This is a genomic window from Allobosea sp. GW821-FHT12C12 (assembly GCF_058807355.1).
Genome location: NZ_JBXAQP010000003.1, coordinates 112,646 through 169,336, shown reverse-complemented (window position 1 = coordinate 169,336; position 56,691 = coordinate 112,646). Strand labels below are relative to the sequence as shown.

At 68.2% G+C, this 56,691-nt stretch carries 46 protein-coding genes, 1 tRNA gene and 1 pseudogene (2 of these 48 only partly in view); 23 read left to right on the top strand and 25 right to left on the bottom strand.

What is annotated here, in order from left to right; translation table 11 throughout:
• The 6 genes from AC1RRW_RS05575 to amaB form a co-directional block, all read right to left on the bottom strand.
• Nucleotides 1-380, bottom strand: the 5' portion of a protein-coding gene (locus AC1RRW_RS05575) for a hypothetical protein (RefSeq protein WP_492899555.1). Its footprint begins 118 nt before the window's first position; 380 of the gene's 498 nt are visible here — the first part of the coding sequence; it begins with the start codon at nt 378-380; the stop codon falls past the left edge of the window.
• Nucleotides 381-549: 169 nt separating this feature from the next.
• Entirely contained in the window at nt 550-2,220 is a 1,671-nt protein-coding gene (locus AC1RRW_RS05570; RefSeq protein ID WP_492899554.1) for a thiamine pyrophosphate-binding protein, read from the bottom strand.
• Nucleotides 2,213-3,406 carry a CaiB/BaiF CoA transferase family protein gene (locus AC1RRW_RS05565; RefSeq protein WP_492899552.1) on the bottom strand — a complete coding sequence of 398 codons (1,194 nt, stop codon included), beginning with the start codon at nt 3,404-3,406 and terminating at the stop codon, nt 2,213-2,215. The genes AC1RRW_RS05570 and AC1RRW_RS05565 overlap by 8 nt, the downstream gene beginning before the upstream one ends.
• Nucleotides 3,403-4,215, bottom strand: coding sequence for a TraX family protein (locus tag AC1RRW_RS05560; RefSeq protein WP_492899551.1), 813 nt, complete (start codon nt 4,213-4,215; stop codon nt 3,403-3,405). Before AC1RRW_RS05560 ends, AC1RRW_RS05565 begins: the two co-directional genes overlap by 4 nt.
• Nucleotides 4,216-4,240: 25 nt before the next feature.
• Nucleotides 4,241-5,458, bottom strand: a complete 1,218-nt coding sequence (locus tag AC1RRW_RS05555) for an acyl-CoA dehydrogenase (protein WP_492899550.1) — start codon at nt 5,456-5,458, stop codon at nt 4,241-4,243.
• Between the two features lie 159 nt (nt 5,459-5,617).
• A complete protein-coding gene (gene amaB / locus AC1RRW_RS05550) occupies nt 5,618-7,138 on the bottom strand; it encodes an L-piperidine-6-carboxylate dehydrogenase (protein WP_492899549.1) in 1,521 nt (506 codons plus the stop codon).
• 254 nt (nt 7,139-7,392) lie between these two features.
• Between amaB and AC1RRW_RS05545 the strand changes: the two genes are divergently transcribed.
• The 3 genes from AC1RRW_RS05545 (at nt 7,393) to AC1RRW_RS05535 (ending at nt 10,146) form a co-directional block, all read left to right on the top strand.
• Nucleotides 7,393-8,301: a LysR family transcriptional regulator gene (locus AC1RRW_RS05545; protein WP_492899548.1), complete on the top strand. Its 909-nt coding sequence runs from the start codon at nt 7,393-7,395 to the stop codon at nt 8,299-8,301.
• Nucleotides 8,302-8,396: 95 nt separating this feature from the next.
• Nucleotides 8,397-9,617 carry an NAD(P)/FAD-dependent oxidoreductase gene (locus AC1RRW_RS05540; RefSeq protein WP_492899547.1) on the top strand — a complete coding sequence of 407 codons (1,221 nt, stop codon included), beginning with the start codon at nt 8,397-8,399 and terminating at the stop codon, nt 9,615-9,617.
• Between the two features lie 13 nt (nt 9,618-9,630).
• A complete protein-coding gene (locus AC1RRW_RS05535) occupies nt 9,631-10,146 on the top strand; it encodes a DinB family protein (protein ID WP_492899546.1) in 516 nt (171 codons plus the stop codon).
• A 6-nt stretch (nt 10,147-10,152) separates the two neighbouring features.
• Here the strand turns inward: AC1RRW_RS05535 and AC1RRW_RS05530 are convergent, their stop codons facing one another.
• On the bottom strand, nt 10,153-10,668 hold the full coding sequence (locus tag AC1RRW_RS05530) for a GNAT family acetyltransferase (RefSeq protein WP_492899545.1): 516 nt from the start codon (nt 10,666-10,668) through the stop codon (nt 10,153-10,155).
• A gap of 206 nt (nt 10,669-10,874) precedes the next feature.
• On the opposite strand from AC1RRW_RS05530, the gene AC1RRW_RS05525 reads away from it, so the two are divergent.
• Nucleotides 10,875-11,351, top strand: a complete 477-nt coding sequence (locus AC1RRW_RS05525; RefSeq protein WP_492899544.1) for a YHS domain-containing (seleno)protein — start codon at nt 10,875-10,877, stop codon at nt 11,349-11,351.
• Between the two features lie 101 nt (nt 11,352-11,452).
• A pseudogene (locus AC1RRW_RS05520) lies at nt 11,453-11,602 on the top strand (LysE family translocator); the annotation flags it as partial.
• A gap of 30 nt (nt 11,603-11,632) precedes the next feature.
• Here AC1RRW_RS05520 and AC1RRW_RS05515 read toward each other — a convergent pair.
• Complete coding sequence (locus AC1RRW_RS05515; RefSeq protein ID WP_492899543.1) at nt 11,633-12,580, bottom strand: hydrogen peroxide-inducible genes activator; 948 nt, start codon at nt 12,578-12,580, stop codon at nt 11,633-11,635.
• A 134-nt stretch (nt 12,581-12,714) separates the two neighbouring features.
• Between AC1RRW_RS05515 and katA the strand changes: the two genes are divergently transcribed.
• A complete protein-coding gene (katA, locus tag AC1RRW_RS05510; protein WP_492899542.1) occupies nt 12,715-14,214 on the top strand; it encodes a catalase KatA in 1,500 nt (499 codons plus the stop codon).
• Between the two features lie 95 nt (nt 14,215-14,309).
• Here the strand turns inward: katA and AC1RRW_RS05505 are convergent, their stop codons facing one another.
• Complete coding sequence (locus AC1RRW_RS05505; RefSeq protein WP_492899541.1) at nt 14,310-15,317, bottom strand: glycosyltransferase family 2 protein; 1,008 nt, start codon at nt 15,315-15,317, stop codon at nt 14,310-14,312.
• Nucleotides 15,318-15,588: 271 nt separating this feature from the next.
• Nucleotides 15,589-16,926 carry an aminotransferase class I/II-fold pyridoxal phosphate-dependent enzyme gene (locus AC1RRW_RS05500; protein WP_492899540.1) on the bottom strand — a complete coding sequence of 446 codons (1,338 nt, stop codon included), beginning with the start codon at nt 16,924-16,926 and terminating at the stop codon, nt 15,589-15,591.
• Between the two features lie 425 nt (nt 16,927-17,351).
• On the opposite strand from AC1RRW_RS05500, the gene AC1RRW_RS05495 reads away from it, so the two are divergent.
• Nucleotides 17,352-18,086 (top strand): haloacid dehalogenase type II, encoded by a 735-nt coding sequence (locus AC1RRW_RS05495; RefSeq protein WP_492899539.1) that lies wholly within the window; start codon nt 17,352-17,354, stop codon nt 18,084-18,086.
• Between the two features lie 43 nt (nt 18,087-18,129).
• On the opposite strand, the gene AC1RRW_RS05490 is transcribed toward AC1RRW_RS05495, so the two are convergent.
• The 4 genes from AC1RRW_RS05490 to AC1RRW_RS05475 all read right to left on the bottom strand — a co-directional run bounded on the left by AC1RRW_RS05490 (nt 18,130) and on the right by AC1RRW_RS05475 (nt 21,207).
• A tRNA-Thr gene (locus AC1RRW_RS05490) sits at nt 18,130-18,205 on the bottom strand.
• A gap of 80 nt (nt 18,206-18,285) precedes the next feature.
• Nucleotides 18,286-19,245 (bottom strand): prephenate/arogenate dehydrogenase family protein, encoded by a 960-nt coding sequence (locus AC1RRW_RS05485; RefSeq protein WP_492899538.1) that lies wholly within the window; start codon nt 19,243-19,245, stop codon nt 18,286-18,288.
• Nucleotides 19,242-20,345 (bottom strand): histidinol-phosphate transaminase, encoded by a 1,104-nt coding sequence (gene hisC, locus AC1RRW_RS05480; protein WP_492899537.1) that lies wholly within the window; start codon nt 20,343-20,345, stop codon nt 19,242-19,244. Before hisC ends, AC1RRW_RS05485 begins: the two co-directional genes overlap by 4 nt.
• Nucleotides 20,346-20,373: 28 nt before the next feature.
• Nucleotides 20,374-21,207 carry a chorismate mutase gene (locus AC1RRW_RS05475; protein WP_492899536.1) on the bottom strand — a complete coding sequence of 278 codons (834 nt, stop codon included), beginning with the start codon at nt 21,205-21,207 and terminating at the stop codon, nt 20,374-20,376.
• Between the two features lie 168 nt (nt 21,208-21,375).
• Here AC1RRW_RS05475 and metX point away from each other — a divergent pair, with 168 nt between their 5' ends.
• Both metX and metW read left to right on the top strand, forming a co-directional pair.
• Entirely contained in the window at nt 21,376-22,545 is a 1,170-nt protein-coding gene (gene metX, locus AC1RRW_RS05470; protein WP_492899535.1) for a homoserine O-acetyltransferase MetX, read from the top strand.
• A gap of 130 nt (nt 22,546-22,675) precedes the next feature.
• Nucleotides 22,676-23,302 carry a methionine biosynthesis protein MetW gene (metW, locus tag AC1RRW_RS05465; protein ID WP_492899534.1) on the top strand — a complete coding sequence of 209 codons (627 nt, stop codon included), beginning with the start codon at nt 22,676-22,678 and terminating at the stop codon, nt 23,300-23,302.
• On the opposite strand, the gene AC1RRW_RS05460 is transcribed toward metW, so the two are convergent.
• Together AC1RRW_RS05460 and clpB are read right to left on the bottom strand one after the other, a co-directional pair.
• Nucleotides 23,299-24,420 (bottom strand): mechanosensitive ion channel family protein, encoded by a 1,122-nt coding sequence (locus tag AC1RRW_RS05460; RefSeq protein ID WP_492899533.1) that lies wholly within the window; start codon nt 24,418-24,420, stop codon nt 23,299-23,301. The two genes, metW and AC1RRW_RS05460, sit on opposite strands and share 4 nt — an antisense overlap.
• A 95-nt stretch (nt 24,421-24,515) precedes the next feature.
• Nucleotides 24,516-27,137 carry an ATP-dependent chaperone ClpB gene (gene clpB, locus AC1RRW_RS05455; protein WP_492899532.1) on the bottom strand — a complete coding sequence of 874 codons (2,622 nt, stop codon included), beginning with the start codon at nt 27,135-27,137 and terminating at the stop codon, nt 24,516-24,518.
• A gap of 178 nt (nt 27,138-27,315) precedes the next feature.
• Between clpB and AC1RRW_RS05450 the strand changes: the two genes are divergently transcribed.
• Together AC1RRW_RS05450 and AC1RRW_RS05445 are read left to right on the top strand one after the other, a co-directional pair.
• Nucleotides 27,316-27,663: a DUF2293 domain-containing protein gene (locus AC1RRW_RS05450; protein ID WP_492899531.1), complete on the top strand. Its 348-nt coding sequence runs from the start codon at nt 27,316-27,318 to the stop codon at nt 27,661-27,663.
• A gap of 235 nt (nt 27,664-27,898) precedes the next feature.
• Nucleotides 27,899-28,690, top strand: a complete 792-nt coding sequence (locus tag AC1RRW_RS05445; protein WP_492899529.1) for an MOSC domain-containing protein — start codon at nt 27,899-27,901, stop codon at nt 28,688-28,690.
• 73 nt (nt 28,691-28,763) lie between these two features.
• Here AC1RRW_RS05445 and AC1RRW_RS05440 read toward each other — a convergent pair whose 3' ends face one another.
• The 5 genes from AC1RRW_RS05440 to otsA all read right to left on the bottom strand — a co-directional run bounded on the left by AC1RRW_RS05440 (nt 28,764) and on the right by otsA (nt 36,692).
• Nucleotides 28,764-29,831, bottom strand: coding sequence for a DUF4167 domain-containing protein (locus AC1RRW_RS05440; RefSeq protein ID WP_492899528.1), 1,068 nt, complete (start codon nt 29,829-29,831; stop codon nt 28,764-28,766).
• A 510-nt stretch (nt 29,832-30,341) separates the two neighbouring features.
• The gene (gene prmC / locus AC1RRW_RS05435; protein WP_492899527.1) at nt 30,342-31,511 is read right to left on the bottom strand and encodes a peptide chain release factor N(5)-glutamine methyltransferase; all 1,170 of its coding nucleotides are present in this window, start codon (nt 31,509-31,511) and stop codon (nt 30,342-30,344) included.
• Between the two features lie 4 nt (nt 31,512-31,515).
• Entirely contained in the window at nt 31,516-32,607 is a 1,092-nt protein-coding gene (prfA, locus tag AC1RRW_RS05430) for a peptide chain release factor 1 (protein WP_492899841.1), read from the bottom strand.
• Between the two features lie 61 nt (nt 32,608-32,668).
• The gene (ptsP, locus tag AC1RRW_RS05425; protein ID WP_492899526.1) at nt 32,669-34,936 is read right to left on the bottom strand and encodes a phosphoenolpyruvate--protein phosphotransferase; all 2,268 of its coding nucleotides are present in this window, start codon (nt 34,934-34,936) and stop codon (nt 32,669-32,671) included.
• Between the two features lie 235 nt (nt 34,937-35,171).
• Entirely contained in the window at nt 35,172-36,692 is a 1,521-nt protein-coding gene (gene otsA / locus AC1RRW_RS05420; RefSeq protein WP_492899840.1) for an alpha,alpha-trehalose-phosphate synthase (UDP-forming), read from the bottom strand.
• Between the two features lie 279 nt (nt 36,693-36,971).
• Between otsA and otsB the strand changes: the two genes are divergently transcribed.
• Both otsB and AC1RRW_RS05410 read left to right on the top strand, forming a co-directional pair.
• Nucleotides 36,972-37,784: a trehalose-phosphatase gene (gene otsB / locus AC1RRW_RS05415; protein ID WP_492899525.1), complete on the top strand. Its 813-nt coding sequence runs from the start codon at nt 36,972-36,974 to the stop codon at nt 37,782-37,784.
• A gap of 2 nt (nt 37,785-37,786) precedes the next feature.
• A complete protein-coding gene (locus tag AC1RRW_RS05410; RefSeq protein ID WP_492899523.1) occupies nt 37,787-39,646 on the top strand; it encodes a glycoside hydrolase family 15 protein in 1,860 nt (619 codons plus the stop codon).
• Here AC1RRW_RS05410 and AC1RRW_RS05405 read toward each other — a convergent pair.
• The 3 genes from AC1RRW_RS05405 to AC1RRW_RS05395 form a co-directional block, all read right to left on the bottom strand.
• Complete coding sequence (locus AC1RRW_RS05405) at nt 39,600-40,718, bottom strand: acyltransferase family protein (protein ID WP_492899521.1); 1,119 nt, start codon at nt 40,716-40,718, stop codon at nt 39,600-39,602. The genes AC1RRW_RS05410 and AC1RRW_RS05405 overlap by 47 nt on opposite strands.
• Nucleotides 40,719-40,817: 99 nt before the next feature.
• Entirely contained in the window at nt 40,818-42,818 is a 2,001-nt protein-coding gene (locus tag AC1RRW_RS05400) for an acetyl/propionyl/methylcrotonyl-CoA carboxylase subunit alpha (RefSeq protein WP_492899520.1), read from the bottom strand.
• A gap of 165 nt (nt 42,819-42,983) precedes the next feature.
• The gene (locus AC1RRW_RS05395; RefSeq protein ID WP_492899519.1) at nt 42,984-44,558 is read right to left on the bottom strand and encodes an acyl-CoA carboxylase subunit beta; all 1,575 of its coding nucleotides are present in this window, start codon (nt 44,556-44,558) and stop codon (nt 42,984-42,986) included.
• Nucleotides 44,559-44,759: 201 nt separating this feature from the next.
• Here AC1RRW_RS05395 and AC1RRW_RS05390 point away from each other — a divergent pair, with 201 nt between their 5' ends.
• The 9 genes from AC1RRW_RS05390 (at nt 44,760) to AC1RRW_RS05350 (ending at nt 53,926) form a co-directional block, all read left to right on the top strand.
• Nucleotides 44,760-45,938, top strand: coding sequence for an acyl-CoA dehydrogenase family protein (locus AC1RRW_RS05390; protein WP_492899518.1), 1,179 nt, complete (start codon nt 44,760-44,762; stop codon nt 45,936-45,938).
• Nucleotides 45,939-46,107: 169 nt separating this feature from the next.
• Entirely contained in the window at nt 46,108-46,725 is a 618-nt protein-coding gene (locus AC1RRW_RS05385; RefSeq protein ID WP_492899516.1) for a TetR/AcrR family transcriptional regulator, read from the top strand.
• A gap of 55 nt (nt 46,726-46,780) precedes the next feature.
• Nucleotides 46,781-47,848: a radical SAM/SPASM domain-containing protein gene (locus AC1RRW_RS05380; RefSeq protein ID WP_492899515.1), complete on the top strand. Its 1,068-nt coding sequence runs from the start codon at nt 46,781-46,783 to the stop codon at nt 47,846-47,848.
• Nucleotides 47,849-47,894: 46 nt separating this feature from the next.
• The gene (locus AC1RRW_RS05375; RefSeq protein ID WP_492899514.1) at nt 47,895-49,127 is read left to right on the top strand and encodes an ABC transporter substrate-binding protein; all 1,233 of its coding nucleotides are present in this window, start codon (nt 47,895-47,897) and stop codon (nt 49,125-49,127) included.
• Between the two features lie 33 nt (nt 49,128-49,160).
• Nucleotides 49,161-49,856: a TIGR04283 family arsenosugar biosynthesis glycosyltransferase gene (locus AC1RRW_RS05370; RefSeq protein WP_492899513.1), complete on the top strand. Its 696-nt coding sequence runs from the start codon at nt 49,161-49,163 to the stop codon at nt 49,854-49,856.
• 3 nt (nt 49,857-49,859) lie between these two features.
• Nucleotides 49,860-50,465 (top strand): TIGR04282 family arsenosugar biosynthesis glycosyltransferase, encoded by a 606-nt coding sequence (locus tag AC1RRW_RS05365; protein WP_492899512.1) that lies wholly within the window; start codon nt 49,860-49,862, stop codon nt 50,463-50,465.
• The gene (locus AC1RRW_RS05360; protein WP_492899852.1) at nt 50,465-52,141 is read left to right on the top strand and encodes an ABC transporter permease; all 1,677 of its coding nucleotides are present in this window, start codon (nt 50,465-50,467) and stop codon (nt 52,139-52,141) included. Before AC1RRW_RS05365 ends, AC1RRW_RS05360 begins: the two co-directional genes overlap by 1 nt.
• Nucleotides 52,138-52,794 carry an ATP-binding cassette domain-containing protein gene (locus AC1RRW_RS05355; RefSeq protein WP_492899511.1) on the top strand — a complete coding sequence of 219 codons (657 nt, stop codon included), beginning with the start codon at nt 52,138-52,140 and terminating at the stop codon, nt 52,792-52,794. The genes AC1RRW_RS05360 and AC1RRW_RS05355 overlap by 4 nt, the downstream gene beginning before the upstream one ends.
• Nucleotides 52,795-52,885: 91 nt before the next feature.
• Nucleotides 52,886-53,926, top strand: a complete 1,041-nt coding sequence (locus AC1RRW_RS05350) for a histone deacetylase family protein (protein WP_492899509.1) — start codon at nt 52,886-52,888, stop codon at nt 53,924-53,926.
• A 37-nt stretch (nt 53,927-53,963) separates the two neighbouring features.
• Here the strand turns inward: AC1RRW_RS05350 and AC1RRW_RS05345 are convergent, their stop codons facing one another.
• Nucleotides 53,964-55,520 carry an acetolactate synthase large subunit gene (locus AC1RRW_RS05345; RefSeq protein ID WP_492899508.1) on the bottom strand — a complete coding sequence of 519 codons (1,557 nt, stop codon included), beginning with the start codon at nt 55,518-55,520 and terminating at the stop codon, nt 53,964-53,966.
• Nucleotides 55,521-55,766: 246 nt separating this feature from the next.
• Here AC1RRW_RS05345 and AC1RRW_RS05340 point away from each other — a divergent pair, with 246 nt between their 5' ends.
• Nucleotides 55,767-56,691: the 5' portion of an ABC transporter substrate-binding protein gene (locus AC1RRW_RS05340; protein ID WP_492899507.1), read on the top strand. 41 nt of this gene lie beyond the right edge of the window; the window shows 925 of its 966 coding nt (coding positions 1-925); its start codon is at nt 55,767-55,769; its stop codon lies off the right edge, out of view.

Here is a 56,691-nt window from a genome sequence, read left to right as displayed (position 1 = left end):
GACCCAGTCTTTCTGGCGGAACCCTTGACACTGCCCAGCGCCACGAAATCGCTCCGGCGCAGGGAGTCGCTGTCGCGGCCCTGATAGACCAGCACGCCGCCATCGGTGACGACGATGTCGCCGCGCCGCAGCGTCGGGTCGCCGAGATACCAGTGCGGGTCGGTCGCGGGGTCGAGCTTCACCACCGGCGGAGCGGGCTTCGACGACACCTCCTGTCGCGGAGCCTTGCGACGGGGCTGCACCGTCATCTCGAGCGGATCGCTGTAGACCTGCCGCGGCGCGGAGGGACCGCCGAAGAATGCACTGGCGAAATCGTCGAAGAAGCCGGCGGCCTCGGCCCGAGGCGCGAGCGCCAGCATGGCGGCTCCCGCGACACCCATCGCAAACAATCCGACCCGCATCATCGCCGTCGCTCTCCCTGATCGCCTTTTCAAACGATCGAGCGGGGCGAAGGTTCAATCGAAATCCGGCATCGTCGTTAAACGGAAGCGAGCGGCCGGCCGGGCAGTCGAAGGGTTCACGCAACCGTCCGCAAAGGCTGCGATCAAATCACCCCTTCGCCGCCAGCGCCTCGGCCCGGATCGTCGAGAGCGTCTTTGCCGGGGTGATGACCTCGGGATCGAGCAGGCAGTGGATGATCGCGGGCTTGCCCGACGCGACGGCGCGCTCGAAGGCCGGGCCGAACTCGGCCGTCGTCTCGACGCGCTCGCCATGGCCGCCGAAAGCGCGCGCATAGGCGGCGAAATCGGGGTTCTTCAACTCCGTCGCCGAGACGCGGCCGGGATAATGCTTCTCCTGATGCATCCGGATGGTGCCGTACATGCCGTTGTCGACGACCACGACGACGACGCCGAGATCGTATTGCACGGCGGTGGCGAAATCCTGCCCGTTCATCAGGAAGCAGCCATCGCCGGCGAAGGCGACGACGGTGCGCTCCGGATAGAGCCGTTTCGCGCCGATCGCGGCCGGCACGCCATAGCCCATCGAGCCGGAGGTCGGCGCGAGCTGGGTCGCGAATCTGGTGAAGCGGTGGAAGCGATGCACCCAGGTGGCGTAGTTGCCGGCGCCGTTGCACAGGATCGCGTCGGCGGGCAGATGCCGCCTCAGCCAGGTCACGGCCTCGCCGGGATGAAACGAGCCCTGCACCGGCGCCGGCTGCTCGCTCCAGCCGAGATAGGCCTCATGCGCCTCGGCCGACGCGCCCGCCCAGGCAATCGTTTGTGGCGGATGCACGGTCTCCAGCGCGGCGCAGAACGCCGTCGGCGATGCGTTGATCGCCAGCGCCGGCCGGTAGACGCGGCCGAGTTCCTCGGCATCGGGATGGACATGGACCAGCGGTCGGCCGGGCTCCGGGATGCCGAACAGCGTGTAGGACTGGCTCGGCATCTCCGACAGCCGCCCGCCGACCAGCAGGACGAGGTCGCTGTCCTGGACGCGCTTCAGCAGCTTCGGGTTCGGCCCGATGCCGAGATCGCCGGCGAAGTTCGGATGATCGGCCTGAAACAGCATCTGTCGCCGGAACGAGACCGCCACGGGCAGGTCGAAACGCTCGGCGAAGCGCTGGAAGCGGCCGATCGCCTGAGGATCCCAGCGCGAGCCGCCGAGGATCGCGACCGGGGACTTCGCGGCCCACAGCCGCTTCTGCAGGTCGATGGTCTGGAGCAGGGACGGATGCGTCTCGGTGACCTGATAGGGTTGCGCGTCGGCGACGTCCGCGAGGTCGGTCAGCACGTCCTCGGGCAGCGCGATCACCACCGGGCCGGGCCGTCCGGCGGTCGCGACATGAAAGGCGCGGCTGACGATCTCGGGGATGCGCGCGGCGTCGTCGATCTCGGTCGTCCATTTCGTCATCGTGCCGAAGACGGCGCGGTAGTCGAGCTCCTGAAACGCCTCGCGCTCGCGCATGCCGCGCTCGATCTGGCCGACGAACAGGATCAGCGGCGTCGAATCCTGATCGGCGACATGGATGCCGGGCGAGGCGTTGGTCGCGCCCGGCCCGCGTGTCACGAAGCAGATGCCGGGCTTGCCGGTGAGCTTGCCGGCGGCCTCGGCCATCATGCAGGCGCCGCCCTCGGCCCGGCAGATCGTGACCTTGAGCGAGGCGTCGTGCAGCGCGTCGAGCACGGCGAGATAGCTTTCGCCCGGCACGCAAAAGGCGTCCGTGGCGCCGTGGATCAGGAGCTGGTCGACGAGGATCTGCCCGCCGGTGCGATTAGCCATGCTGCGGCCCTCCCCAGGCCGGGTCGTTCAGGATCTCGTCGGCATGCTCGCCCAGCCCTGGACCCGGCCGCTGCGAGACCTGCCTGACGCCGTCGATCACGATCGGCGAGGCGACGGTCGGGATCGTCCCGCCCTTCGCGGCTTCGCTCGGCAGATCGAGCCTGACGCCGCGCGCCAGAACCTGCGGATCGGCGAAGACCTCGTCCACGCCATTGATCGGCCCGGCCGGCACGCCGACCTTTTCGAGCGCGGCGAGCAGATCGGCCTTGAGATGGCGCTGGCAGAGTTCGTGCAGACGCTGGGTCAGGGCGACGCGGTTCTTCACCCGCGAGCGGTTGTCGATAAAGCCCGGCTCCTCGGCGAGCGCCGCTTCGCCCAGCACTTCGCAGAGCTTCTTCCACTGCCCGTCATTCCCGGTCGCGATGATGATATGGCCGTCGGCGACCGGGAACACGTCGTAGGGCACGATATTGGGATGGGCGTTGCCGAGCCGTGCCGGCGCTTGGCCTGAGACGAGGTAGTTCATCGCCTGGTTGCCGAGCACGGCGACCTGCGCGTCGAGCAGCGCCATGTCAAGCGTCGCGCCTTCCCCGGTCGCGTCGCGCCGGCGCAAAGCCGAGAGGATGCCGACCGAGGCGTAGAGCCCGGTATAGATGTCGGCGACGGCATAGCCCGCCTTCATCGGCGCGCCCGCCGGCTCGCCGGTGACCGACATCGACCCGCCCATGCCCTGGACGAGAAAGTCGTAGCCGGCCCGCGGAGCATAAGGGCCGGTCTGTCCGAAGCCGGTGACCGAGCAGTGGATCAGGCGGGGAAAGGCCGCGCGCAGCGAGGCGGCGTCGAGCCCGTATTTCTGTAAGCCCCCGACCTTGAAATTCTCGACCACGACATCGGCATGGCCGGCGAGCCGGCGCACCAGCGCCTGCCCGTCCGGGGTGCGGAAATCGGCCGTGATCGAGCGCTTGCCGCGATTGGCCGAGTGGAAATAGGCCGCCGACAGATGCTCGCCAGCGGATCCCTCGACGAAGGGCGGCCCCCATTTTCGGGTATCGTCGCCCTCCGGCGCCTCGACCTTGACGACATCGGCGCCGAGATCGGCGAGCAACTGGCCGATCCAGGGGCCGGCGAGGATGCGCGCGAGTTCCAGCACGCGCAGGCCGGTCAGCGGCTTGATCGGCGCGGTCACTCTTCGCTCTCTTCGCTTTCGTCTCCGGGTTCGATTCCGAGCGCGGCGGCGATAGCCGTCAGCAGCACGATCTGGCCGGCATAGAGCCAGAGCGAATGCCGGCCGCAGAAGCGGAGCATCGCGGCGAACGGGGCCGGAAAGGGCCACGCCAGCGCGGCGCGGCGGAAGCCGAAGAGAGCCGCCGATACGCCGGCGATCAGCACCGCGAGCACGGCGGTCTGCGTTGCGTCGAAGTCGTAATCGATGCTTTCGACCACGACGAACAGGACTCCGGCGACGGCCGCGAGGCCGATCCGCAGCGCGAATGCGGCAGGCTCGGGTCGCGCCAGCCAGAGGCGGTGCGCGACGCCGACAAGCGCCAGCAATGCGCCTTCCGTTCCGTACTCGACGATCTGGCCGGCGAACGGGGCCAGCGCGACCAGGGCGGCGACGAGCAGGGCGAGCCGCAAACGGTGCGGCCAGATGTGCGCCTCGACAACGGGCAGCGCCAGCCTGATCGCCGCGAAGGCGAACAGGATGTTGAGCTGCGCCTCCGCGAGCGAGCCGACCCACCACAGATCGAGCAGGGTCAGCCCGGCGCCCAGCGCGAACCAGACCCAGGTCACGCCGCGTCCGGCGGAAAAGCCGATCAGAAAGAACCAGATCGGCAGCGAAGAACGGCCGAACACCCGCAGCCAGTCGTTGTCGGGCAGCAGGAAATGGCCGACATGATCGACGAGGATGAGCGCGAGCGCGAGCGTCTTCCACAGGTCGATGGTCGTGACGCGCCCGCCGGCCGATCCTTCGTCGCGCGCCGCTACTGCCGTCATCGCCGCGAACTCCTTCGCCATCGTTTCAGAAAAACGCCTGCAGCCCGGTCACGGCCCGCCCGAGGATCAGCGCATGCACGTCATGCGTGCCCTCATAGGTGTTGACCGTCTCGAGGTTCGCCGCATGACGCATCACATGGTACTCGATCGAGATGCCGTTGCCGCCGTGCATGTCGCGGGCCATGCGGGCGATGTCGAGCGCCTTGCCGCAATTGTTGCGCTTGACCAGAGAGATCATCTCGGGGGCCATCTTGCCCTCGTCCATCAGCCGGCCGACCCGAAGCGAGCCCTGCAGGCCGAGCGAAATCTCGGTCAGCATGTCGGCGTATTTCTTCTGGAAAAACTGGGTCTGGGCCAGCGGCTTGTTGAACTGCCTGCGGTCGAGCCCGTATTGGCGGGCGCGGTGGAAGCAGTCCTCGGCCGCGCCCATCACGCCCCAGGAGATGCCGTAGCGCGCCCGGTTGAGGCAGCCGAACGGACCCTTCAGCCCCGAGACGTTGGGCAGCAGGTTCTCTTCCGGCACGATCACGCCGTCCATGACGATCTCGCCGGTGATCGAGGCGCGCAAGCTGAGCTTGCCGCCGATCTTCGGGGCGGAGAGCCCCTTCATGCCCTTCTCCAGGATGAAGCCGCGAATGGCGTCGTCATGCGCCGTCGACTTCGCCCAGACGACGAAGACGTCGGCGATCGGCGAGTTCGAGATCCACATCTTCGAGCCGGTCAGCTTGTAGCCGTCCGACACCTTCTCGGCGCGGGTCTTCATGCCGGCGGGGTCGGAGCCGGCGTCGGGCTCGGTCAGGCCGAAGCAGCCGACCCATTCGCCGGAGCCGAGCTTTGGCAGGTATGTCTTGCGCTGGGTCTCGTCGCCATAGGCGTAGATAGGATACATCACCAGCGAGGACTGCACGCTCATCATCGAGCGGTAGCCGGAATCGACCCGTTCGACCTCGCGCGCCACCAGCCCGTAGGAGACGTAGTTCGCGCCGGCGCAGCCGTAGTCTTCCGGCACGGTGACGCCGAGCAGGCCGAGCGCGCCCATCTCGTTGAAGATCGAACGGTCGGTCTTCTCCTCGAGATAGGCCTCCGCGACGCGCGGCTGCAGCTTTTCCTGCGCATAGTCGCGCGCCGTGTCACGGATCAGGCGCTCGTCCTCGCTGAGCTGCTCGTCGAGCAAAAATGCGTCGTCCCAGGCGAACTCGGCCAGCTTGTGGCCATGGGCGGTCTTGCGGGCGGCCTCGGACATGGCTTGTCTCCTGACATCCTATTCCATCGTCATCCCGGCGACCGCGGGCAGACCCGGGACCCATTCCGGAACGGTTCAGGCATGGATCCCGGCTCTCCGCTTCGCTTCGGCCGGGATGACACGGCCAAATGTCGCGGCGAGAAATTCTACGACAGCGGTCTACGCGTCGACATCGAAGCTGACGCCCTGCGCGAGCGGCAATGTCGCGCCGTAATTGAGCGTATTCGTGGCCCGGCGCATATAGGCCTTCCAGGCGTCGGAGCCGGCCTCGCGGCCGCCGCCGGTCTCCTTCTCGCCGCCGAACGCCCCGCCGATCTCGGCTCCCGAGGGGCCGATATTGACGTTGGCGATGCCGCAATCGGAGCCCTCGGCCGAAATGAAGGCCTCGGCCTCGCGCATGTCGAGCGTGAAGATCGAGGAGGACAGGCCGGCCCCGACCGCGTTCTGGATCGCGATCGCCTCGGCCAGCATCTTGTATTTCATCACATAGAGGATCGGCGCGAAGGTCTCGCGCTCGACCGGGCCGGTCTGCGCCGGCATCTCGACCAGCGCCGGGCGGACATAGAAGCCGCCCGCGCCGACATCGACGCGCTCGCCGCCATGGACCGTGCCGCCAGCCGCCTTCGCCTCGGACAGCGCCTTCTGCATGCCCTGATAGGCAGCCTCGTCGACCAGCGGGCCGACCAGCACGCCCGCCTCGCGCGGATCGCCGATCGTCACCGAGCCATAGACCTTGATCAGCTTCGGAATCAGCGCGTCGTAGACGCTCTCGTGCACGATCAGGCGGCGCAAGGTGGTGCAGCGCTGGCCGGCCGTGCCCATCGCCGCAAAGGCGATGCCACGCAAGGCGAGGTCGAGATCGGCCGAAGGGGCCACGATCGCGGCGTTGTTGCCGCCGAGCTCGAGGATGGCGCGGGCGAAGCGGCTGGCGAGCTTCTGGCCGACCTCCTTGCCCATCCGCGTCGAGCCTGTGGCCGAGACGACCGGGACACGAGGGTCGGAGACCAGGATGTCGCCGATCTCCCGGCCGCCGATCAGGATTTCCGAAAGGCCGGCAGGGGCTTCGGGGCCGAAGCGCTTCATCGTCTTCTCGACGATGGCCTGCACGGCGAGCGCTGTCAGCGGCGTCTTCTCGGAGGGCTTCCAGACGACGCTGTCGCCGCAGACGAAGGCGAGGGCCGCGTTCCAGGACCAGACCGCGACCGGAAAGTTGAAGGCCGAGATCACGCCGCAGACGCCGAGCGGGTGCCAGGTCTCCATCATGCGATGGTTGGGTCGCTCGGTCGCGATCGTCAGCCCGTAGAGCTGGCGCGACAGGCCGACGGCGAAATCGCAGATGTCGATCATCTCCTGGACCTCGCCGAGGCCCTCGGAGGCGATCTTGCCGGCCTCCAGCGTGACCAGCAGGCCGAGATCGTTCTTCGCGGCGCGCAACTCCTCGCCGAGCAGGCGCACGAACTCGCCGCGACGCGGGGCGGGCGCCCGGCGCCATGCAAGGAACGCCGACTGCGCGCGGCCGATCGCGGCGGTCGCCTCGGCCGGACTGGTCTCGCGCAAGGTCGCGACGGCCTCGGCCGTGATCGGAGAGCTGGCGACGAGGCCGGTCGCCGCGAACGCCGCGTCGGTGACGCCGAGGCGCTTCAGCAGCGCGAGCGCGTCCTTGGGGAGAGGGGAGGTCATGCGATCAGGCCTTCGTCAGTCGTTTGCCGCGGGCTCGCCACCTCGGCGCCGTCATCCCGGACAAGCTGCGAAGCAGCGCCGATCCGGGATCCATCATATGGCAGGAGGGTGCTCCAGGATGGATCCCGAGCCTGCGCTTCGCTTGCCCGGGATGACATGGCGGCGAACGAGCCGGTCGTATTCAGTCCGCACAATGCCCTCTTCCACGCCTCCGCGGCAACCGATATGTTCTCATCGCTTGATGAGAATTGATCATGATCGGTGAATGGGCTCCGGGCCGTCTCAGCGTGCCCTCGCTGTCGGCGCTCGCCGCCTTCGAGGCCGCGGCGCGTCATGGCAGCTTCACCCGCGCCGCCGAGGAGCTCAACCTGACGCAAGGCGCGGTCAGCCGGCAGGTCGCCCATCTCGAACAGGTGCTCGGCGTCGCTTTGTTCGAGCGGGTGCGCCAGCGCGTCAGCCTGACGCCGGCCGGCGGCGCCTATGCCGCCGATATCCGCGACGGCCTCTCGCGCATCGCGGCTGCGACGGTCTCGACCATGGCGTTTCGCGGCGCGGCCGGCGTGCTGCATCTCGCCATCCTGCCGACCTTCGGCACCCGCTGGCTGATCCCGCGCCTGCCGCGCTTCACCGAGGCGCATCCCGGCATCACGATCAATTTCGCCACCAGGCTGGTGCCGTTCGATTTCTCCCGCGAGCCGCTCGACGCCGCGATCCATTTCGGCGATCCGGTCTGGCCTGGCGCAAAACTGCACCGGCTGATGGGCGAGGAGATCGTCCCTGTCGCGGCGCCGGCCCTGGTCGCGCGGCTCGGCCTGGCCGCGCCGGCCGACATGCTGCGCGCGCCCTTGCTGCAGCAATCGACGCGGCCGCGCGCCTGGGCGAACTGGCTGGAACAGCAGGGCCTGCCGCCGAGCCGAGCCCTGATGGGGCCGCGCTTCGAGCAGTTCGCCATGGTCTCGCAGGCCGCGGTCGCGGGGCTGGGCTTAGCCATCGTGCCGCGCTTCCTCGTCGAGGAGGAGCTGCGCGCGGGCTCGCTGGTCATCCCCTTCGATCTGCCGGTCACGGGCTCCGAGGGCTATTATCTGGTCTATCCGGAGACGAAGGATCGCCTGCCGGCGGTGATCGCCTTCCGCGACTGGCTGCTGCGCGAAAGCCAGCTCTGACACCGCCTCTCGACAAGCGGCGCGTGCCGCGTCATTCATTCGCCGAAGTCAACAACCCACGTCGCTCCGCACGGCGGCATCGCACGGATCGTCCCATGTCGCCCCATTCTGACAGCGCCGATGTCGTGATCTGCGGCGGCGCGGCCATCGGCTCCTCGGTCGCCTTCCATCTCGCGGCCGATCCCGGTTTCGGCGGCAAGGTCGTCGTGATCGAGAAGGATCCAAGCTATCGCCATGCGGCTTCGGCGCTCTCGGCCGCCTCGATCCGGCAGCAGTTCTCCAGCCCGGTCAACATCCGCATCTCGCTGCATGGCATCGACTTTCTGCGCAGCATATCGTCTCATCTCGCGGTCGACGGCGAGGTCCCCTCGATCGATCTGCATGAGGGCGGATACCTCTATCTCGCCGGTCCGGAAGATGCGCCGGTCCTCGCCGCGAACCAGCAGGCGCAGGTCCGCGAAGGCGCCGATGTGGCGCTTTATGCCGCGGATTTGCTGCGCAGCAAATTTAGCTGGCTCAATGTCGCGGATCTCGCCTGCGCGAGCTTTGGCGTCAGCGGCGAGGGTTGGTTCGACGGCTGGGCGCTGTTGCAGGCCTATCGCAAAAAGGCGCGTTCGCTCGGCGTCGAATACCGGCAGGGCGAGGTCGCGCGCTACGTCGTCGAGGGCGGACGCGTCGTCGCCGTGGAGCTTGTCGATGGCAGCCGCATCGCTTGCGCCGCCGCCGTCAACGCGACGGGCACTCATGGGGCGAGACTGGCCGCCACGGTCGGCGTCGCGATCCCCGTCAGATCGATGAAGCGCAACGTCTTCACCTGGACCTGCAAGGGCGATGTCGGCAACTGCCCGCTGCTGATCGACACCAGCGGCGTCTGGTGCCGCCCGGAGGGCGCGCGCGGCGGCGACGGCCAGATGTTCATCGGCGGGGCGTCGCCGGCAGCCGACGCGGACCGCGAATGGATCGAGACCGATCCCGATCTCGAGGATGTGGACTGGTCCTTCTTCGAGGAGACGGTGTGGCCGGCGCTGGCGCATCGCATCCCGGCGTTCGAGGAAATCAGGCCCGGCCGGGGCTGGACCGGCCCCTACGACATGAACGCCCTCGATCACAACGCCATCCTGGGCCCGGCGGTCGGCGTGCCGAACCTCTATCTCGCCAACGGCTTTTCCGGCCACGGCCTGCAGCAGTCGCCGGCGGTCGGGCGCGGGCTCGCCGAGCACATCGCGCATGGCCGCTATCGCAGCCTCGATCTTGCCGATCTCGGCCACGGGCGCATCGTGGCGAACCGGCCGCTGTTCGAGGCGAACGTGATCTGAGGAAGCCACGTCGATGATCGACGCCGCCTATGTCGCCGTCATGGCGCGCTACAACGCCTGGCAGAACGAGAGCCTCTATGGGGCTGCCGCGACGCTGAGCGACGAGGCGCGCCGGCAGGATCGCGGCGCCTTTTTCCGGTCGATCCATGGCACCTTCTGTCACCTGCTCTGGGCCGACCGGATGTGGCTCTCGCGCTTCGCCGGGACACCCAAGCCGGGCGTTCCGGGCAGCGAATCCTCCCGTATGATCGAGCCCTGGGACGAACTCGTGGCCGAGCGGCGGGCGACCGACGCGACGATCGCCGACTGGGCGGCCGGGATCGCGCCGGAGTGGCTCTCCGGCGATCTGACCTGGCTGTCAGGCATTTCGCGCCGGGAACTGACCCGGCCCTGCGCGCTGCTGGTCGTGCATTTCTTCAATCACCAGACGCATCATCGCGGCCAGGTCCACGCCATGCTGACGGCAGCCGGCGCAAAGCCGGACGATACCGACCTGATGCTGCTGGGCGCGCCCGGCAAGGCGGGCTGAGCGCGGTCAGGCGGCGGCGCGGCGCGGTTTCGGCGAGGTCTTGCGCGACTTGCCGGCCTCGCCCTCGTCGCGGTCGGGCGGCACGGCCGCCGTCGCGTTCTGGCTGAGCTTCTGGAACAGCCCGAGCCCGACCAGGGCCAGCACCGCGAGCAGGCCGAGCAGGGTCGGGTAGACCATGTCGGCCATCGTCCCGCGCGAGGCCTTGGTGATCAGCACCAGCGATTCCAGGCTGAGCGCGATGATGATGATCGTCATGAACTTCGTCAGCGAGCCGCGCGCCTCGGCCGGGCTGCGCAGTTCGCGGTCGGCGACGACTTCCTCCTCGAACAGGAATTTGCCGACATCGGCGACGGCGACCGCGATGATGACCAGGCCGATGCCGTCGAGCATCGTCTCCAGCGCGCCCTCGCCGGTCCAGAACCCCGTCGCGGTGCGCCAGATCGCGACGCCGATCAGCAGGATCGCGGCGCCGAGCAGGGCGCCGGCTATGGCGGTGTAGAGGATGCGGCTGAACAGGTTCATGGCTGGCGGACTCGAAGGCGGAAAAGCGCGTTGCGCAGCGTCGCATGATTGCGCCTGCGCGGCACGCCCGAAAACGCCGCGCCGGCGAAGGGTTCCGTATCGGCAACGCCCTGTTCCGCTTCAAGCGCATGTGAAGGGACGTGTTTGGACAGGCGCGCCGGTTTTCGTCAGCGTCGGACCAGGATCCGCAGCTTTGGACGTCGCTCATGCGCGTTTCGTCACCGTCGTTCTCGCGTCGCCTGGCTCTGGCGACGCTGCTGCTAGCCAGCGTCTCGGCCGGCGCCGCGATTGGCGGCGAGATCAACGATGTCGACGGCCCGGCGATCAGGGGCTACGATCCCGTCGCCTATTTCACCATGGCCAGGCCGGTCGAGGGCTCGGCGCGGTTCACCAGCGTCCACAAGGGCGCGACCTTCCGGTTCGCCTCGGCCGCCAATCGCGACGCCTTCGTGGCCGCTCCCGAGACATACGCGCCGCAATATGGCGGCTTCTGCGCCTATGGGGCGGCCGGCGGCTACAAGGCTGTGATCGACCCCGCCGCCTGGACGATCGTCGACGGCAAGCTCTACCTGAACTACAACAGGCGCATCCAGGCGAGCTGGAACCAGGACCAGGCCGGTTACATCGCCAAGGCCGACCGGCAATGGCCGGGCGTCGCGCGCCAGGACAAGGTCGTGCGCTAAGACCTGCCGCCTGGCGCCCACGCGGCCGGAGCAGGCGCGCTGCATTGCCGGCCCGCCCCGTCCGCGGCACTCTGGCGAAAGCCGCGGTAGGATCGCCTTCGATGCCCGAACTCAGCAATCTCGCCGCTTTCGCCCTCGTCGCTCTCGGCATGGTGCTGACGCCCGGGCCGAACATGATCTACCTGATCTCGCGCTCGATCGCGCAGGGCAGGGTGGCCGGACTGGGCACGATGCTCGCCGGTCTCGCCGTCAGGATGCGACGGAAGCGCAGCGCTGAATCCTCAGCCCAGCCGGATCGCCTGCGGCTCGATCGCGTAGCGCGCGTCGGCAGCGGCCAGCCCGGCGCCGACTTCGGTCAGGATCGCGGCGAGCGCCTCGAAATCCTGCCGGCGCGGAGAACTCCTGCGCCAGGCGAGGCCGATGGCGCGGCTCGGGTGGGGCAGGGCGAAGCGGAACAGCTTCACCGGCATGTCGGGGCGCATCTCGATCGCCAGCGCCATGGCAGGCATCAGCGTGGTGCCGAAACCGTTGGCGACCATCTGCATGATCGTCGACAGGCTGGACGCGCCGTATTGCCGGCGCGATTCGAGCCGTGTCGTGCGGCAGACGCTGAGCGCCTGGTCGCGCAGGCAATGCCCTTCCTCCAGCAACAGCAGGGTGTCGCCCGAGAGCGCGGCATCCGGCGAAAAGCGGGCGCCGTTCTGGCCGGGCTCCGCCGGCACCACCAGAAGGAACGGATCGTCGAACAGCGCGAGCGTTTCCAGTCCGGCCCGCTCTACCGGCAGCGACAGCAGGGCGACGTCGAGCGCGCCGTCCGCGAGCTCGTCGAGCAGCGTCGCGGTCTGCGTCTCGCGCAGCCTGAGCTCGAGGCCAGGGAAACGCCGTTGCAGGAGCGGCAGCGTCGCCGGCAGCAGATAGGGGGCGATCGAGGGGATGACGCCGAGATCGAGCGGCCCGCTCAGCAGGTTCGGGCGATGCCGCGCATGATCGACCAGGTCGCTCGCCTCCAGCAGGATGCGGCGCGCCCGTTCGGCGATCTCGACGCCGCTTTCGGTGAGCGTGACGGCGTTGCGGCGGCGCTCGATCAGCCGGCAGCCGAGATAAGTCTCCAGTTCCTGAACCTGCAGCGACAGCGCCGGCTGGCTGACATGGCACTCCTGCGCGGCACGGCCGAAATGGCGGTGCCTCGCCACGGCGGCGAAATAGCGGAGCTGTTTTAAAGTGATCATGTCGATTTGATAAACTTATCGTTCTGTCGCGTAAACGGTATTGGACAATATCGTCACGGAAGGCTGTTACTTCGTCCAATTCCAGTCTTGCTCCCATGGCAGACACTGGCGCTTTCGCGACGATGGAGAACGATATGTCGAAGATCATGACCACGACGGCCGGCGCAGCCGTTCCCGACAACCAGAACTCCCTGACCGCCGGCGAGCGCGGCCCGGTCCTGCTGCAGGACTATCAGCTCATCGAGAAACTGGCGCACCAGAACCGCGAGCGCATCCCCGAGCGCGCCGTCCACGCCAAGGGTTGGGGCGCCTATGGCACGCTGAAGATCACCGGCGACATCTCGAAATACACCAGGGCCAAGGTTCTCCAGCCTGGCGCCGAGACGCCGATGCTGGCGCGCTTCTCGACTGTCGCTGGCGAGCAGGGCGCGGCCGACGCCGAGCGCGACGTGCGCGGCTTCGCGCTGAAATTCTACACCGAGGAGGGCAACTGGGACCTCGTCGGCAACAACACGCCGGTCTTCTTCGTGCGCGATCCGGTCAAGTTCCCCGACTTCATCCACACCCAGAAGCGCCACCCCAAGACCAATATGCGCTCGCCCACCGCGATGTGGGACTTCTGGTCGCTGAGCCCGGAGAGCCTGCACCAGGTCACCATCCTGATGTCCGATCGCGGCCTGCCGACGGATGTCCGCCACATCAACGGCTACGGCTCGCACACCTTCTCGCTCTGGAACGATTCAGGCGAGCGCTACTGGGTCAAGTTCCACTTCAAGACCCTGCAGGGCCACCGGCACTGGACCAACGAGGAAGGCGAGAAGGTCATCGGCAAGACCCGCGAGTCGACGCAGGAGGACCTGTTCAACGCGCTGGAGCGCGGCGACTATCCGAGGTGGAAGGTCCAGGTCCAGATCATGCCGGAACTCGACGCCGAGAAGACGTCCTACAACCCCTTCGACCTGACCAAGGTCTGGCCGCATGCCGAGTTCCCGCCGATCGACATCGGCGTGATGGAGCTGAACCGGAACCCGGAGAACTATTTCGCCGAGATCGAGAACGCGGCCTTCTCGCCGTCGAACATCGTGCCGGGCATCGGCTTCTCGCCCGACAAGATGCTCCAGGCCCGCATCTTCTCCTATGCCGACGCCCACCGGCACCGGCTCGGCACGCATTACGAGACCATCCCGGTCAACCAGCCGGTCAACGCGGTGCGCCACTATCATCGCGACGGCCAGATGAACACGTTCGGCGGCATCCGCACCGGCAATCCGAACGCCTATTACGAACCGAATTCCTTCGGCGGGCCGGTCGAGGCGCCCGCCGCCAAGGAGCCGCCGCTGCGCATCTCGGGCGATGCGGCGCGCTACAACCACCGCATCGGCAATGACGACTATTCGCAGCCGCGCGCGCTGTTCAATCTGTTCGACCAGGGCGAGAAGGACAGGCTGTGCTCGAACATCGCGGCCGCGATGGGGGGAATCCCGCAAGAGATCGAGGAGCGCCAGCTGGCGCATTTCGACAAGGTCCACCCCGACTACGGCAACGGCGTGCGCCGCGCGCTGGCCAGGGCCGACGGCCGCGCCCGCCCGGCGATCTCGGTGATGCCGCGGACGCCGCAGCAGGCCGCCGAGTAAGCCGGACCACGACGCTCGAAACGATGAAACCCGCCTGCTCCGGCAGGCGGGTTTCCGGTGTGAGCGATCCGCCGGCCGAAAGCGAACGCCGAAACTCACCGTCGCCGGCTTCGGAACAGATTGGTGAAGCGAACCATGGCGTCCAAAATCGGTCGCGCCATATAGAAGTAGCGATATCCCCTGCTGCGCATCAGCCGGACATGGACGGCGATCCTCAGCTTCAGGAACCGCGATACGGCCGGCTGGCCGCGAACCAGGGCGACATACTCATCCGCGATGCTGAGATACTCTTCCTTGTGGTCGGTGTACTTGCCGGATTTTCCCAATGCCGCGGAACTGGCTTCCGACATGATCAGATGGTGGAAACGAGGGATCAGCGCGTCACGTATGTAGTATCGTATTTTCGCCTTCTCGTCGGGATAGTGCGTGACGAGCTTCTTGAAATAAAGCATTCGCGAGCGCGCCATCCGGATGCTGTGCGACGCGCTTTCTCCGTTGATGCACCACACCGTCACGGACTTCTCGGTGAAGTAGTTCGTGAAGCCGGATCGAAAAATTCTGAGGAAGAGGTCATCGTCCTCATAGCCGATGAACTGAACGTCGAAGCCTCCGACACGCTCGAATGCGGCTCGCGAGATCAGCGAGGCCGAAGGCAACACAAACATGTCGTAACTCAATATATGGATCAGGTTTTTCTTCGGGTGGAGCGAGTGGTCCTGTACGATGTTTGTTTTCACGATGTTGCCATCGCCGTCCGCCTCGAAGAGATCGCCATAGACCCACCCGAAATGCGGGTCGCGCTCGGGCATGGCGGCGATCAAGGTTTCGATGTGGTCTTTGAGAAAGAAGTCGTCCTGATCGAGAAAGCATATGTAATCCGATCGGCTGGCCGCGACGCCGACGTTCCGGGCGGAACCCTGCCCCCCATTCTCTTTCCAGATGACGGAAAACCCCATCCCATCGGCGATGTCTTTCAGGCGCCGAGATTCGTCGGGACTGGATCCGTCATCGACGACGATCAATTCGTTCGGCGGGACCGTCTGGTCCAGGACGCTTTGGACGGATCGTTCGATGAAACGGGATCCGTTGTAGAACGGAATCACGACAACGACGGACGTATTCTGAAATCGATGCTTTAATCTGGTTTCTTCGTATTCTGAACGCAATGAATTCGTCACTTATATAAACCCGGCGGCGGATTTCTATTGCGAGATTATCATGGAAATTAAAAATTGAATTGTGTTTTTGGTCGCTCCAATGAACGGGCATTCATAAGGCGCATTCTGAGTTCAGTAGATCCGATCGCAGGCCGGCGGTTTGAGGCAACCGCCCGATGAAACGAGGCCAAGTTTCCTTTAACCGTCTCGGCCCATATCAGGCGACGGCGCGCATCCGGGGAGTCGGCTCGCCCATCGTCGCCAGCTCGATCTCGGCCTCCAGCCGCGCCGCCTTGATGCGCGCGACCGCGTCGGCGACGTTCTGGGCCGAATGCCTGGCCATGACCTGCATCCGGAAGCGCGCCGCGCCCTTGCCGACCGCCGGATACTCGACGAGGTTGCAGAGCAGGCCGAGCCCCGGCAGGCGGCGCGAGACGAGGCGCGCGAGCCCCTCGGTGCCCATCCTGACCGCGACGATCGCCGACGGGTCGCCGTAATGGCCGAGCCCCGCTTCCTCGAGCTGGCGGCGCAGCTCCAGCACGTTGCTCATCAGCGCGTCGCGCAGCAGCTTGCCCTCTGGCGACTCGACGATCTCGAAGGCCTTGAGCACGATCGCGGCGTTCACCGGCGACATCGCGTTCGAGAAGGTGGCCGGCGCCGAGTAGAAGCGCAGATACTCCTTCACCGCCCGGTCCCTGACCGCCACGAAGCCGCCGTTCGAGGCGAAGGTCTTCGAGAACGACCCCATCACGATGTCGACCTTGCCGATCATGTCCTGGATGCCGATATGGCCGCGCCCGTCCTCGCCGAGCGCGCCGAGATCATGCGCGACGTCGACCATCAGCGTGGCGTTGAACTCGTTGCAGAGTTCCTGCATCGCCTTGAGGTCCGGCGTGTCGGAGTCCATCGAGAACAGGCCTTCCGTCACCACCATGATGCCATTCTCGGTGTCGGTCGCGCGGATCTTCTCCAGCCAGCGCCGGCAATGGGCCATGTCGAGATGGCGGAACTGGTAGATGTTGCGGGTCGCGGCGTTGGCGCCCTCCTGCAGGCAGGTGTGGGACAGCGTGTCCATGACGATGTGGTCGGACGAGCGCACCAGCCCCTTGATCACGCCGAAGCCCGCGCCCCAGCCGGTCGGGTAGAGCAGCGCGTCCTCCATGCCGAGGAACGCGGCGATCTTCCTTTCCAGCGCGACCGAGGCGGTGGTGTTGCCCACCAGCGCGGGCGAGCCCGCGCTGTGCACGCCGTAGCGCTCGATCGCCTCCAAGGCGACCGCCTTGATTTCGGGGTTCGAGGACAGGCTGAGATAGTCCTGCGAGGCGAAGTTGACGCCCTGCATGGCGATGCCGCGGTCGTCGGCGGCCGAGACCTCGGTGCGCGGCCCGAAATCGGTCGCCCGCGAGAACGGCCAGACGCCGTTCTGCCGGCGCAGGTTCTGCCACTTGAAGAAATTGCCGACGCGGCGCTCGAGATCGTTGCCGGCCGGCACCCGGAAATCGCGCATGCTGCCCGTCAGGGCGTCAGGCGGCACCTCGTCATAGATCGTCTTCATCACCCGACACCTCAACCGAACCTGTTGATTTGCGATCTTGTCGTCGCTGGGATGACGATAGGGGGCTCTCTTTAAGATTGCGTTGAAAACACAAGTATTTCATTGTGTTAGCAGTAATTTTACCGTGTCTTCGCGGCTGTGGTTACCAAAGAGTCGGCGCGGATTCGGCTTTGACCGGGCCGATTCAACCCTGAGGACTGGCGAGCTGTTCGGAGGCGGGCCGGCACAATCTGGAATTGCGTGACCATTCGTTGACTCTCTTGCGGATCGGGCTCCGCCGGCAGGCCGACGCGATCCGCCTTGCCGCGGGCGCCGGATCGCGTGATCGTGTCGATCCATGCGAGCCGACGCCTCTATCATCGGCGCCTTCCGGGCCGGCGTGGCGCCGTCGCGCCGGCCCCCTCCGGGATCAGGGGCCTGAGACGATGACCATCAAAGCCTTCGTCTTCGACGCCTATGGCACGCTCTACGACGTGCAGTCCGTGGCCGGCGTCATGGATGAGGCGTTTCCCGGCCATGGCGACTACATCACGCAGGCCTGGCGCATGAAGCAACTCGAATATACCTGGCTGCGTTCGCTGATGGGCGCTTACGAGGACTTCTGGTCGGTGACGCAGGCTTCGCTCGCCTACACGCTGAAGACGCTCGGACTCGAAGCCGCGCCCGGGCTGATCGAGCGGCTGGCCGAAGCCTACAGCACCCTCGCGCTTTATCCCGATTCCCGCGCCGCGCTCGAGGCGCTCTCGGGTTATGACCGCGCGATCTTCTCCAACGGCAGCCCGGCGATGCTGTCGGCGCTCGTCGCCAACAGCGGCCTCATTGGCCTGCTGAAGGCCGTGCTCAGCGTCGACGCGAAACGCGTCTACAAGCCGGATCCGCGCGGCTACGAACTGATCGGGGAGAGCCTCGGCGTCGCCCGCGACGAGATCGTCTTCGTCTCCTCCAACGGCTTCGACATCGCCGGCGCGAAAGCCTTCGGGTTGAAGGTGGCGCGCATCGAGCGCGTCTCGCCGGCGGCGCTCCGGCACGAACTCGCAGCGCCGGGCACGATCGCGCCGAAGACGATGTTCAAGGCGCTGCGGATGCAGGCGGAGACGCTCGGCTTTGAGCCCGACTGGACGATCGCATCGCTGGGCGAATTGAAGAGCCTGATCGCGTGACGGCACGACTGAAGCGCTGCGAAGCGTCGGCGATGGGGAAGGGTGGTGCCGCTTGAGGGATTCGAACCCCCGACCCCCTCATTACGAATGAGGTGCTCTACCAGCTGAGCTAAAGCGGCGACGCGGGCAGGCTCTATCAGCCCGCCCGATTCTTGGCAAGGATTCCCGGCGAGGCGAACTCCGGTCTACGCCAGCCCCGTTACGATGTCCTGAGCTTTTCGGTCTCGGGCTTTTCCTGCCCCAAAGCCACGATGCCGCGCCGGATCGCACGGGTGCGGGTGAAGTGCTTGTGCAGCGTCTCGCCGTCGCCATAGCGGATCGCGCGCGTCAGCAGCGAGAGGTCCTCGCTGAAGCGGCCGAGCATCTCCAGCACGGCGTCCTTGTTGTGCAGGAAGACGTCGCGCCACATCGTCGGGTCGCTTGCGGCGATGCGGGTGAAATCGCGAAAGCCGCCGGCCGAGAACTTGATCACCTCCGACTGCGTCACCGCCGCCAGATCCTCGGCCGTGCCGACGATGGTGTAGGCGATCAGATGCGGCAGATGGCTGGTGATGCCGAGCACGAGGTCGTGGTGCTGCGGCGTCATCACCTCGACGATCGCCGCCATGCCCTCCCAGAACTGGCGCGTGCGCGATATGGCCGTCTCGTCGGCGCCCTCCGGCGGGGTCAGGATGCACCAGCGGTTGAGGAACAGGCTCGGGAAGCCGGCGTCGGGGCCGGAATTCTCGGTGCCGGCGACGGGATGGGCCGGGACGAAATGCACGCCGGCGGGCAGATGCGGCGTCACCGCCTCGACCACCGAATTCTTGACCGAGCCGACATCGGACAGGATCGCGCCCGGCTTGAGGCTGCCCGCGATCTCGGCCGCGACGGCGCCGCAGGCCCCGACCGGCACGCACAGGATGACGTGGTCGGCGTCGCGCGCGGCCTCGGCCGCCGTCTCGGCTATCATGTGCCCAAGCCCGAGTTCGCGCGCCCGGCGGCGCACCCCCTCGTCGCGGTCGGCGAGCACGATCTCGCCGGCGAGGTTCAGCGCCTTCGCCGCGTGCGCGATCGAGGAGCCGATCAGGCCGATGCCGATGATGGCGAGGCGGCCGAAGATCGGCTCGTCCCGGCGCGGCGCGAAGCTCTCGGCCGGTCCGGCCCCGGGCGCGCTCATGCCTTGTCCTTCAGGAAATCGGCGAGCGCGGCGACGACGAGGCGGTTGGCCTCCTCGCTGCCGATTGTCATGCGCAGGCAGTTCGGCAGGCCATAGGCCCCGACCCCGCGCAGGATCAGGCCGCGTTGCGTCAGGAAGGCGTCGGCCTCCTTCGCCGTCTTGCCCGGCGTCTCCGGGAAATGGATCAGCACGAAATTGCCGACCGAGGGCGTCACGGTCAGGCCGAGCGTCTCCAGCTCGCTCGTCGTCCAGGCGAGCCAGCGATCGTTGTGCTCGTTCGCGCTGGCGACATGGGCCTCGTCGGCGATGGCCGCGGAGCCCGCCTCGATCGCCGCGCCGTTGACGTTGAACGGCCCGCGGATGCGGTTCAGCGCATCGACGAGATGGGCCGGCCCGTAGAGCCAGCCGAGCCGCAGGTTCGCCAGCCCGTAGATCTTCGAGAAGGTCCGCGTCATCACGACGTTGTCGCAGGTCGCGACCAGTTCGAGCCCGGAGGCATAGTCGTTGCGCCGGACATATTCGGCATAGGCCGCGTCGAGCACGAGCAGCACATGCGGCGGCAGGCCGGCCTGCAGCCGCTTGACCTCGTCGAAGGGAATATAGGTGCCGGTCGGGTTGTTGGGGTTGGCGAGGAAGACGATCCTGGTCCTCGGCGTCACGGCCGCCAGGATCGCGTCGATATCGGCGGTGAAGTTCGTTTCCGGCGCCACGACCGGCTTGCCGCCCATGGCCATGATCGCGATGCGGTAGACCAGGAAGCCGTGCTCGGTGAAGACGCCCTCGTCGCCGGGACCGAGATAGGCCTTGGTGATCAGTTCGAGCAGTTCGTCGGAGCCGTTGCCGCAGATGATACGCGCCGGATCGAGCCCGTAGCGCCCGGCGATCGCCTCGCGCAGCCTGGTCGCCGAGCCGTCGGGATAGAGTTCGAGCTTGGCCGAGAGCCCGCCATAGGCCGCGACCGCCTTGGGGCTCGGGCCGAGCGGCGTCTCGTTCGAGGAGAGCTTGTGCAGCTTCACGCCGGCGGGCGCGGCCGATTTGCCGGGCACATAGGCTTCGATGTCGAGGACGCCGGCACGGGGAACGGGGCGGGAGGCGGTCATGGCGGTCGAACCTTGAACGTAGGCGTGATCAGCGGACGGATTTGACGGAAAAGCGCGCGGCGTGGCTGCCGATCTCGGAGAAGTCGCTCAGGCCCGCCGGCTCCAGCGCCTTGCGGATCGCGCCCTGGTCGGCTTCGCCGGAGGCCGCGACGAGCAGCGAAAGATGCGAGCCGTCCGCCGCGCTGGCCGAGACCTCGGCGAGATGCCCCGCCAGCCCGGAGCGCAGGGTCTCCGACCAGCGCTCGACGCGGGCCGCATAGAGCACGATCTCGCGCATGGCGGCGTCCGCCAAGGGCTTTGCGATGCAATAGACCGGCGTGCCGGCGGGATGGTCCGGCCGCTCGATGAAGGGCAGGCGCGCGATGATCTTGGGCGCGTCGGGGCCGATCAGGTCGCGCCACCAGATGCCGGCGCTGGCGCCCTGGTCCATCCGGAAGATGCCGAGATCTCCGGCCGAGACCGCCACGGCGCGGATCACGGCGCGCGCATCCTCATGCGCGACGAAGGGCACGGTGAAGCCGAAATGGAAGCGGGCCGAATCGCGCATCGCCGCGTCGCCGCCGGAAATCTCGGCATGGACGGCGTAGTTCGCCTGCACATAGGTGAAGGTCGCGATGATGATGCGCCAGATGCCCTCGATCGTGTCGAGCGGCAGCAGGCCCTTATGACGCAGCGCCAGCCGCTTCATCATGTCGGCTTCGCGGCCCGGCCGGAAAGCCGAGCCCGACACCTGCGTCTTCTTGACCGCGATCAGCGTCTCGATGATCGAGGAGCGCTCCATCAGCAGCGCATGCATCTCGCCGTCGATGCGGTCGATCTCGGCGCGCAGATCGGCGAGGGTGGTCGGGGCTGCTGAGGTCATGATGCGATCTTGGCGGTTTCGCGCGTCTCTTAGCTGCCGCCTCGAGACTTGGCAAAGCTACATGGTGCACCCGCGCGTTGACAGCCGCGCTTGCAGACGGCACCAATCGAGTTCGATTTTCCGAACGAGCCGACCGGCAAGACAAATCATTCTGTCAAAGCGGACGTGATGAGCGATATCTCCATGAGCCTGGCCGACCCGCTGAAGGAGGCCAACGAGCCTTCCAGCCATGTCGCGCGCTTCGGGCCGGAGACGCCGCTGCTGATGGATTGCGGCGTCAGGCTCAACCGGTGGCAGATCGCCTACCAGACCTATGGCGAACTCAACGCCGCCCGCTCCAACGCGATCCTCGTCTGCCACGCCCTGACCGGCGACCAGCATGTCGCGAGCCGCAACCCGATCACCGGCAAGGGCGGCTGGTGGACGGCGATGATCGGGCCGAGCAGGCCGATCGACACCGAACGCTTCTTCGTGATCTGCGCCAACGTCATCGGCGGCTGCACCGGCACCACAGGCCCGGCCTCGACCAATCCGGAAACCGGCAAGCCCTGGGGCCTCGCCTTCCCGATGGTGACGATCCGCGACATGGTCCGCGCCCAGGCCCTTTTGCTCGATTCGCTCGGCATCGACAGCCTGTTCTGCGCAGCCGGCGGCTCGATGGGCGGCATGCAGGTGCTGCAATGGGCGGCGAGCTATCCCGGCCGCGTCTTCTCGGCGCTGCCGCTGGCGACCGGGGCGAAGCACTCGGCCCAGAACATCGCCTTCCACGAGGTCGGCCGGCAGGCGGTGATGGCCGATCCCGACTGGCGCGGCGGGCGTTATCTGGAAGAGGGCACGCGGCCGTCCAAGGGCCTGTCCGTGGCGCGCATGGGCGCTCACATCACCTATCTCTCGGAGCCGGCGCTGCACCGCAAGTTCGGCCGCAAGCTGCAGGACCGCGAGGCCCCGACCTTCTCCTTCGACGCCGATTTCCAGGTCGAGAGCTATCTGCGCCATCAGGGCGTCAGCTTCGTCGAGCGCTTCGACGCCAATTCCTATCTCTACGTCACCCGCGCGATGGACTATTTCGACCTCGCCGCCGACCATGGCGGCGTGCTGGCCAAGGCTTTCGCCGACACGAAGACGCGCTTCTGCGTCGCCTCCTTCACCTCGGACTGGCTGTTCCCGACCTCGGATTCGCGCGCCATCGTGCACGCGCTGAACGCGGCCGGGGCCTCGGTCTCCTTCGTCGAGCTCGAAAGCGACAAGGGCCACGACGCGTTTTTGCTGGAGGAGCCCAACCTCTTCGCCACGACGCGCGGCTTCATCGGGGCTGCGGCGCGGGCGCGGGGGATTTGATGGTCATTCGATTGCTCATGCATTCCCGTCATGCTCGCCCTTGTGGCGAGCATCCACGTCTTGGGCGTAGGGCTCGGCGACGGAAGACGTGGATGGTCGGCACAAGGCCGACCATGACGGTGGGAGGCATATGGTGACCCTGCCCGACCATCACACCTCCCGCATCGACCTCAAGCTCGTCGCCGAGATGGTGACGCCGGGCTCGCGCGTGCTCGATGTCGGCTGCGGCGATGGGGAATTGCTGGCGCTGCTGGCCGAGACCCGCAATGTCGATGCGCGCGGCATCGAGCTCTCGCGCGAGGGCGTCGCCGGCTGCGTCGCGCGCGGGCTCTCGGTGATCCAGGGCGACGCCGACACCGACCTCTTCGACTATCCCGACGACTCGTTCGACTACGTCATCCTGTCCCAGACCATCCAGGCGACGCGCAATCCGCGCCTCGTGCTGGAGCAGATGCTGCGGATCGGCCGGCGCGCCATCGTCTCCTTCCCGAATTTCGGGCATTGGCGCATGCGCGGCCAGGTCTTCTTCCTCGGCCGCATGCCGCTGACCGACGCGCTGCCCTATCAATGGTGGGACACGCCCAACATCCATTTCTGCACCATCCGCGACTTCGTCGCGCTCTGCGACGCGGTCGGCGCGGAGCGCGAGCGCGCGGTGGCGCTCAACGGCGCCGGCGGCAGGGTCGGCGTCGCCGCGCCGTGGTGGCTGTGGAACCTGTTCGGCGCGCAGGCGGTGTTCCTGCTGAAGCGCGGCTAGCGCAGCCCGACTGCTGCGGCCCGTCGCACGGGCACCGCATCGTCGTCGCGCGGAGTTTCCGCCCTGACCAGCGGCAGCGCCTCGGCATGCTCGCGCTGGAGGAAATCCATCAGCTTCTCGCGGACCTCGCAGCGCAGGTCGAAGACGCGCGGCGAGGTGCCCGCGCTGACCAGCACGCGCACCTCCATGGTCGATTGCCGGAAATCCGTGACCTGCACATTGACCACCCGCCTGTCCCAGAGCGGCGAGGCCTTCGCGATCTCCTCGACCTTGCGTCTGATGACGGCGACCGGGGCTCGGTAGTCGAGATAGAGCATTACCGTGCCGATCAGCGCGGCGTTCTCCCGCGTCCAGTTCTGGAACGGCTTTTCGATGAAATAGCTCAGCGGCAGGATCATGCGACGCCAGTCCCAGAGCCGGACGACGACATAGGTCGAGGTGATCTCCTCGACATTGCCCCACTCGCCCTCGACCAGGAGCGCGTCGTCGATGCGGATCGGCTGCGTCACCGCAAGCTGGATGCCGGCGAAGACGTTCTTCAGCACCGGCTGCAGCGCGAGGCCCGCGACAAGGCCGGCAGCGCCCGCCGAGGCGAGCAGGCTGACGCCATATTGGCGCACGCCGTCGAAGGTCATCATCACCGTCGCGGCGCTGACGATCAGGATCAGGATCTCGACGACGCGGCGCAGGATGCGCGTCTGCGTGACGTGCTTGCGCGCCAGCAGGTTGTCTTCGGCGTCGAGCTTGAAGCGGCGCAGATAGACCGTGGTCCAGATGTGCAGCGCGGTCGATGCGATCCAGCCGAGCAGTGCGATGAAGGCGATCAGTAGGATGTGGCGGAGCACCGAGGCCTGCCCGATGGTCAGCGGCGCAACGCTCGCGGCGAAGCCGAGCGCCACCACGATCACCGCGAAGCGCGTCGGCCCATGCGTCCGCGAGACGAGCGAGCGCCAGAACAAGTCCATGCCGGCGACGATGCGCTTCACCGCCGCGAAGGCGAGGCGATGGACGATCACCCCGAGCGCGATCGCGGCGGCGAACAGCAGCAGGCTGCCGAGCCAGTCCGGCAGAAAGTCGAGCCTGTCGCCGATGGCGATCAGGAGATCGCGAGGTGTCATGGGTGCGTGCGCTGCATCATGGAAGGGAGCTTCCATATTGCAACGCAGCAGGCCCGGCATGGTTCGCCGGGCCTGCTGCTCGAAGTCGGGGCAGCTTAGTTCAGCGCCACGCCGGCCGGCCGCTTTTCCTTCACGACCGAGACGTCCCCCAGCATCAGGCTGGTCGGGCCGACCGTGACCGGCACGGTCTCGCCGTCGCCGATCTTGCCGGCGAGCAGGAGTTCGGCCAGCGGGTCCTGCACCGACTTCTGGATCACGCGCTTGAGCGGGCGCGCGCCATAGGCCGGGTCGTAGCCCTTGGCGGCGAGCCATTCGCGCGCGGCGTCCGAAAGCTCCAGCACGATCTTGCGGTCGGCCAGGAGCCGCGCCAGCCGCACCATCTGGATATCGACGATCGCGCCCATATCGGACCGCCGCAAGCGGTGGAACAGGATGATGTCGTCGATCCGGTTGAGGAATTCCGGCCGGAACGCCTGCCTGACCACGCCCATCACCTCGTCGCGGACTTCGTCGGAATCCTGCCCCTCGGGCTGGTTGACCAGATACTCCGAACCGAGATTGGACGTCATGATGATCAGGACGTTGCGGAAATCGACCGTGCGGCCCTGTCCGTCGGTCAGACGCCCGTCGTCGAGCACCTGCAAGAGCACGTTGAAGACGTCCGGATGCGCCTTCTCGACCTCGTCGAACAGCACGACCTGATAGGGCCTGCGCCGCACGGCCTCGGTCAGCGCGCCGCCCTCCTCGTAGCCGACATAGCCGGGAGGCGCGCCGATCAGCCGCGCGACCGAGTGCTTCTCCATGTATTCCGACATGTCGAGGCGCACCATCGCGGTCTCGTCGTCGAACAGGAAGGCGGCGAGCGCCTTGGTCAGCTCGGTCTTGCCGACGCCGGTGGGGCCGAGGAACATGAACGAGCCGATCGGCCGGTTCGGGTCCTGCAGGCCGGCGCGCGCCCGCCGCACCGCGGTCGAGACCGCTTCCACCGCCTCGCGCTGGCCGACGACGCGGGCGGCGAGCGTGTCCTCCATCTTCAGCAGCTTGTCCTTCTCGCCCTGCAGCATCCGGTCGACCGGCACGCCGGTCCAGCGGCTGACGACCTGCGCGACATGGTCGGGCGTCACCGCCTCCTCGACCATGCCCGACGTGTCGCCGATCGCCTCGATCTCGGCCAGCGACTTCTCCAGTTGCGGGATCTCGCCATAGGCGAGTTCGCCCGCGCGCTGATACTCGCCCTTGCGCTGCGCCTGCGCCAGTTCGTTCCTGGCGTTGTCGAGCTTCGTCTTGATCTCGGCCGCCGCGCCGAGTTTGTCCTTCTCCGCCTTCCAGCGCGCGGTGATCGCGTTCGAGCGCGTCTCGAGATCGGCGAGTTCGGCCTCGAGCCGTTTCAGGCGCTCCTTCGAGCCGGCGTCGCTCTCCTTCTTCAGCGCCTCCTGCTCGATCTTCAGCCGCACGATCTCGCGGTCGATCGAATCGAGCTCCTCGGGCTTGGAATCGACCTGCATGCGCAGCCGCGCCGAGGCCTCGTCGATCAGGTCGATCGCCTTGTCGGGCAGGAAGCGGTCGGTGATGTAGCGGTTCGACAGCGTCGTCGCCGAGACCAGCGCCGAGTCCGTGATGCGGACGCGGTGGTGCTGCTCGTATTTCTCCTTCAGCCCGCGCAGGATCGAGATCGTGTCCTCGACCGACGGCTCGGCCACGAAGACAGGCTGGAAGCGCCGGGCGAGCGCCGCGTCCTTCTCGACATATTTCCGGTACTCGTCGAGCGTGGTCGCGCCGATGCAGTGCAGGTCGCCGCGCGCCAGCGCGGGCTTGAGCAGGTTCGAGGCGTCCATCGCGCCGTCGGTCTTGCCGGCGCCGACCAGCGTGTGCATCTCGTCGATGAACAGGATCACGCCGCCGTCCGCGGCCGAGACCTCGTTCAGCACGGCCTTAAGCCGTTCCTCGAACTCGCCGCGATATTTCGCGCCCGCGATCAGCGCGCCCATGTCGAGCGCCAGCAGTTCCTTGTCCTTCAGGCTTTCCGGCACGTCGCCATTGACGATGCGCAGCGCCAGGCCCTCGGCGATCGCGGTCTTGCCGACGCCGGGCTCGCCGATCAGCACGGGGTTGTTCTTGGTCCGGCGCGATAGCACCTGGATGGTGCGGCGGATCTCCTCGTCGCGGCCGATCACCGGGTCGAGCTTGCCCTCGCGCGCCGCGGCGGTGAGGTCGCGGGCATATTTCTTAAGCGCGTCGTAGGCCTGCTCGGCCGACGCGGAATCGGCGGTGCGGCCCTTGCGGATCGCCTCGATCGCCGTGTTGAGCGACTGCGGATTGACGCCGGCCTTGCTCAGCGCCTTGCCGGCCTCGGTCTCCTTCTCGATCGCCAGCGCGAGCAGCAACCGCTCGACGGTGACGAACGAGTCGCCCGCCTTGTCTGCGGCCTTCTCCGCCGTGGCGAAGACGCGCGCGAGGCCCGGTGTCAGATTGGGGCCCGACGCGCCGCTGCCGGATACCTTCGGTAGCCGCGCGAGCGCGGCGTCGGTCAACTGCAGCGCCAGCCGCGACTGTCCGCCAGCGCGGTCGATCAGCCCGGCCGCCATGCCCTCGCTGTCGTCGAGGAGGGCTTTGAGCAGATGCTCCGGCGTGAACTGCTGATGGCCCTCGCGCAGCGCGATCGTCTGCGCCGCCTGCAGGAATCCCTTGGCCCTGTCGGTATATTTCTCGATGTTCATGGTCTCGTCACTCCACCCGCCGGCGCGCCCCGTGGCGACGCGGTCCGGCTGCCTTTCGTCAGGATGGGGCTCCCGAAGGACACCCCTCGAGGCAGAGATAGGTGTGGCGTCCGCGCAACGGAAGGGGCGCCGGCACGGATGGTTGACCGGGCGGTCGCAGGCCGGGCAGCATGAATCCATGACGGGAACGAAGCGACAGCAGTCGATCCGCAAGGCCCTGCGCGCGCTCGCGCCCGGCATTCCCTTGTCGGACGCCGAGGCCGTGGTGACGCTGGCCGAGCGCCGGCACATGAAGGATCTGCCGCCCTCGACCGCGCTCTGGCTCGCGCTCGGCAGCCATGTCCGCCACGTCCATACCGACTACGAGCAACTGCTGGCCGACGGCTACGAGCGCGAGGCGGCGCGCTTCTTCGTCGCCGCCGACACCGACGACGTTCTCGCCGGCTGGGGTTGCCAACGCTCGGTGACCGAACTCGTCGAGGGGGCGGAGGAGGAAGCGATCAGGGTCCGCGTGACCGGGAGCTGATTGGAATGATGCAAGGATTTGATCTGATTTCGACGCCGCGTCCGGATAATCTGTCTCCAGTTTACCAGGGAACCACGCCGTCATCCCGGGCAAGCGGATCGTGGACCCGGGATCCATCATGGAGCCTGTCGCGCCCTGGGATGGATCCCGGATCGGCGCGGCCGCGCCGCTTGCCCGGAATGACGGCGTCGTTTTGATTGCCCTGCCAGAGATGTCTGAACGAAAGCCTTTCCGCATGCGCGTCGCCTCGCTCTATCGCTATCCGGTCAAGGGGCTCTCGCCTGAGCCTGTCCCGCGCGCCGTTCTGGAGACGGACGGCTATTTTCCCGGCGACCGGCTCTTCGCCATCGAGAACGGCCCGTCGGGCTTCGATCCGGCCGACCCGCGGCATCAGCCCAAGATCAAGTTCCTGATGCTGATGCGCCACGAGATGCTGGCGCGGCTGCGCACGCGCTTCGACGACGCCACGGGCGATCTCGTCATCGCCCATGAGGGCGCCGAAGTCCTGCGCGCCAGCACGGCCACATCGGAGGGCAGGGGGCTGATCGCCGCCTTCTTCGAGGGCTTCATGCCCGACGAACTGCGCGGCAAGCCGCGGCTGCTGCGCGCGCCGGACGGTTTCCGCTTCACCGATTCGCGCTCCGGCTTCGTCTCGATCATCAACCTCGCCAGCGTCGCCGAATTCGAGAACCGGCTCGGCGCGCCCGTCGATCCGCTGCGCTTTCGCGGCAACGTCATGGTCGAAGGTCTGGCGCCCTGGGCCGAGTTCGATCTCGTCGGCCAGGAACTGACGGCTCCGTCCGGCCTGCGGCTCAAGGTCACCAAGCGCATCGAGCGCTGCGCCGCGACCGATGTCGATCCCGTCGCCGGCATCCGCGACCTGCGGGTCCCGAAGGCGCTGATGACCGCCTATGGCCATTTCGATTGCGGGATCTATTGCCAGGTCGTCGCTGGCGGCTCGCTCGCCGAGGGCGAGCGCCTCGGTCTCGTCGAGGCGCCCGTCGCCGCCGGCCTCGGCATCGCCTGAGCGCTGCGGTTGGCGCTATGACAAAGAGGCCCTCGCGGGCCCCTTGTTTCTTGATCGGACGCGAGGCGCCGTCTCATTCCACGGCGTTGTCGCCATCCGAGCCGAGCGCGTCCATGACCTCGCGCGGCGAGCGGCGGCGGCGCGGGCGCTTGGGCGCGTCGGCCGCCGCGGCCTCGCCCGGTTCCGCGGTCGGCGCGGCGGCCGGGACCTCCTCCGGCACGGCGATCGGCACCCTGACCGGCGTGGTCAGGAAGGAGGGCAGCGCGGCCGCGACGTCGCCGTCGCCTGCGTCCGTTTCCGGATCGCGGCGCGGGCGGCGCTCGTTGCGCTCCGGGCCGTTCCGCTCCGGCCTCGGGCCGCGCTCGGGACGGTCGCCGCGCTCGAAACGCTCGGGGCGGTCGAAGCGGGTCTCGCGCGGCTGCGGAACGGCGTCCGGCTGGTCGGACGGCGCCGCGATGTCGGAGCGCGGCGCATCGGGACGCGGCGCATAGCCGCCCTGGTTGCCGTCGGCCCGGTCGAAGCGGGGCCGATCCTGCCGGTCGTTGCGGTCGAAGCGACGCGGACCGTTGCGATCGTTGTTCTGGCGATCGTTGCCCTGCCGGTCGCCGTTGGTGCGATCCTGCTGGTTGCGGTCGTTGTTGCGGTTAGGCCGGTCGAAGCGCTGGCCTTGGCCGCCTTGGCCCTCGTTCGCGCCGCCGTCCTGGCGATGGGCGCCGTTGCCGTTATAGCCGTTGGCGTTGAAGCCGGCATTGCCGCCGTCGCTACGGATTTCGGGCTGCGGACCGGCGCCGGGCTGGAGATCCTGGCCGTCCTCGTCGCCCTCCTCGCCCTCGTCGTCATTGGTCTCGACGAAGCCGCGATTGGGCGGGAAGCTGTGGCCGAACTGCTGGGCCATCTGCTCCTGCGCCGCCAGCAGGATGCGGTAATAGTGTTCCGCGTGCTGGAAATAGTTCTCGGCCGCGACCGGATCGCCCGATGACTGCGCATCACGCGCCAGTTGCAAATATTTCTCGGCGACATGCTGCGCGGTGCCGCGGACCTTCACGTCGGGACCGTTGGACTCGTAGCTCCGCTGCAGCGGATTTGGCGCCTTGCGGTTGCCGTTGTTGCCACTGTTGTTATTGTTATTGCGGCCGCGCATACGCCGGTTCTGACCTGGTCTCATTCGCGTCTGTCTCGCGCTGTAGATCACGTCGCGTCCGGACGGAATCGCCCGGACGCGAAAAACGTGATCGATTCCAAAAGTTCAGAGCATTGCCGATGCAAAAAACCGGTTCCCACTTTTTTGCGCAATGCTCTGTCTGTTCGAGGCAACCGTTGCGGCGTCATGCGCGTTCCGACGCATGGCGGGTTGCGACGCCATGCCGGGTTGAGTTGACCTGAAGGGGCGATGCGCCGTTCCTGGCCTTCACGCGTTCTTTTCCAAACCGGAGCGATCTCCGCTCCAAGGGCCGAAAGGCGTCGAAGCGCCTTCGGATGTCCAAACTGGCTGTGTCAATTTCCGTTTATCTGCGGACAAGTCCGGAGGCATCGCTTGGCCATCGGGAACGGTCCCAAGGCTCGGCGCTGACGACACCAGCTTCGGCTCGAGAGTGTGCATAGCTGTTTTCGGGCCGGCATCCAAGCAAAATCGCACGAAAGCCTGTGCACATCATCGGGACGTGAACAGAAAAGCCCGCTCATGTCCGCCGAGATCGCGCCGGGAGCCACGGGCGTCGAGCCCCGCGCCGGCCATGATCGAGGCGACATCGGGCCCCTGGCCCGCGCCGACCTCGACGATCGCGAGGCCGCCCGCCGCGAGCACGCCGGGCAGCGCCGCCGCGAGCGCGCGATGGCATGCGAGCCCGTCCTCGCCGCCGTCGAGCGCCAGCAGCGGGTCGTGATCGCGCACCGCTGGCGACAACGCCGCGATCCCGGCCTTCGGGATGTAGGGCGGGTTCGAGACGACCAGGTCGAAGCGCTGCGACAGGCCCCGTGTCCACTCGCCTTGCCGGATCAGGGCTCGATCCGCGACGCCGCTCCGGGCGGCGTTGCCTCGCGCCGTGGCGCAGGCTTCCTCCGACAGATCCACCCCGACGCCGCGCGCATTCGGAAATTCCGACAGCAGCGCGATAAGCAGGCAGCCCGTGCCCGTGCCGAGGTCGAGAATCGCGAGCGGCTCCTCGCGACGCCGCGACAGGGCGTCCAGCGCCGCCTCGATCAGCGTCTCGCTGTCGGGGCGCGGCTCGAGCGTCGCCGGCGACAGGCGGAAGGGCAGGCCCCAGAACTCGCGTTCGCCGAGGATGCGCCAGACCGGCTCGCCCGCCAGCCGCCGTTCCGCATAGCCATCCAGCGTCGCCTGCGTCGGCGCGTCGATCGGCCTGCGCTGATCGACGCCTGACGCGTCCAGGCCGAGCGCGCCCTCCATCAGGATGCGCGCATCGAGCGCGGCGTCGTCGATGCCTGCGGCAAGCAGCCGCGCGGCGAGGTTTCGCCGCGCGGCCGCGATGGTCCGCTCGGTTCGGGCGGTCAGTTGCCCTGCATCTTCTCGTTGACGCAGAAGCTGATCTTCTTGCGCAACGCCGCCTTGCTTTCGCGCGAACCGCGCATTTCCCGCTGGCACGCCTTGCGCGCCTGCGACTGCGTCATCGCCTTGTTCAGCGCCGGCGATTCGCCCGCCGTCGCGCGCCGGAGCGCGCGCTCCTGGGCCTGCGCCGGCGCCAGCGAGGCGAGAGCCATCATCGAGGCCAGCGCCAGTCCCGTTGCGAACTTGATCATGAAAATCTCCCGCCATCGTGTTGTTCGATGTGCCATCAACGCCCGGCGCGGCTGGAGGTTTCATGGCGTCAGCCCGCATTCGATTCGGCGAGCAGGGCGGCCTGATGCTCGGCGGTCAGCGCATCGATGATCTCGTCCAGCACCAGCCCCTGCATCATCTCGTCGAGCTTGTAGAGCGTCAGGTTGATGCGGTGGTCGGTGACGCGCCCCTGCGGGAAGTTGTAGGTCCGGATCCGCTCCGAGCGGTCGCCGGAGCCGATCTGCGAACGCCGGTCGGCGGCGCGCTCGGCGTCGATCTTGCCGCGCTCCATGTCGTAGAGCCGGGCCCGCAGCAATTCATAGGCGCGGGCCTTGTTCTTGTGCTGCGAGCGCTCGTCCTGGACCACGACCGCGAGACCGGTCGGAAGATGCGTCAGGCGCACGGCGGATTCGGTCTTGTTGACGTGCTGCCCGCCCGCGCCGCCGGCCCGCATCGTGTCGATCCGGATATCGGCGTCGTTCAGCACGATGTCGACGTCGCTGGCGAGCGGCATCATCGCGACGGTGGCGGCCGAGGTGTGGATTCGTCCGCTCGTCTCGGTGTCGGGCACGCGCTGGACGCGGTGGACGCCCGATTCGAACTTCAGCCGGGCATAGACGCCCTTGCCGGCGATCTCGGCGATGACCTCCTTGTAGCCGCCCATCGTGCCCTCGCTCTGCGACAGGATCTCGACGCTCCAGCGCTTGAGCGCGGCGTGGCGCTGATACATCCGCAACAGGTCGCCGGCGAAGAGCGAGGCCTCGTCGCCGCCGGTGCCGGCGCGGATCTCGAGGATGACGCCGCGCTCGTCGGCGGCGTCCTTCGGTAAAAGCGCGATCAGGATCTCGCGCGCCTTGCTCTCGATCTCGATGCGGGCGGCGTCGCGCTCCTCATGGGCGAGGTCGCGGAACTCGGCGTCCGTCGCCGGATCGTCGATCAGCGCCTGCGCCTCCTCGAGCGTCGCCCGCGCCTGCCGCCAGGCGGCGATGGCGGCCACCACGGGCTCCAGCTCGTTCAGCTCCTTGGCGAGCTCGACGGCGCGGCTGGCCTCGGTCGCGCTGTTGATCTCGTCGGTGGCGGCGGCATGGCGCGCCACGATGGCGTCGAGGCGGTCTTGCGGCAGGGGCAGGGATACGGACATGGACATGGCGGAACTCGACGGACAGTGGCGACGAAGGCGGCGGCGCGGGCGGGCAGCCTCGCTAGACCGGCGTCTTGAGCTCCGCCGCGAGCGCGGCAAGCTGCGGGCGCAGCGAGGCCGCGCCGTCCGGCGCGGCCAGCATCCAGTCTAGCCGGTCGCGCAGCCTCTCGACGTCGAGCGCCCGAAGCATCGCCTTGACCGGGCCGACCGAGGCCGCCGACATCGAGAAGGCGCGGTAGCCGAGCCCGATCAGCGCCATGGTCTCGATCGGCTTGCCGCCCATCTCGCCGCAGACCGTGACCGGGCAGTTCGCCTCGGCGGCCGCCTCGACGATCAGGCGCAGCGCCCTGAGCGCGCCGACCGAGAGCGGGTCGAAGCGGTCGGCGACGCGCTTGTTCTCGCGGTCGGCCGCGAACAGGAACTGCATCAGGTCGTTGGTGCCGATCGAGAGGAAGTCCGCCTCGCGGGAAATCTCGGCGATCTCGAACAGCAGCGAGGGCACCTCGACCATGACGCCGAGCTGCAGGCTCAGCGTCGGCGCATGGCCCTGCTTGGCCAGCATCGCCTGCTCGCGCTGCACGATCGTCCTGGCGCGCCGGAACTCGTCGACGGTCGCGATCATCGGCAGCATGATCTTCATGTCGCGGCCGGCGCCGGCCCGCAGCAGCGCGCGGACCTGCGCCCGCAGCAGGCGCGGCTTGTCGAGGCCGATGCGGATGGCGCGCCAGCCCAGCGCCGGGTTCTCCTCCTCGACCCGCTCCATATAGGGCAGGACCTTGTCGCCGCCGATGTCGAGCGTGCGGAAGGTGACGGGCCGCCCTTGGGCCTGTTCGAGCACGGCGGCGTAGAGCGCCTGCTGCTCGGCCGTCGTCGGCATGTGCTGCGCGACCATGAACTGCAGCTCGGTGCGGAACAGGCCGATGCCGGAGGCCGCCGTCGCCTCGATGTTGGGCAGGTCGACCAGGAGCCCGGCATTGATCTGCAGCACGATCGGCACGCCGTCCTTCGTGACGGCCGGCATCGCCTTGAGCTTGCGGTACTGCTCCTGCTTACGGGCGCGCAGGCGGGCCTTGTCCTTGTAGGCGTTCTCGACGTCGGGCTGCGGCCGGACCTGGACCTCGCCGGCCTGGCCGTCGACGATCACGGCGTCGCCGGACTGGATCAGCGCCGTCGCGTTGACGATCTCGCCGACGGCCGGGATGCCGAGCGCCCGCGCCACGATCGCGATATGGCTGGTCGGCCCGCCTTCCTCCAGCACGAGCCCGCGCAGATGGGCGCGGTCGTAATCGAGCAGCGCGGCCGGCCCCATCGAGCGGGCGATCAGGATCGCGTTTTCGGGCAACTGCTCGCGCGCGACGCCGTTGGCCTTGCCCATCAGCGTGCGCAGCAGGCGGTTGGCGAGATCGTCGAGATCGTGCAGGCGCTCGCGCAGATAGGGATCGGTCTGGCGCAGCATCTTCGCGCGCGTATCGGACTGCACGCGCTCGACGGCGGCCTCCGCCGTCAGGCCGGTCATCACCACCTCGCGCATGCGCCGAAGCCAGCCCTGGTCGTGGGCGAACATGCGGAAGGTCTCGAGCACGTCGCGATGCTCGCCGGTATGGGAGACGTCGCCGCGCTCGAGCAGTTCGTCGATCGAGGCGCGCATCTCGGCGATCGCGGCCTCGAGCCGCTTGACCTCGCCCGCCGGATTCTCGGCGATCAGGTTGGTGATCGCGATGCGCGGCTCGTGCAGCACGGCATGGCCGAGGCCGACGCCGTCGGCCAGCGAGACGCCGACGCCGTGGATCGGCCGGTCGAGGCCGATCGCGGCGCCGGGCGAGGCGAGCGACTTCAGGCCGCCGGCCGCGATCATCTCCGCCATGATCATGGCGGTGGTCTGGAGGCTCTCGACCTCCTCCTCGGTGTACTGGCGGGTGGCGCGGTTCTGGATGACGAGCACGCCCATCACCGCGCCGCCGCGCAGGATCGGCACGCCGAGCCAGGAGCGATAGATCTCCTCGCCGGTCTCGGGGCGGTAGGAGAAGGCCGGGTGGTTCTGCGCGTCCGAGAGGACGAGCGGCTCGGCCTCGCGCGCCGTCAGGCCGACGAGGCCCTCGCCGGCGCGCATCGTGGTGAGGTGAACGGCTTCGCGGTTGAGGCCCTCGGTGGCGTAGAGTTCGAGCGAGCCGTCCTCGCGCAGGACATAGACGGAGCAGACCTCGGCGACGAGATTGCCGGCGATCAGGACGACGAGCCGGTCCAGCCGCTCCTGCGGGCTGATCGACGCCGCCATCACCTCGCGGAGGCGGCGCAGCAGGACGCCAGGTCCTCCGAGAGCGCCTCGCATCGATCTCAGCCCTCCGCCCGCCTCCTCAGCCATCTCGGCTGACGCCCTTTCAGGATCCGATCAATTGCCCGACCGGATACTTGCAAAAATCCGATCCGTGCAAAAATCCGATACGTGGACGTGACACTTGCGGTTCCGAGTCGCAAGCGGCAACCGTCCTCGCGCGCCTTCTAGCGATGCGAAGGCGTCTTCGGCAAGGCCTGCGACCTGAGCGCGAGCCGTCTTCGCCGTCGCATCAATGCGACGACGCGCCGGGTCGCGCGACCGGCGTCGCGCGCGCGGTCCTTGCGGATGGCGCGGCCTCGTGGGCCTTAGGGCGGCTTGCCGCCCGCGCGGCTTTGCGCCGCCGCTCGCCTTCCGGCGGCGTCGCCTGCCGCACCGTCTCGCCAGACAGGGCCGCGAGATAGCGCTTCGTCCACCAGCCGACGTCGCTGGCGTCGATCACCGCATAGAGCCGCTCGAAACGCCTCAGCCGCTCGGATTTCGGCATCGCCAGCGCGGTGCGGATCGCGTCCGCGACCTCATGCGTGTCGAACGGGTTGACGATCAGCGCGTCGCTCATCTGCTGGGCCGCGCCGGCGAAGCGCGACAGCACAAGCACGCCGGGATCGGCCGGGTTCTGGGCGGCGATGTATTCCTTCGCGACGAGGTTCATGCCGTCGCGCATCGGCGTGACGAGGCCGACCTGCGCGCGCCGGTAGAGGCCCGCCAGCGCATTGCGCGAATAGGCCTTCTTGACGACGCGGATCGGCGTCCAGTCGAACTCGCCGAGCGCCGCGTTCAGCCGGCCGGCGACCTCGTCCGACTGCCGGTCGAGCTCGGCGTATTCCGGCACCTCGGAGCGCGAGGGCGGCGCGATCTGGAGCAGGCCGACGCGGCCGCGATGCTCGGGATGGCTGCGCAGGAACTGCCCGAAGGCTTCCAGCCGCTGCACGATGCCCTTGGAATAGTCGAGCCGGTCGACGCCGATGACGAGCTGGCGCTCGCCCAGCGTCTCGCGCGTCGTCTTGATCGGCAGGGTCGCGGCGCGCACCGAGGCCGCCGCCAGCTTGCGGAAGGCCTCGACGTCGATGCCGATCGGGAAGGCTTGCACGCTGGTCTGGCGCCGGCCGACGCGGACCTTGTCGCCCTCGATGCTGGCGCCCGACAGCGCCTTCAGGCCGCCGATCAGGTTGGCGGCGTCGATCTCTGTCTGCACGCCGACGAGGTCGTAGGCCGCCATGGTGCCGATCAGCGTCGCGCTGAATGGCAGCGCGCCGAAGACCTCGGCCGGCGGCCAGGGAATATGGTGGAAATAGCCGATCCGGTTGGTCACGCCGCGCCGGCGCAGCTCGGCCGCGAGCGGGATCAGGTGATAATCGTGGATCCAGATCAGGTCGTCGGGCTTCAGCATGGCGACGAGCGCCTTGGCGAAACGGCGGTTGACGCCGAGATAGCCGGCGTACTCCGCCCGCGAGAACTCGGTCAGTCCGAGCCGGTAATGCATCAGCGGCCAGAGCGCGCGGTTGGAGAAGCCGAGATAATAGCTTTCGCGCTCGGCGTTCGTGAGGTCGGTGACGGCATAGGTCACCTTGCCGCGCTGCGCGGTCCTGGCCGGCGTGGCGGCCGCCCTCTCGCTGACCTCGCCGCTCCAGCCGAACCAGAGACCGCCATGGCTGTCGAGCGCCTCGCGCAACGCCACCGCCAACCCGCCTGCCGCCGCCTTCTCCGACCGATCGGGGATGGTGACGCGGTTCGAGACGATGACGAGACGCATGGTCGGGATATTCTCCAGGTCGGAATATTGCCGGAATTTCGACACCGGCGGCAGGAACAGAACGCGCTGGCGGGCGTAATGTTTCAGGGCGCGCGCCACGGGCGATGGCCATGCCATGTCGAAATCGTGGCGACGGGCGTAACCTGACGGCGGAATGTGGCGAGGTCGCGAACGGCTTCGATATTGATTCGATATTGATTTGATCGCCGGCGTGCACCAACGAGGAGTTTATGAGCGCGGGCCGCAATTTCGCCGGTTCTGGCGCTCAGCAAAGCATTCATGATGGATCTGATCGAGACAGAACGGAGAAGCGAGATCCGGCCAGCCGCGACTGTGGAGCCCGACATCGCGCTTTTTCTCGATTTCGACGGCACTCTCGTCGAGATCGCGCCGCTGCCCGACGCCGTGAAGCTCGACCGGCAGGTTCCGCCGGCCCTGGAGGCGCTTCGGCTGAACCTGAACGGCGCGCTCGCGCTCGTCTCCGGCCGCCCGATCGGCTTTCTCGACACCGTGCTGGAACCATACCGGTTCGATGCGGCGGGCCTGCACGGCGCGCAGATTCGCCTCGGCGGCGAAATCCGCTCGCAGGCGGATGTTCCGGACGCGATGCGCGAGGCGACGCGCGATCTCGTCCGCTTCGCCAACAGCCATGTCGGCATCATCGTCGAGGACAAGCGCATCTCGATCGCGCTGCACTGGCGCATGGCGTCCCATCTCAAGGACGAGGCTCTCGGCCTGATGCGCGGCATCGCGACGCGCATGGGTCCGGCCGTGCGCCTTCAGGAGGGCAAGTCCGTCGCCGAGATCGTGCCGGCGGGCGCGAGCAAGGGCGGCGCCATCGCCTGGCTGATGCGCTCGGCCCCCTATGCCGGCCGCGTGCCGGTCTTCATCGGCGACGACATCACCGACGAGGCCGGCTTCGAGGCGGTCAACGCGCTCGGCGGCGTCTCCATCCGCATCGGCGCGGGCGAGACCTGCGCCGCGCGCCGCATCTCCTCGCCGACGGACCTTCGCGCCATTCTCCTGGCCGCCGCCGAGCAGGGCAGCCTGACCTTGTCCAGCTTCTCCCCGGCAAGCTCCTCACAGGAATAACGATGACAGTGACGACAACGACCGCGGGGCGGCATTCCGTCCCAGGGAATTTTGCCGCCTCGCTCGATCTCGGCGTGATCGGCAACTGCTCGATCGCGGCTCTCATCGACCGCAGGGCGCGCATCGTCTGGGGCTGCTTGCCGCGCTTCGACCGCGATCCGGTGTTCTGCGCGCTGATCGACAACCAGCCCGATGACGGCGACGCCATTCCCGAGAAAGGCGTCTTCGCGATCGAGCTGGTCGGCATGACGAGTTGCGAGCAGAGCTATCTCGACAACACGGCGATCCTGTCCTCCGTGCTCTCCGACGATCACGGCAACGCGATCGAGATCCTCGATTTCGCGCCGCGCTTCGTGCGCTACGAGCGCTCCTTCAGGCCGCCGCAACTGGTCCGGCGCGTCCGCCGCCTTTCGGGTCGTCCGCGCATCAGGGTGGTGCTGAAGCCCTGCGTGGGCCTCGGCGAGGCGCCCGACGAGATGACGCGGGGCTCCAACCATGTCCGTTATGTCGGCGCCGACCAGACCATCCGGCTCACCACGGACGCGCCGATCTCCTATGTCGTCGACAGCGTGCCCTTCGCCGTCGACCGGCCGTTCTCCTTCTTCGTCGGCTCCGACGAGGCCCTGCGCGCCGAGATCGAGACGACCTCGCGCGAATTCCTCGACAAGACCACCGACTACTGGCGCGACTGGGTCCGTTCGCTGTCGCTGCCCTTCGACTGGCAGCGCGAGGTGATCCGCGCCGCGATCACGCTGAAGCTCTGCTCCTTCGAGGAATCGGGCGCGATCGTCGCGGCGCTGACCACCTCGATCCCCGAGGCGCCGGGCACCCAGCGCAACTGGGACTATCGCTTCTGCTGGCTGCGCGACGCCTATTTCGTCGTGCATGCGCTGAACCGGCTCGGCACGACGCGGACGATGGAGGACTATCTCGGCTTCATCACCAACATCGTCGACACCTTTTCCGAAAGCGGCTCCGAGCATCTGCCGCCGCTCTACCCGATCACGCGTGGCGGGACGCTGGAGGAGTTCGAGGCACCGAATCTGTCTGGCTATCGCGGCCACCAGCCGGTGCGCTTCGGCAACGGAGCGGCGACGCAGATCCAGAACGACGGCTATGGCGCGGTCGTGCTGGCGGCGACGCATTCCTTCTTCGACCAGCGCCTGATCCGGCCGGGCAAGGAGGCGCTCTTCGGCCAGCTCGAGCGCATGGGCGAACTCGCGATCGCCTATTTCGACAAGCCCGACGCCGGCCCCTGGGAACTGCGCGAAAAGCAGGTGGTGCATTCCTTCTCCAGCGTGATGTGCTGGGCCGCCTGCGACCGGCTCGCCCGCATCGCAGGCACGCTCGGCCGCGCCGACCGAAAGGAGTACTGGAAGGGCGAATCGAAGCGCCTGAAGCAGATCATCGGCGACCGGATCTGGAACCATGACAGGGGCCATTTCGTCTCGACCTTCGACGGGGCCGAACTCGACGCGACCTTGCTGCTCTTCGCCGAGCTCGGTTTCGTCAAGGCCGACGACCCGCGCTACATCGCGACGGTGGAGGCGATCGGCCGCGATCTGACCCGCGGCGACCTCCTGGTGCGCTATGCGACGCAGGACGATTTCGGCTTCATGCACACCGGCTTCCTGATCTGCGCCTTCTGGTATGTCGATGCGCTGCACGCGATCGGCCGGCGCGACGAGGCCAAGGAGCTGTTCGACCGCATCCTGACGCGCCGCAACAGCTTCGGCCTGCTGTCCGAGGACGCCGATCTGACCACCGGCGAGCTCTGGGGCAATTTCCCGCAGACCTATTCGATGGTCGGGCTGATCAATTCGGCGATGCGGCTGTCGCGGAACTGGGAGGAGGCGTTCTGAGGCTCGCCTCGGCCGGCGGCGGCGGCGCCACCCGCCGCGCCGCCCGCAGGATCGGCCGCTCGATCAGGATGTGCAACAGGGCGGCAGCCGCCAGCGTGCCGCCCGCGACCAGGGCCGGGAACAGCCCGAACCAGACCCATCCCGTCGCCGGCATGAGCGCGCGCAGGGCGGTCTGCGCCATCAGCACCACCGGCAGATGCGCGAGATAGACGGCGTAGGAGAGATCGCCCGCAAGGTCGGCGCGCCCGCCTTCGGCGCTGGTCCGCGCCGCCTCGCTCCATGTCAGCGCGACGGCCACGAGCAGCGCGGCCGGCCCACCCCAGACCAGCGCCCGCCAGAGGCCCGGATCGGCCGGATGGAGCGCGAGCAGGCCTAGCGCGACCGCGGCAAGCGTTAGCCGGAGCGGCTGTGAAAGCCGCAAGGCTCCCATGCGGTAGAGCCCATAGAGGCCGATTCCGGCGACGAATTCGAGGATGATCGGGTTCGACCAGAAGCGCAGCGGCAGCGCCGCCGGCGCGAGCAGGAGGCCGAGCGCGGCGATCGTCGCGATCGTCGCGGCCGTCAGCCACGGCGCCGCCTCCGCGCGAAATCCGATGAACAGCGCGAAGACGGCGTAGAAAGCCATCTCGTAGTTCAGCGTCCAGCCGATCACGAAGAGCGGAAACGCCTCGCCGTCGGCGTTCGCGGCCGGCAGGAACAGGTAGGATGCGACGACAGAGGACCATGACGCTCCATTCCAGGCCCGGCTGCCGAGCACGACGAAGACGGCGATCATGAAGCTGGTCGTCAGCCAGTAGAGCGGCACGATCCGCGCCAGCCTTCGCAGCAGGAAGACGCGCCAGCCGCCCGTGCGGCCGAAGAGCGGCGCGCCGGCATAGGCCATGATGAAGCCGGAGATGACGAAGAACAGGTCGACGCCGGCCGAGAACGGAAAAATCGACAGGGGCGAATCGGCGGGGGCGAGCTTGAGATACTCGGTCGAGATCGCATTCTTCGTGTGCTCGACCACGACGAGGCTCGCCGCGACCGCTCTCAACCATTGAATACCGTCGATGCGTCGCGTCGGCGACATGCCGTGACCTGCCGATCCTGCTCGCTTGCTTGCAGGGAGGTGTCACGGAAACAAATCGATACGCAACAGAAAAGCGGCGAAACGCCGCTCGGTCGCTGTTCAGTCGGCCGGCTCGATCGCGACGAGCAGATCGCCGGCCGCGACGGTCGCGCCGGGCTTCGCGCCGAGCCGCGCCACGATGCCGGTGGCCGGGCTCTTCAGCTCCATGAACAGCTTCATCGATTCGAGCACCGCGACGACCTGTCCCGCCGTCACGGCGTCGCCTTCCACGACATGCAGCGAGACCAGCGTGCCGGGCATGGCGGCGCGCACCGCGTCGCCCGCTTCCGCGCCGGCTTCGCGCGCTGCCAGGGCCGCAGCCTCGACGGCGAGCATCACCGGCACGCGGCCCTCGAAATCGCGATGGCGCAGGAAGACCCCGTCCGGTTCCGCGACGGCGATCGCCTGCGAGCGCGTCCCGTCGAGCACGACGCTCCAGCCTTGCTCGCCGCCCGGCGTCACCGCGACGTCGAACGATCTGCCGCCGGCGGAAATCCGCAGAAACCCGTCATGCGTCTCGGCGCGCCAGGGCGCCGTCGCCCCTTGCGCCCCGACGACGACATGGCTCGCCGCCGCCCGCCCGGCCGGAGCCAGCAGCCGGAACCCGCCGAGCGAGCCCCAAGGGCCGGCCGTCGCGCTCGCCGAACGCCGCGCCAGCCAGATCGCGACCGCGACCGCGACCGCGTGGCTTGAGTCGCCGTCGCCGGCGTCAGGCTGCCAGCCCTCGGGCCACGTCTCGGCGAGAAACAGGGTCGTCGCCTTGCCCTCGGCGAAGGCCGGCTGGCGCAGCGCATCGACGAGGAAGGGCCGGGTCGTCGACGGCCCGAGCACGGTCATCCGCTCCAGCCCGTCGCCGAGCTTGCGCAGCGCCTCGTCGCGGTCGCGGCCATGCGCGATCACCTTGGCGAGCAGCGAATCGTAATGCGTCGAGACCTCGCTGCCGGCGGCGACGCCGCTATCGGTGCGCAAGGCCTCGGGCGCGGCCCAGGCCCGGATCAGCCCGGTGTCGGGACGGAAGCCCTCGTCGGCCCGCTCGGCCGTGACGCGGGCCTCGATCGCATGGCCGGCGCAGGTAATCTGGTCCTGCGGCAGCGGCAAGATCTCGCCCGCGGCGATCCGGATCTGCCATTCGACGAGGTCGAGCCCGGTGATCGCCTCGGTGACCGGATGCTCGACCTGGAGCCGCGTATTCATCTCGAGGAAGAACACGCTCTCCGTCGCCGCATCGACCAGAAATTCGACCGTGCCGAGATTGTCGTAGCCGATCGCCCGCGAGAGCCGGAGCGCATGGTCGTGCAGCGCCGCCCGCGCGGCCGCCGACAGGTTCGGCGCGGGCGCCTCCTCCAGCAGCTTCTGGTTCGAGCGCTGCACGGAGCAGTCGCGCTCGAACAGATGGACGACGTTGCCGTGCCGGTCGCCGGCGACCTGCACCTCGACATGCCGCGGCCTTGTTACGAATTTCTCGATCAGCAGCCTTCCGTCGCCGAAGGCGGCCTGCGCCTCGCGCGCCGCGGCCACGATCGCGCCGTCGAGCTCGGCCTCGTCGACGACCTTGCGGATGCCCTTGCCGCCGCCGCCCGCCGAGGCCTTGACCATCACCGGCAGGCCGATCCGCAGCGCCTCGGCCCGCAGCACGGCCGGCGACTGGTCCGCCCCGTCATAGCCCGGCACGCCGGGCACGCCGGCGTCCCGCGCGATCCGCTTCGAGCGGATCTTGTCGCCCATCGCGTCGATCACGGCGGCCGAGGGGCCGATGAAGACGATGTCGTTGGCCTCGCAGGCGGCGATCAGGTCGAGCCGCTCGGAGAGGAAGCCGTAGCCGGGATGGATCGCCTTGGCACCGGTCGCGAGCGCGGCTTCGATGATCCGGTCCGCACGCAGATAGCTGTCGCGCGCCGGCGCGGGGCCGATATGGATGGCGCTGTCGGCCATGCTTACGTGCAGGGCGTCGCGATCGGCGTCGGAATAGACCGCAACGCTGCGGACGCCGAGCCTGCGGCAGGTCGCCATGATGCGGCAGGCGATCTCGCCGCGGTTGGCGATCAGGATGGTCTGGAACATCAGTATAACCTTGTCATTCCGGGGCGGCCCAAAGGGCCGAACCCGGAACCCACCACCAGGCGATGGTTTCACAACCGCAAAGGCAAAGGTTCGCCCGGTCGTGGGTTCCGGGTTCATCACTGCGCGATGCCCCGGAATGACAATGGGGGATCGCTTCCATCGCCATCACATCCGGTACACAGGCCGCGGGCCCGTATCGCGCGGCTCGCCGGCCGCGAGCGAGAGGCACAGCCCCAGCACGTCCCGCGTCTGGCCGGGCTCGATGATGCCGTCGTCCCAGAGCCGGGCGGTGGCGTAATAAGGGTCGCTCTGCTCCTCGAACTGGGCGCGCGTCTTGGCGTCGAGTTGGGCGATGGCAGCCTCGTCGACATTGCCTTTGAGCGACTGCCGCCGCAACTCGGTCACCACATTGGCGGCGACCTCCGGGCTCATCGTCGCGATCCGGGCATTGGGCCAGGAGAACAGGAAGCGCGGCCGGAAACCGCGCCCGCACATGCCGTAATTGCCGGCCCCATACGAGCCGCCGATCAGCATGGTGTATTTCGGCACGCGCGCATTCGAGACGGCATGGACCAGCTTGGCCGAATGCTTGGCGATGCCGCCGCGCTCGGCCTCGGCGCCGACCATGAAGCCGGTGATGTTCTGCAGGAAGAGCAGCGGGATCTGGCGCTGATCGCAGAGTTCGATGAAATGCGCGCCCTTCACGGCGGCTTCCGAGAACAGCACGCCGTTATTGGCGATGATGCCGACGGGATAGCCATGGATATGGGCGAAGCCGGTGACCAGCGTCGCGCCAAAGGCAGGCTTGAAGGCGTTGAAGGCGCTGTCGTCGACGATCCGCGCGATCACGTCGCGCACGTCGTAGGGCCGGCGCAGATCGGTCGGGACCAGATCGACGAGGTCGGCCGGATCGAGCTTCGGCGGAGTCGGGGTTCGTGGCGGCCCGAGCCTGCCGTTCTCGGCGAGCGAGCCGACGATCTCGCGCAGCTTCGCCAGCCCCTCCATCTCGGTCAGGACCATGTGATCGGCGACGCCGGAGACTTGGCAGTGCATCTCGGCGCCGCCGAGCGTTTCGCCGTCGACGATTTCGTTGATCGCGGCCTTGACGATCGGCGGGCCGCCGAGATGGATGCGCCCGGCGCCCTTGACCATGACGACCTCGTCCGACAGCGCCGGAATATAGGCCCCGCCCGCCGTGCAGCCGCCGAAAACGAGCGAAATCTGCGGGATGCCCGCCGCCGACATCCGGCACTGGTTGTAGAACGAGCCGCCGAAATGGTCGCGGTCAGGGAAGACGCGGTCCTGCTCGGGCAGAAACGCCCCGCCGCAATCGACCAGATAGAGGCAGGGCAGCCTGTGCTCCTGCGCGATCTCCTGCGCCCGCAGGTGCTTGCGCACCGTCTCGGCGAAGAAGGAGCCGCCCTTCACGGTGGCGTCGTTGGCGATCAGCATGCAGGCGCGGCCTTGCACCATGCCGATGCCCGTGACGATGCCGGCGCCAGGCGCCTCGTTGCCGTGGAGCCCCCAGGCGGCGAGCGGGGAGAGTTCGAGGAACGCCGTCTGCGGATCGAGCAGCAGGTCGAGGCGCTCGCGCACCATGATCTTGGAGCGCCGCTCGTGGCGCGCGCGCATCTTCTCGCCGCCGCCTCCCGCGACCAGCGCATGGCGCTCGCGCAGGGTGGCGAGCATGGCGGCGAGCGGGGGAGGAGTGGCGGGGGTCGCTTGGTCGGCCTGCTTCATGTCTCGTCCCTGTCCTGCCCGGCCCGTCATTGCGAGGAGGCGCGGCCGACGAAGCAATCCGGCGTCTCGCGCCGCCCCTCCGGATTGCTTGGCTACGCTCGCGATGACGGGTTGAACGTCGCCGCGAATTCACCTACCGTTCGTTAGGTAGGCGTAGCGCGCCGCTAAGGTCAAGCTGCGGGTTCAGTTAGGGAGAACGCCATGTCGGCAGTCGAAAAGCTCTCTGGCGAAGCCCCGCGCCGCTCGCCCTATTTCGCCGAGGAGCACGAGGCGCTGCGCGATCAGGTCCGCCGCTTCGTCGAGACCGAAATCAAGCCGCATGCGCTCGCCTGGGAAGAGCAGGGCTTCGTCCCGCGCGACGTGCTGAAGCGCATGGGCGCGCTCGGCTTCTTCGGCATCCGCTATCCGTCCGAATACGGCGGCTCGGACATGGATACGATGGCGACCGTGGTCCTGGCCGAGGAACTCGGCCGCTCGACCTTCTCCGGTGTCGCGGTCACGGCGTTGGTCCACACCGACATGGCCTCGGTCCACCTCTTCAACGCCGGCAGCCAGGCCCAGCGCGACAAGTTCATGCCGGACATCATCGCGGGCGAGAAGATCGTCGCGGTCGCCGTCACCGAGCCCGATGCCGGCTCCGACGTGAAGGGCATCCGGACCACGGCGCGGCGCGAGGGCGATTACTACGTGCTGAACGGCGCCAAGATGTTCATCACCAATGGCGTCCATGCGGATTTGTACTGCGTCGCCGCCAAGACCGACCTTTCGGCGAAACCCTCGCAGTCCGTCTCGATCTTCCTGGTCGAGAAGGGCACGCCGGGTTTTCGCGTCTCGCGCGCGCTCGACAAGCATGGCTGGCGCTCGTCGGACACGGCCGAACTCGTCTTCGAGGATTGCCGCATCCCGGCCGAGAACATCCTCGGGCAGGAAGGCCGCGGCTTCTACGCGGTCATGAGCAATTTCCAGAACGAGCGCACCGTCATCGGCGCGATGGCGATCGGCGAGGCCCAGGCCGCGATCGACCTGACGCTCGACTACGTCCGCACGCGAAAGGCCTTTGGCGCGCCGCTCTGGGACAAGCAGGTCATCCGCCAGAAGCTGGCGATGCTGGCGAGCAAGGTCGAGGCCGGCCGCCAGCTCGTCTACCACGCGGCCTGGCTGGATTCGCAGGGTTTCGACGCCACCCGCGAGGTCTCGATGGTCAAGGCCTACTGCGGCGAACTGGTCAACGAGGTCATGTATGCCTGCCTGCAGTTCCATGGCGGCATGGGCTTCATGCGCGAGAGCACGATCGAGCGCATGACCCGCGACGCCCGCGTCCAGTCGATCGGCGGCGGCGCGACCGAGGTGATGCTGGAAGAGGTCGCGAAGCGGCTGTGACGATCCTTTGTCATTCCGGGGCTTCGCGCCAGCGAAGAACCCGGAAGCCACGACCGGGTGGGACCCTTATTTTCCATCTCGCCTTGGCCGTTGCCTTGCTTCGCGGCCCGGCCGGACGTGAATTCCGGGTTCGGCCCCGCGGGCCGCTCCGGAATGACAGGGGGGCGGCATGAGCGCCGTCGAGAAACCGGCCCGCGACCCAGCCGAATCCGGCTCGCGCCGGCTCATCCTCGACACCGCCGCGCGGCTGCTGCGCTCGGGCGGCTATCACCAGACCACTCTGCGCGAGGTCGCCGAGGCGGTCGGCATCCGCAAGGCGAGCCTGTATTACCATTTCGCCTCCAAGGAGGAGATCGTCGAGGCCGTCGCCAATGACGGCGTCCGCTTCGTCCATGAAGCGGTCTCGCAGGCGCTCGCCGACACTGCCGACGCCGCGCCGCGCAAACGGCTGGAGGCCGCGATCGCGGCCCATCTCACCGCGCTGCACGGGAACAGCGACTACACCTCCGCCAGCATCAAGGCCTTCAGCTTCGGCGCGATTCCCGCGCCCGACAGCGTGCGCCGGGTCAGGCGCGGCTATGAGGAGGTCTGGCGCGGGCTGATCGCGCAGATGCAGGCGGCCGGCGTGCTCGCGCCCGAGCGCTCGGCCGAGACCCTGCGCTACTTCCTGCTCGGGGCGCTCAACGGCTCGATCGACTGGCAGCGCCCCGGCCGCTTCGACGCGGCGGAACTGGCGCGCGAATTCACGGCGCTGATCGCGCCGCATAACGATGGTGTGAAACCGTAGCCATTTCGGCTCCGTCCATGCTGTGATGCGGTATCAGTCTCGCGACGGAGCCGGCATGGAATCGATCTACTGGTCCATCACCTGGGCCTGCCACCGCAAATGCGTGCATTGCTACGAGGACAGGTTCCGCCCCTATGTCCGCAACGCGCTCGGCGACGTCGTCGGCCAGACCATGCAGAACTGGCCGCGCGTGCTGGAGAACCTGCCCGCGACCATGACCTATCTCGATCTTGAGCAGCCGGTTCCCGGTGGCGGCTGGCGGGAGCGACGCGGGCGGATCGTTCTGTCGGGCGGCGAGGTGCTGATCGACGCGATCCGCGAGCCCGCGCTCTATCCGCTGCTGGAGGCGCTGCGCGATCGCTATGCCGGACGCGGCGGCGTCAATGTCGTGGTCCAGACCACCGGCGATCTCGTCACCGAAAAGATCATCCACGAGCTCGTCGAACGCGGCGTCTGGATGATCTCGGTCGCCGGCATGGACGATTTCCATGTCGGGCTGGAAGGCGCGAAGCGCGACCCGCTGCAGGCGCGACTGGTCGGGTGGTTCGAGGCCGCGGGCATGCAGCGCTCCGGTCTGCAGTACCAGACCCGCAAATGGCACGAGGAGGACGGCCCGCTGTTCTCCTTCTTCGGCGCGACGCCGGACGCCTGGATCGGCAAGCTCTGGCCGCGCGGCAGGGCCTGGCGGAACGGCCTTTCGACCGCGACCATGGCCGACAACTTCTGCAACCGCTGGTCGGGCGGGCTGAATTTCCTGAACCACCGCTATTCCGGCTCGGAGGTCGCGATCGACGCGGCCGGCGATGTCTATCCCTGCTGCATGAAGACCAGGCTGCCGATCGGCGACCTGACCGAGGAGCCGCTCGAGGGCATCCTCGATTCGCTGGTCGGCCACCCGGTCTTCGAGGCGATCAATGCCGGCCATCCAGAGCGCATGGGGCTCCGGCACGGCTGGAGTCTCGACACCTATCTCGCCAAGTCCCAGACGGCGCGGCCCAAGGGCGGCGAGTATCGCAACCTCTGCATCGGCTGCGACCGTTTCCACGAGGAGGTGCTGGGGCCGGTGATCGCCCGCATCCGCGAGGAGCGGTTGGGCGGCGTGCGCAGGGTTGCGGCGGAGTGATTTGATTTGACGCAACTATCATGACCACGACGACAGGAACGATGCCATGATCACCCGCCGCGACACGCTTCGCCTCGCCGCAGCAGCCGGCGCATCGGGGCTGATCGGTCCCGCCTTCGCGCAATCCAGGCCGATCTCCGCCGCCGACTGGCCGGCGATCCTCGCCAAGGCGAAGGGCCAGACCGTCTACTGGAACGCCTGGGCCGGCGACGAGCGCACCAACGGCTTCATCGCCTGGGTCGGGCAGGAGGTGAGCAAGGCTTACGGCGTGACGATCAACCACGTCCGCCTGCGCGACACCGCCGAGGCCGTGACGCGCGTGGTGGCGGAGAAACAGGCCGGCCGCCAAACCGGCGGCAGCGTCGACCTGATCTGGATCAACGGCCCGAACTTTTTGGCGATGAAGCAGCAGAAGCTGCTCTACGGCCCCTATGTCGAGGCGCTGCCGAACTGGGCCTTCGTCGACACCACGAAGAAGCGCTCCAACATCGTCGATTTCACCGTGCCGGTGGAGGGCCTCGCCACGCCCTGGCGCATGGCGCAGGTGGTGTTCCTTTATGACGGCGCCCGCACCCCGGCGCCCAGCCTGCCGCGCTCCGTCCCGGCGATGATCGCCTGGGCCAAGGCCAATCCCGGCCGGCTGACCCACCCGACGATCCGCAACTTCCTCGGCTCGACCTTTCTGAAGCAGGCGCTCTACGAACTGGCGCCCAATCCTGAAATCCTGGACATGGCGCCGGACGATGCCGGCTTCGCGGCGACGACCGCCCCGCTCTGGGCCTGGTACGACGAACTCCGCCCGAATCTCTGGCGGCAGGGCCGGGAGTTCCCCGAGACCGGCCCGGCCCAGCGCCAGCTTCTCGTCGACGGCGAGATCGACTTCTACATCTCGTTCAGCCCGGCCGAGGCCGCGACCGGCATCGCCAACCGGCAACTGCCCGAAAGTGCGCGCGTCTTCGTGCTGGAGCGCGGAACCATCGGCAACACCTCCTTCGTGGCGATTCCTTACAACGCCGCCAACGCGGAGGCCGCCATGGCGGTCTCGAACTTCCTGCTCGAACCGGCGACCCAGGCCCGTGCCCAGGACCCGCGCCACATGGGCAATTTCACCGTGCTCGACCTCGACAAGGTGCCGGCGACGAGCCGCGCCCTGTTCGCGCGTCCCGAGGGCGTGCCGGCGCTGCCGACCAATGCCGAGCTTGGGACGGTCCTGCCCGAGCCGCACCCCGCCTGGATGACCCGTATCACGACGGAGTGGGAGAGGCGCTATGTGCGGTGATCCCGTCATTGCTTCGTCGCCGCGCTCCTCGCAATGACGGAAAGGCCCGTCGCGCTCAGCGTGGTCATCCCGACGCTGAACGCTGCCGCGTCATTGCCCGCCGCCCTCGCCCAATTCGACGCCGCCCGCGCCAGCGGGCTCGTCATGGAAATCATCGTCGGCGACGGCGGCTCGGGCGATGACAGCATCGCGATCGCGCAAACCGCCGGCGCTCATGTCGTCACCGGCCCGCCAGGTCGCGGCCAGCAACTCGCCCTCGGCGCGCAGGCCGCGCAGGGCGACTGGCTGCTGTTCCTCCATGCCGACACCCGTCTCGATCCCGGCTGGGAGGTGGCGGTGACCGGCTTCATCGCCGCGAAGGGCGAGGGTCACGCCGCCGCCTTCGCCTTCGCGCTTGACGACGCCGCGCCGGCCGCCCGCCGGCTCGAACGCATGGTCGCCTGGCGCTGCCGCCGGCTCGGCCTGCCCTATGGCGATCAGGGCCTGCTGATCTCGCGGAAACTCCATGACCAACTCGGCGGCTTCCGGCCGATCCCGCTGATGGAGGATGTCGATTCCGTCCGCCGCATCGGCCGGCCGCGTCTGACGATCCTCGACCACCGCGCCGTGACCAGCGCCGCGCGCTACCGCCGCGACGGCTACCTCCGACGCTCGCTGCGCAACCTGACCTGCCTGTCGCTGTTCTTCGCCGGCGTCCCGCCGCGCCTGATCGCAAGGCTGTATGGCTGAGCGATGCGCCGGACGCTGATCATCATGGTCAAGGCCCCCGTCATGGGGCGCGCCAAGACGCGTCTCGCCCGTGAAATCGGCGCCGTCGAGGCGTCGCGCTTCTATCGCGCGGCGACGGCGGCCCTGCTGCGTCGCGTCGCACGCGATCCGCGCTGGGAGACGGTGCTGTCGGTCGATCCGCCGCGCGCCGCCATCGCCCGCTTCTGGCCGGCGCGGCTCGCGCGTCGTCCGCAATGCTCCGGCGATCTCGGTCGACGCATGCTGGACCAGTTCGCGCAAGCGCCCCATGGTCCTGTCGTGCTGATCGGATCGGACATCCCCGGCATCGCCGCCCGCCATGTCGCGGCGGCCTTCGCCGCCTTGCGCGGGCACGACGCCGTCTTCGGCCCGGCCGAGGATGGCGGCTACTGGCTCGTGGGCCTGCGCGCCGGCCACCGCCCGGCCGGACTGTTCCGGGATGTGCGCTGGTCGAGCGAGCATGCGCTCGCCGACAGCCGGGCGAGCCTCGGCGGCAGCCGCGTCGCGGAGATCGAAACCCTGTCCGATGTGGACGGCGCGGCCGGCTGGCGGCGCTGGCGCGCGCTTCCGGTCCCGGTCGGAGCGCGCTGATGTCGCGGCTGATCCCGCCGATAACGCTCTTCTTGTTCCTCGCGCCGGTCGCGGTCGGGCTCGCCGGGACGCTCCTGCCGGCCGTCGGCTATCTGCCGGCGATCGGCGCGAACGGATTTTCGCTCGCGCCCTGGCGCAGCCTGTTCGACTGGCCGGGCTTCGGCTCGGCGCTCAGGTTGACGTTGAGCGTCGGCGCGCTCGCGAGCCTGCTTTCGCTCGCGGGAGCCGTCTCGCTCGTCGCGACCTTGTCTGGCACGCGCTGGTTCGCCCGCGTTCAGGCCGCGCTGACGCCGCTTCTCGCCTCGCCCCATGCCGCGATCGCGCTCGGGCTCGCCTTCCTGCTCGCGCCTTCCGGCTGGATCGTCCGGCTGATCTCGCCGGAGCTGACCGGATGGACGCGGCCGCCCGGCGACCTCGTCACCATCCGCGACCCTTACGGGCTCAGCCTCGTCGCCGGGCTGATGACCAAGGAAATCCCCTATCTCGCCATCGCTCTGACCGCCGCGTTGGGCCAGGCGCCGGCGCAGCGCCTGCTCGCCTGCGCCCGCGCCATGGGCTATGCGCGCGGCACCGCCTGGCTCAAGCTCGTGCTGCCGCGGCTCTGGCCTCAGATCCGTTTGCCTTTCTACGCCGTCGTCGCCTATTCGCTGTCGGTGGTCGATCAGGCGCTGGTTCTGGGACCGGGCAACCCGCCGCCGCTGGCGGTGCTCGCGGCGCGCTGGTTCTCCGATTACGACCTCGCGCAGTATCTGCCGGCGGCGGCCGCCGGCATGCTCCAGCTCGGCCTCGTCGTCACGGGTCTCCTGATCTGTCGCGGGGTCGAATTCGGGCTGGCGCGGGGAGGGCGGTTCTGGCTCGAACGCGGCCGCCGCTCCGGCGCGGGCGACTGGCTTCTGCCGCTCGTCGCGGCGCCGATGGCCGCCGTGCTGGCGGGCGGCCTGCTCGCGCTGCTGGCGCTGGCGCTCTGGTCCTTCGCCGCGAGCTGGCCCTTTTCGGCCGCGCTGCCGCGAAGCTGGAGCCTCGACGCATGGACTGGGGGCTCGGAGCGGCTGCGGGCGAGCCTGCTGACCACGGCGCTCATCGCCGCGGCCTCGACGCTGATCGCCCTCATCCTCTGCCTGGGCTGCCTCGAACATGAATCGCGGCGCGCGAGAAAGCCCGGCAACGGCGTGCTCTGGCTGCTCTACCTGCCGCTGCTCGTGCCGCAGATCGCCTTCCTGTTCGGCCTGCAGGTGGCGCTGGTGCGCTTAGCGCTCGACGGGACCATGCTCGCCGTCGTCTGGGCGCATCTCGTCTTCGTGCTGCCCTATGTCTTCCTGAGCCTCGCCGATCCGTGGCGGGCGCTCGATCCGCGCTATGCCAGGAGCGCCGCCAGCCTCGGGGCTTCGCCGACCCGTGTCCTCTTCGCGGTCAAGCTGCCGATCCTGCTGCGGCCGATCCTCGTCGCCGGCGCGGTCGGCGTCGCGGTGAGCATCGGGCAATATCTCGCGACCGTCTTCGCGGGAGCCGGCCGCGTCGCCACGATCACGACGGAGGCGCTGACGTTGGCCAGCGGGGCCGACCGGGCGAGGATCGGCGTGCTCGGTTTCGCGCAGTCGCTGGCGCCGCTGCTCTGCTACGGCCTCGCGCTGGCGCTGCCGCGCCTGATCTTCCGCAACCGCCGGGGCCTGGCATGACGAAGGACGCCATCGCCGGCGCGCTCGCCCTGCGCGGCGTCACGATCCGGCTCGGCGGCGTCGCGCTGCTGGAGCGGCTCGATCTCGTCATCGCGCCGGGCGCGGTCGCGACCGTGATGGGGCCGAGCGGCTCGGGCAAGTCGAGCCTGCTCGCCTTCGTCGCCGGCTTCCTCGACCACCACGTCTTCAAGGCCGAAGGCGCGGTCGTGGTCGGCGGCGTCGACGTCACGCGCGAAAAACCCGAGCGGCGGCGCATCGGCCTGCTCTTCCAGGACGACCTGCTGTTTCCGCATCTCTCGGTGGCGGGCAACCTGTTGTTCGGCATCCCCTCCGAGGTCGCGAGCCGCGTGGAGAGATTGGCTCTGGCCGAGGCCGCGCTCATTGATGCGGGCCTCGCCGGATTCGGCGCGCGCGATCCGGCGACCCTGTCGGGCGGACAGCGCGCCCGCGTCGCGCTGATGCGGGTGCTGCTGTCGCGGCCGCGCGCGCTCCTGCTGGACGAGCCCTTCTCCAGGCTCGATGCGCAGTTGCGCGGCGCGTTCCGCGCCATGGTCTTCGAGCAGGCGCGGCTGCGCGGCCTGCCGGTGCTGATGGTGACGCATGATCCCCAAGATGCGGAGGCCGCCGACGGGGCGGTCGTGCGGTTGGTCTGAGCGCATGCGGACCGCGCGCCGGCCGCGGCTGACAGGGAGCGGCTGCGCGGGCTAGCCTGCGGTCTCGATTCCGCGACCGGGACAGCTTCGCATGCGAGCCTTCTACCACCCCGACCAGGCCCTTCACGATCCGCGGCAATATATGCGCTTCGGCCAGATCGTCGCGCCCAAGGATCTGCCCGAGCGCACGGCGCAACTCCTCGGCGCGCTGGAGCGGCACGGCATCGCGCCGGACCTGCCCGCCGCCCATGGCAAGGCGCCGATCCTCGCGGTCCACAGCGAGGGTTTCGTCACCTTCCTGGAGACGATCTGGCGGCGCTGGCTCGAACTGCCCGAGCGCGGGCCGGAAGCCTGGCCCAACACCTTCCCCTACTGGTCCGGGCGCACCGACGAGGCGGCGCGCCCGCCCTGCCGGCCGACCGGGATCATGGGCCAGCTCGGCTGGTATCTCGGCGATCTCTCGGTTCCGGTCGGCGAGCATTGCTGGCTCTCGACGCTGCGCTCGGCCGAGACCGCCGTCGCGGGAGCCGACGCCGTGCTGGCGGGCGAGCGCGCGGCCTATGCGCTCTGCCGCCCGTCGGGCCATCATGCCCGCGCCGACCGCGCCACCGGCTTCTGCTACGTCAACAACTCGGCTATCGCGGCGCAGCGCCTGCGCGAAAAATTCGGCAAGGTCGCGATCCTCGATGTCGACGCCCATCACGGCGACGGCACGCAGCAGATCTTCTATCGCCGCGACGACGTGCTGACGGTCTCGGTCCATGCCGATCCGGTGAACTACTATCCCTTCTTCACCGGCTACGAGGACGAGCGCGGCGACGGGCCGGGCGACGGCTTCAACCTCAATTTGCCGCTGGCCCATGGCGCGGGTGGGACGGAGATGGCCGCGGCGGTCGACCGGGCGGCCGAGGCGATCCGGCGCTTTGGGGCGGACGCGCTGGTGGTCGCGCTCGGCTACGACGCTCACAAGGACGATCCGATCGGCGTGCTCGAGCTCGACGCCGCGGATTTCGGCGCGATCGGCCGCCAGGTGAAAGCGATGGGCCTGCCGACGCTGGTGGTGCAGGAGGGCGGCTACGCGATCGAGGCGATCGGCGCCTGTCTCGATGCGTTTTTGGAGGGGTTCAGGTAGCGCCTTCCCTTCCGCCCTTGCGGAAGAAGGGAAAACCTCAGATCACAGCCTCGATCAAAAACGGCCCCTTCCGCGCCAACGCCCCCCTGAACAATCTGGCGAACTCCTCCGCCGTGGTCGCCCGCGCGGCCTCGACGCCCATGCCCTTCGCCATCATCACCCAGTCGAGCGCCGGTTCGTCCAAATTCAGCATCTGCCTGGCGTTGCGGCCGAAATCGTTGACGCCGACGGCGCGCATCTCGCCGTGCAGGATCTGGTAGGTCCGGTTGGCGAAGATCACCGTGACGATGTCGAGGTTCTCGCGCGCCTGCGTCCACAGGCCCTGCACCGTGTACATGCCCGAGCCGTCGGCCTGCACGCCGATGACTTTCCGGTCGGGGCAGGCGACGGCGGCGCCGATCGCGAGCGGGATGCCCTCGCCGATCGCCCCGCCCGTGAGCTGGATGTAGTCGTGCCGCGGCGCGCCGTGGCATTGCTGGTAGAAGACGCGGCCCGACGAGACCGACTCGTCGCAGATGATGCTGTTCTCCGGCAGCAGGCTCGCCACGATGGTGCAGACCTTGTCGGCGTCGAGCGCGCCCGTCGGCAGGGCCGCCCCGCGCTCCGCGGGCCGCGCGATGAATGCCGGCTCCGCCCTGGTCGCGCCGAGTTCGTCCGCCAGCGCGTCGATCGCGCCCGGCAGGTCGTCGCCGGGCGAGGCCAGCGTCGTGACGATGCAGCCGTCATGGATCAGCCGCCCGGGCTTGCCGGGATAGGCGAAGAAGCCGACCGGAACCTGCGAGCCGACCAGCACGAGAAGGTCGATGTCCTTGAGCTGGCCGAGCGCGATGTCGATCGGGTAGGGCACCTTCGGCAGCGCGACGCGGCCGGCCCCGCGCTCGATGCGCCCGTTCGACATCTGGCCTATCATCCGGCAGCCGGTGGTCGCGCAGATGCGCGCCGCCATCGCCATCGGCCCCTCGCGCAGCGACGAGCCTGTCATCAGCAGCGCGGCGCGCGCGCCGTGCTTGCGCAGCGCGGCCGCGACCTCGCGCACGGTCCCGGCGGCGACGGTCCTGGGCGCCGGCACGGCGGTCGCCTTGACCTGCGCCGGCTCGACCGAGCCCCAGGCGCAGTCGGCCGGCAGGATCGCGGTGGTGACGCCCGGCAGCGACATCGCCGCCGCATAGGCCTCGCCGATCGCAGGTCCCACATCCTCCGGCGTCGCGATGCGGCGGACGAAATGCGACATCGGCCGGGCCAGGCTCTCGATGTCGCTGGTCAGCGGCGCGTCATGGACGAGATGATAGGTCGCGTGGTCGCCGACGACGTTGATCATCGGCGTGCGGGCCCGCCTCGCATTGTGCATGTTGGCGAGCGCGTTCGCCATGCCGGGTCCGCAATGCAGCAGCGTCGCGGCCGGCTTGTCGGCCATGCGCGCGTAGCCGTCGGCCGCGCCCGTCACCACGCCCTCGAACAGGCCGAGCACGCAGCGCATCTGCGGCTTGCGGTCGAGCGCGGCGACGAAATGCATTTCGGAGGTGCCGGGATTGGCGAAGCAGACATCGACATCGTTGACGAGAAGCGTGTCGCACAGGCGGTCGGCGCCGTTCATTGAAGGAAATCCCCGGTCTGGTCGAATGAGGCGCGGCGCGCGAAGGGAGCAGGGGAGAAGAAGTTTCTTGGCGTGTCAAACCAGAGAAATTCATCGCCTGCCCCAGCGACGCTGATCGGCTGCTTGACGGATTTGCATATGCATTTAACCTGCGCTGGAACGAAGGTTGCATTCCGGGAGGAAATGCCTTGCGACGGCCTGCCGGTCGCGCAAAATGCCGGATCACACCAAGGGAAAGGTCGCCTCATGACATTCAAGCGTATCGTCGCTCTCGCGGGGCTCGGCCTCGGCGCTCTTCTCGCTTCCGGCGCCGCGCAGGCGCAGACCAAGGTCGCCGTCGGCATCTCCGGCTGGACCGGATTCGCGCCCCTGGTGCTGGCCAAGGAGGCCGGCATCTTCGCCAGGAACGGGCTGGACGTGACGATCAAGAAGATCCCGCAGAAGGACCGTCATCTCGCCATCGCCTCGGGCGACATCCAGTGCGCCGCCACCACGGTGGAGACCTGGATCGTCTGGGACGCGGCCGGCGTGAAGACCAGGCAGATCTTCCAGCTCGACAAGAGCTACGGCGCCGACGGCATGGCGGTGCGCACCGCCACCGGCTCGATCAAGGATCTCAAGGGCAAGACGGTCGCGGCCTCGGCGCCCGGCACCTCGCCCTATTTCGCGCTGGCCTGGTTCCTCAAGGAGAACGGCATGTCGGTGAAGGACGTGACCGTGGTCAACATGGAGCCGGGTCCCGCCGCGCAGGCCTTCATCGCCGGCCAGAACGACGCGGCGATGACCTACGAGCCCTATCTCTCGGCCGTGCGCGACAAGCCGGACGCCGGCAGGATCATCGCGACCACGCTCGACTATCCGATGGTGATGGACACTTTCGGCTGCACCCCGGCCTTCCTCGCCGCCAACGACGCGGCCGCCGCGGCGCTGACCAAGAGCTATTTCGAGGCTCTGGAGATGATCGCCAAGGACAAGGACAAGGCCTACGGCATCATGGGCGCCGACGTGAAGCAGTCGGGCGAGGCCTTCGGCAAGTCGGCGGCCTTCCTGAAATGGTCGGATGCGGCCGGCAACAAGGCGTTCTTCTCGGGCGAATGGCAGGCCTTCTCGGCCAAGGCCGCCGACCTGCTGCTGGAGATCGGGCTGATCAAGGCCAAGCCCGAGCTGAAGG

Coding starts and splice junctions, on each gene's coding strand:
- AC1RRW_RS05570 (WP_492899554.1), bottom strand. CDS start 2,220: ATGGCTAATCGCACCGGCGGGCAGATCCTCGTCGACCAGCTCCTGATC.
- AC1RRW_RS05560 (WP_492899551.1), bottom strand. CDS start 4,215: ATGACGGCAGTAGCGGCGCGCGACGAAGGATCGGCCGGCGGGCGCGTC.
- AC1RRW_RS05555 (WP_492899550.1), bottom strand. CDS start 5,458: ATGTCCGAGGCCGCCCGCAAGACCGCCCATGGCCACAAGCTGGCCGAG.
- amaB (WP_492899549.1), bottom strand. CDS start 7,138: ATGACCTCCCCTCTCCCCAAGGACGCGCTCGCGCTGCTGAAGCGCCTC.
- AC1RRW_RS05545 (WP_492899548.1), top strand. CDS start 7,393: ATGATCGGTGAATGGGCTCCGGGCCGTCTCAGCGTGCCCTCGCTGTCG.
- AC1RRW_RS05540 (WP_492899547.1), top strand. CDS start 8,397: ATGTCGCCCCATTCTGACAGCGCCGATGTCGTGATCTGCGGCGGCGCG.
- AC1RRW_RS05535 (WP_492899546.1), top strand. CDS start 9,631: ATGATCGACGCCGCCTATGTCGCCGTCATGGCGCGCTACAACGCCTGG.
- AC1RRW_RS05530 (WP_492899545.1), bottom strand. CDS start 10,668: ATGAACCTGTTCAGCCGCATCCTCTACACCGCCATAGCCGGCGCCCTG.
- AC1RRW_RS05525 (WP_492899544.1), top strand. CDS start 10,875: ATGCGCGTTTCGTCACCGTCGTTCTCGCGTCGCCTGGCTCTGGCGACG.
- AC1RRW_RS05515 (WP_492899543.1), bottom strand. CDS start 12,580: ATGATCACTTTAAAACAGCTCCGCTATTTCGCCGCCGTGGCGAGGCAC.
- katA (WP_492899542.1), top strand. CDS start 12,715: ATGTCGAAGATCATGACCACGACGGCCGGCGCAGCCGTTCCCGACAAC.
- AC1RRW_RS05500 (WP_492899540.1), bottom strand. CDS start 16,926: ATGAAGACGATCTATGACGAGGTGCCGCCTGACGCCCTGACGGGCAGC.
- AC1RRW_RS05495 (WP_492899539.1), top strand. CDS start 17,352: ATGACCATCAAAGCCTTCGTCTTCGACGCCTATGGCACGCTCTACGAC.
- AC1RRW_RS05485 (WP_492899538.1), bottom strand. CDS start 19,245: ATGAGCGCGCCCGGGGCCGGACCGGCCGAGAGCTTCGCGCCGCGCCGG.
- hisC (WP_492899537.1), bottom strand. CDS start 20,345: ATGACCGCCTCCCGCCCCGTTCCCCGTGCCGGCGTCCTCGACATCGAA.
- AC1RRW_RS05475 (WP_492899536.1), bottom strand. CDS start 21,207: ATGACCTCAGCAGCCCCGACCACCCTCGCCGATCTGCGCGCCGAGATC.
- metX (WP_492899535.1), top strand. CDS start 21,376: ATGAGCGATATCTCCATGAGCCTGGCCGACCCGCTGAAGGAGGCCAAC.
- metW (WP_492899534.1), top strand. CDS start 22,676: ATGGTGACCCTGCCCGACCATCACACCTCCCGCATCGACCTCAAGCTC.
- AC1RRW_RS05460 (WP_492899533.1), bottom strand. CDS start 24,420: ATGACACCTCGCGATCTCCTGATCGCCATCGGCGACAGGCTCGACTTT.
- clpB (WP_492899532.1), bottom strand. CDS start 27,137: ATGAACATCGAGAAATATACCGACAGGGCCAAGGGATTCCTGCAGGCG.
- AC1RRW_RS05450 (WP_492899531.1), top strand. CDS start 27,316: ATGACGGGAACGAAGCGACAGCAGTCGATCCGCAAGGCCCTGCGCGCG.
- AC1RRW_RS05445 (WP_492899529.1), top strand. CDS start 27,899: ATGCGCGTCGCCTCGCTCTATCGCTATCCGGTCAAGGGGCTCTCGCCT.
- AC1RRW_RS05440 (WP_492899528.1), bottom strand. CDS start 29,831: ATGCGCGGCCGCAATAACAATAACAACAGTGGCAACAACGGCAACCGC.
- prmC (WP_492899527.1), bottom strand. CDS start 31,511: ATGAAACCTCCAGCCGCGCCGGGCGTTGATGGCACATCGAACAACACG.
- prfA (WP_492899841.1), bottom strand. CDS start 32,607: ATGTCCGTATCCCTGCCCCTGCCGCAAGACCGCCTCGACGCCATCGTG.
- ptsP (WP_492899526.1), bottom strand. CDS start 34,936: ATGCGAGGCGCTCTCGGAGGACCTGGCGTCCTGCTGCGCCGCCTCCGC.
- otsA (WP_492899840.1), bottom strand. CDS start 36,692: ATGCGTCTCGTCATCGTCTCGAACCGCGTCACCATCCCCGATCGGTCG.
- otsB (WP_492899525.1), top strand. CDS start 36,972: ATGATGGATCTGATCGAGACAGAACGGAGAAGCGAGATCCGGCCAGCC.
- AC1RRW_RS05410 (WP_492899523.1), top strand. CDS start 37,787: ATGACAGTGACGACAACGACCGCGGGGCGGCATTCCGTCCCAGGGAAT.
- AC1RRW_RS05405 (WP_492899521.1), bottom strand. CDS start 40,718: ATGTCGCCGACGCGACGCATCGACGGTATTCAATGGTTGAGAGCGGTC.
- AC1RRW_RS05400 (WP_492899520.1), bottom strand. CDS start 42,818: ATGTTCCAGACCATCCTGATCGCCAACCGCGGCGAGATCGCCTGCCGC.
- AC1RRW_RS05395 (WP_492899519.1), bottom strand. CDS start 44,558: ATGAAGCAGGCCGACCAAGCGACCCCCGCCACTCCTCCCCCGCTCGCC.
- AC1RRW_RS05390 (WP_492899518.1), top strand. CDS start 44,760: ATGTCGGCAGTCGAAAAGCTCTCTGGCGAAGCCCCGCGCCGCTCGCCC.
- AC1RRW_RS05385 (WP_492899516.1), top strand. CDS start 46,108: ATGAGCGCCGTCGAGAAACCGGCCCGCGACCCAGCCGAATCCGGCTCG.
- AC1RRW_RS05380 (WP_492899515.1), top strand. CDS start 46,781: ATGGAATCGATCTACTGGTCCATCACCTGGGCCTGCCACCGCAAATGC.
- AC1RRW_RS05375 (WP_492899514.1), top strand. CDS start 47,895: ATGATCACCCGCCGCGACACGCTTCGCCTCGCCGCAGCAGCCGGCGCA.
- AC1RRW_RS05370 (WP_492899513.1), top strand. CDS start 49,161: ATGACGGAAAGGCCCGTCGCGCTCAGCGTGGTCATCCCGACGCTGAAC.
- AC1RRW_RS05365 (WP_492899512.1), top strand. CDS start 49,860: ATGCGCCGGACGCTGATCATCATGGTCAAGGCCCCCGTCATGGGGCGC.
- AC1RRW_RS05360 (WP_492899852.1), top strand. CDS start 50,465: ATGTCGCGGCTGATCCCGCCGATAACGCTCTTCTTGTTCCTCGCGCCG.
- AC1RRW_RS05355 (WP_492899511.1), top strand. CDS start 52,138: ATGACGAAGGACGCCATCGCCGGCGCGCTCGCCCTGCGCGGCGTCACG.
- AC1RRW_RS05350 (WP_492899509.1), top strand. CDS start 52,886: ATGCGAGCCTTCTACCACCCCGACCAGGCCCTTCACGATCCGCGGCAA.
- AC1RRW_RS05345 (WP_492899508.1), bottom strand. CDS start 55,520: ATGAACGGCGCCGACCGCCTGTGCGACACGCTTCTCGTCAACGATGTC.